This window comes from Burkholderia cepacia, from assembly GCF_001039005.1.
Lineage (GTDB): Bacteria > Pseudomonadota > Gammaproteobacteria > Burkholderiales > Burkholderiaceae > Burkholderia > Burkholderia theae.
On sequence record NZ_LDWR01000067.1, the window covers coordinates 1 to 56,383 of the forward strand.

Annotated in this window: 53 protein-coding genes and 1 tRNA gene (1 of these 54 cut by a window edge); 34 read left to right on the top strand and 20 right to left on the bottom strand. The window is 66.1% G+C overall.

Annotated elements, in window-relative coordinates:
* Positions 1-330 precede the first annotated feature (330 nt).
* The 17 genes from mraZ (at position 331) to lpxC (ending at position 19,562) form a co-directional block, all read left to right on the top strand.
* A complete protein-coding gene (mraZ, locus tag VL15_RS33585; RefSeq protein ID WP_006487094.1) occupies positions 331-759 on the top strand; it encodes a division/cell wall cluster transcriptional repressor MraZ in 429 nt (142 codons plus the stop codon).
* A 23-nt stretch (positions 760-782) separates the two neighbouring features.
* The gene (rsmH, locus tag VL15_RS33590) at positions 783-1,724 is read left to right on the top strand and encodes a 16S rRNA (cytosine(1402)-N(4))-methyltransferase RsmH (protein ID WP_048251117.1); all 942 of its coding nucleotides are present in this window, start codon (positions 783-785) and stop codon (positions 1,722-1,724) included.
* Positions 1,721-2,062 carry a cell division protein FtsL gene (gene ftsL / locus VL15_RS33595; RefSeq protein ID WP_048251118.1) on the top strand — a complete coding sequence of 114 codons (342 nt, stop codon included), beginning with the start codon at positions 1,721-1,723 and terminating at the stop codon, positions 2,060-2,062. The genes rsmH and ftsL overlap by 4 nt, the downstream gene beginning before the upstream one ends.
* Positions 2,059-3,906 carry a peptidoglycan D,D-transpeptidase FtsI family protein gene (locus VL15_RS33600; RefSeq protein ID WP_048251119.1) on the top strand — a complete coding sequence of 616 codons (1,848 nt, stop codon included), beginning with the start codon at positions 2,059-2,061 and terminating at the stop codon, positions 3,904-3,906. Before ftsL ends, VL15_RS33600 begins: the two co-directional genes overlap by 4 nt.
* A complete protein-coding gene (locus tag VL15_RS33605) occupies positions 3,903-5,441 on the top strand; it encodes a UDP-N-acetylmuramoyl-L-alanyl-D-glutamate--2,6-diaminopimelate ligase (protein ID WP_048251120.1) in 1,539 nt (512 codons plus the stop codon). Before VL15_RS33600 ends, VL15_RS33605 begins: the two co-directional genes overlap by 4 nt.
* A complete protein-coding gene (locus VL15_RS33610; RefSeq protein WP_048251121.1) occupies positions 5,438-6,844 on the top strand; it encodes a UDP-N-acetylmuramoyl-tripeptide--D-alanyl-D-alanine ligase in 1,407 nt (468 codons plus the stop codon). Before VL15_RS33605 ends, VL15_RS33610 begins: the two co-directional genes overlap by 4 nt.
* 16 nt (positions 6,845-6,860) lie before the next feature.
* Complete coding sequence (mraY, locus tag VL15_RS33615; protein WP_006477019.1) at positions 6,861-8,030, top strand: phospho-N-acetylmuramoyl-pentapeptide-transferase; 1,170 nt, start codon at positions 6,861-6,863, stop codon at positions 8,028-8,030.
* A 28-nt stretch (positions 8,031-8,058) separates the two neighbouring features.
* Complete coding sequence (gene murD, locus VL15_RS33620) at positions 8,059-9,570, top strand: UDP-N-acetylmuramoyl-L-alanine--D-glutamate ligase (RefSeq protein WP_048251122.1); 1,512 nt, start codon at positions 8,059-8,061, stop codon at positions 9,568-9,570.
* Positions 9,567-10,850 carry a putative lipid II flippase FtsW gene (ftsW, locus tag VL15_RS33625; protein ID WP_048251123.1) on the top strand — a complete coding sequence of 428 codons (1,284 nt, stop codon included), beginning with the start codon at positions 9,567-9,569 and terminating at the stop codon, positions 10,848-10,850. Before murD ends, ftsW begins: the two co-directional genes overlap by 4 nt.
* Positions 10,847-11,950: an undecaprenyldiphospho-muramoylpentapeptide beta-N-acetylglucosaminyltransferase gene (gene murG, locus VL15_RS33630; protein ID WP_048251124.1), complete on the top strand. Its 1,104-nt coding sequence runs from the start codon at positions 10,847-10,849 to the stop codon at positions 11,948-11,950. The genes ftsW and murG overlap by 4 nt, the downstream gene beginning before the upstream one ends.
* A gap of 79 nt (positions 11,951-12,029) precedes the next feature.
* The gene (gene murC, locus VL15_RS33635) at positions 12,030-13,427 is read left to right on the top strand and encodes a UDP-N-acetylmuramate--L-alanine ligase (protein ID WP_048251125.1); all 1,398 of its coding nucleotides are present in this window, start codon (positions 12,030-12,032) and stop codon (positions 13,425-13,427) included.
* A 1-nt stretch (position 13,428) separates the two neighbouring features.
* Positions 13,429-14,370, top strand: coding sequence for a D-alanine--D-alanine ligase (locus VL15_RS33640; RefSeq protein WP_048251126.1), 942 nt, complete (start codon positions 13,429-13,431; stop codon positions 14,368-14,370).
* 19 nt (positions 14,371-14,389) lie between these two features.
* Positions 14,390-15,142 carry a cell division protein FtsQ/DivIB gene (locus tag VL15_RS33645; protein WP_048251127.1) on the top strand — a complete coding sequence of 251 codons (753 nt, stop codon included), beginning with the start codon at positions 14,390-14,392 and terminating at the stop codon, positions 15,140-15,142.
* Positions 15,143-15,168: 26 nt separating this feature from the next.
* A complete protein-coding gene (gene ftsA, locus VL15_RS33650; protein ID WP_034182640.1) occupies positions 15,169-16,401 on the top strand; it encodes a cell division protein FtsA in 1,233 nt (410 codons plus the stop codon).
* 111 nt (positions 16,402-16,512) lie between these two features.
* A complete protein-coding gene (ftsZ, locus tag VL15_RS33655) occupies positions 16,513-17,709 on the top strand; it encodes a cell division protein FtsZ (RefSeq protein WP_021159911.1) in 1,197 nt (398 codons plus the stop codon).
* Between the two features lie 188 nt (positions 17,710-17,897).
* Entirely contained in the window at positions 17,898-18,404 is a 507-nt protein-coding gene (locus tag VL15_RS33660; protein ID WP_048251128.1) for a peroxiredoxin, read from the top strand.
* A 240-nt stretch (positions 18,405-18,644) separates the two neighbouring features.
* A complete protein-coding gene (lpxC, locus tag VL15_RS33665) occupies positions 18,645-19,562 on the top strand; it encodes a UDP-3-O-acyl-N-acetylglucosamine deacetylase (protein ID WP_048251129.1) in 918 nt (305 codons plus the stop codon).
* Positions 19,563-19,640: 78 nt separating this feature from the next.
* Here lpxC and VL15_RS33670 read toward each other — a convergent pair whose 3' ends face one another.
* Positions 19,641-20,120: a DUF721 domain-containing protein gene (locus tag VL15_RS33670; RefSeq protein ID WP_048251130.1), complete on the bottom strand. Its 480-nt coding sequence runs from the start codon at positions 20,118-20,120 to the stop codon at positions 19,641-19,643.
* Positions 20,121-20,376: 256 nt separating this feature from the next.
* Between VL15_RS33670 and secA the strand changes: the two genes are divergently transcribed.
* The 4 genes from secA (at position 20,377) to VL15_RS33690 (ending at position 25,890) form a co-directional block, all read left to right on the top strand.
* On the top strand, positions 20,377-23,175 hold the full coding sequence (gene secA, locus VL15_RS33675; RefSeq protein ID WP_048251131.1) for a preprotein translocase subunit SecA: 2,799 nt from the start codon (positions 20,377-20,379) through the stop codon (positions 23,173-23,175).
* 144 nt (positions 23,176-23,319) lie between these two features.
* Positions 23,320-24,561 (top strand): bifunctional glutamate N-acetyltransferase/amino-acid acetyltransferase ArgJ, encoded by a 1,242-nt coding sequence (gene argJ, locus VL15_RS33680; protein ID WP_048251132.1) that lies wholly within the window; start codon positions 23,320-23,322, stop codon positions 24,559-24,561.
* A 19-nt stretch (positions 24,562-24,580) separates the two neighbouring features.
* On the top strand, positions 24,581-25,450 hold the full coding sequence (locus VL15_RS33685; protein WP_048251133.1) for an ATP-binding protein: 870 nt from the start codon (positions 24,581-24,583) through the stop codon (positions 25,448-25,450).
* Positions 25,447-25,890: an NUDIX domain-containing protein gene (locus tag VL15_RS33690; RefSeq protein ID WP_048251134.1), complete on the top strand. Its 444-nt coding sequence runs from the start codon at positions 25,447-25,449 to the stop codon at positions 25,888-25,890. Before VL15_RS33685 ends, VL15_RS33690 begins: the two co-directional genes overlap by 4 nt.
* Before the next feature lie 60 nt (positions 25,891-25,950).
* Here VL15_RS33690 and VL15_RS33695 read toward each other — a convergent pair whose 3' ends face one another.
* The 9 genes from VL15_RS33695 to VL15_RS33735 all read right to left on the bottom strand — a co-directional run bounded on the left by VL15_RS33695 (position 25,951) and on the right by VL15_RS33735 (position 33,865).
* Positions 25,951-26,151 (bottom strand): DNA gyrase inhibitor YacG, encoded by a 201-nt coding sequence (locus VL15_RS33695; RefSeq protein ID WP_048251135.1) that lies wholly within the window; start codon positions 26,149-26,151, stop codon positions 25,951-25,953.
* 28 nt (positions 26,152-26,179) lie between these two features.
* Complete coding sequence (gene zapD / locus VL15_RS33700) at positions 26,180-26,935, bottom strand: cell division protein ZapD (RefSeq protein WP_048251136.1); 756 nt, start codon at positions 26,933-26,935, stop codon at positions 26,180-26,182.
* A gap of 109 nt (positions 26,936-27,044) precedes the next feature.
* Positions 27,045-27,653, bottom strand: coding sequence for a dephospho-CoA kinase (gene coaE / locus VL15_RS33705; protein ID WP_048251137.1), 609 nt, complete (start codon positions 27,651-27,653; stop codon positions 27,045-27,047).
* Position 27,654: 1 nt separating this feature from the next.
* On the bottom strand, positions 27,655-28,566 hold the full coding sequence (locus tag VL15_RS33710; protein ID WP_048251138.1) for a prepilin peptidase: 912 nt from the start codon (positions 28,564-28,566) through the stop codon (positions 27,655-27,657).
* A gap of 45 nt (positions 28,567-28,611) precedes the next feature.
* Positions 28,612-29,817, bottom strand: a complete 1,206-nt coding sequence (locus VL15_RS33715; RefSeq protein ID WP_048251139.1) for a type II secretion system F family protein — start codon at positions 29,815-29,817, stop codon at positions 28,612-28,614.
* Positions 29,818-29,819: 2 nt separating this feature from the next.
* On the bottom strand, positions 29,820-31,094 hold the full coding sequence (locus VL15_RS33720) for a GspE/PulE family protein (protein WP_048251140.1): 1,275 nt from the start codon (positions 31,092-31,094) through the stop codon (positions 29,820-29,822).
* A gap of 83 nt (positions 31,095-31,177) precedes the next feature.
* On the bottom strand, positions 31,178-32,470 hold the full coding sequence (locus VL15_RS33725) for an HlyC/CorC family transporter (protein WP_048251141.1): 1,293 nt from the start codon (positions 32,468-32,470) through the stop codon (positions 31,178-31,180).
* A gap of 142 nt (positions 32,471-32,612) precedes the next feature.
* Positions 32,613-32,689, bottom strand: a tRNA-Pro gene (locus VL15_RS33730).
* A gap of 180 nt (positions 32,690-32,869) precedes the next feature.
* The gene (locus tag VL15_RS33735; RefSeq protein WP_048251142.1) at positions 32,870-33,865 is read right to left on the bottom strand and encodes a polyprenyl synthetase family protein; all 996 of its coding nucleotides are present in this window, start codon (positions 33,863-33,865) and stop codon (positions 32,870-32,872) included.
* Between the two features lie 210 nt (positions 33,866-34,075).
* Between VL15_RS33735 and rplU the strand changes: the two genes are divergently transcribed.
* The 4 genes from rplU (at position 34,076) to proB (ending at position 37,192) form a co-directional block, all read left to right on the top strand.
* Positions 34,076-34,387 carry a 50S ribosomal protein L21 gene (gene rplU / locus VL15_RS33740; protein WP_006025184.1) on the top strand — a complete coding sequence of 104 codons (312 nt, stop codon included), beginning with the start codon at positions 34,076-34,078 and terminating at the stop codon, positions 34,385-34,387.
* Positions 34,388-34,411: 24 nt separating this feature from the next.
* Positions 34,412-34,675, top strand: a complete 264-nt coding sequence (gene rpmA / locus VL15_RS33745) for a 50S ribosomal protein L27 (RefSeq protein WP_006476999.1) — start codon at positions 34,412-34,414, stop codon at positions 34,673-34,675.
* 191 nt (positions 34,676-34,866) lie between these two features.
* Positions 34,867-35,982, top strand: coding sequence for a GTPase ObgE (obgE, locus tag VL15_RS33750; RefSeq protein ID WP_048251143.1), 1,116 nt, complete (start codon positions 34,867-34,869; stop codon positions 35,980-35,982).
* Positions 35,983-36,073: 91 nt separating this feature from the next.
* On the top strand, positions 36,074-37,192 hold the full coding sequence (gene proB, locus VL15_RS33755; RefSeq protein ID WP_048251144.1) for a glutamate 5-kinase: 1,119 nt from the start codon (positions 36,074-36,076) through the stop codon (positions 37,190-37,192).
* Positions 37,193-37,288: 96 nt separating this feature from the next.
* Here the strand turns inward: proB and VL15_RS33760 are convergent, their stop codons facing one another.
* Positions 37,289-37,897, bottom strand: a complete 609-nt coding sequence (locus tag VL15_RS33760; RefSeq protein ID WP_048251145.1) for a CNP1-like family protein — start codon at positions 37,895-37,897, stop codon at positions 37,289-37,291.
* 13 nt (positions 37,898-37,910) lie between these two features.
* A complete protein-coding gene (locus VL15_RS33765; RefSeq protein WP_048251146.1) occupies positions 37,911-38,558 on the bottom strand; it encodes an RNA pyrophosphohydrolase in 648 nt (215 codons plus the stop codon).
* Between the two features lie 218 nt (positions 38,559-38,776).
* On the opposite strand from VL15_RS33765, the gene VL15_RS33770 reads away from it, so the two are divergent.
* Both VL15_RS33770 and VL15_RS33775 read left to right on the top strand, forming a co-directional pair.
* Entirely contained in the window at positions 38,777-40,513 is a 1,737-nt protein-coding gene (locus VL15_RS33770) for a proline--tRNA ligase (protein WP_048251147.1), read from the top strand.
* 22 nt (positions 40,514-40,535) lie between these two features.
* Positions 40,536-41,138: a MarC family protein gene (locus VL15_RS33775; RefSeq protein ID WP_048251148.1), complete on the top strand. Its 603-nt coding sequence runs from the start codon at positions 40,536-40,538 to the stop codon at positions 41,136-41,138.
* Positions 41,139-41,218: 80 nt separating this feature from the next.
* Here the strand turns inward: VL15_RS33775 and VL15_RS33780 are convergent, their stop codons facing one another.
* Both VL15_RS33780 and ffh read right to left on the bottom strand, forming a co-directional pair.
* Complete coding sequence (locus VL15_RS33780) at positions 41,219-41,770, bottom strand: hypoxanthine-guanine phosphoribosyltransferase (RefSeq protein ID WP_048251149.1); 552 nt, start codon at positions 41,768-41,770, stop codon at positions 41,219-41,221.
* A 94-nt stretch (positions 41,771-41,864) separates the two neighbouring features.
* Positions 41,865-43,232 carry a signal recognition particle protein gene (gene ffh / locus VL15_RS33785; RefSeq protein WP_048251150.1) on the bottom strand — a complete coding sequence of 456 codons (1,368 nt, stop codon included), beginning with the start codon at positions 43,230-43,232 and terminating at the stop codon, positions 41,865-41,867.
* 89 nt (positions 43,233-43,321) lie between these two features.
* Between ffh and VL15_RS33790 the strand changes: the two genes are divergently transcribed.
* The 7 genes from VL15_RS33790 to VL15_RS41030 all read left to right on the top strand — a co-directional run bounded on the left by VL15_RS33790 (position 43,322) and on the right by VL15_RS41030 (position 51,243).
* Positions 43,322-44,215, top strand: a complete 894-nt coding sequence (locus tag VL15_RS33790) for a cytochrome C assembly family protein (protein WP_048251151.1) — start codon at positions 43,322-43,324, stop codon at positions 44,213-44,215.
* Positions 44,216-44,228: 13 nt separating this feature from the next.
* The gene (locus VL15_RS33795) at positions 44,229-44,546 is read left to right on the top strand and encodes a PP0621 family protein (protein ID WP_048251152.1); all 318 of its coding nucleotides are present in this window, start codon (positions 44,229-44,231) and stop codon (positions 44,544-44,546) included.
* Positions 44,543-45,133, top strand: coding sequence for a 1,6-anhydro-N-acetylmuramyl-L-alanine amidase AmpD (ampD, locus tag VL15_RS33800; protein ID WP_048251153.1), 591 nt, complete (start codon positions 44,543-44,545; stop codon positions 45,131-45,133). Before VL15_RS33795 ends, ampD begins: the two co-directional genes overlap by 4 nt.
* A 450-nt stretch (positions 45,134-45,583) precedes the next feature.
* On the top strand, positions 45,584-48,568 hold the full coding sequence (locus tag VL15_RS33805; protein WP_048251154.1) for a ribonucleoside-diphosphate reductase subunit alpha: 2,985 nt from the start codon (positions 45,584-45,586) through the stop codon (positions 48,566-48,568).
* Positions 48,569-48,931: 363 nt separating this feature from the next.
* Positions 48,932-50,143 carry a ribonucleotide-diphosphate reductase subunit beta gene (locus VL15_RS33815; RefSeq protein ID WP_048251156.1) on the top strand — a complete coding sequence of 404 codons (1,212 nt, stop codon included), beginning with the start codon at positions 48,932-48,934 and terminating at the stop codon, positions 50,141-50,143.
* Between the two features lie 82 nt (positions 50,144-50,225).
* Entirely contained in the window at positions 50,226-50,552 is a 327-nt protein-coding gene (locus tag VL15_RS41025; RefSeq protein ID WP_080971037.1) for a hypothetical protein, read from the top strand.
* Between the two features lie 28 nt (positions 50,553-50,580).
* Positions 50,581-51,243: a histone H1-like DNA-binding protein gene (locus VL15_RS41030; RefSeq protein ID WP_080971038.1), complete on the top strand. Its 663-nt coding sequence runs from the start codon at positions 50,581-50,583 to the stop codon at positions 51,241-51,243.
* A 218-nt stretch (positions 51,244-51,461) separates the two neighbouring features.
* On the opposite strand, the gene VL15_RS33825 is transcribed toward VL15_RS41030, so the two are convergent.
* The 6 genes from VL15_RS33825 to accC form a co-directional block, all read right to left on the bottom strand.
* Positions 51,462-51,935, bottom strand: a complete 474-nt coding sequence (locus VL15_RS33825; RefSeq protein ID WP_047899750.1) for a glycine zipper 2TM domain-containing protein — start codon at positions 51,933-51,935, stop codon at positions 51,462-51,464.
* Positions 51,936-51,954: 19 nt separating this feature from the next.
* The gene (locus tag VL15_RS33830) at positions 51,955-52,893 is read right to left on the bottom strand and encodes a carbohydrate kinase family protein (RefSeq protein ID WP_048251158.1); all 939 of its coding nucleotides are present in this window, start codon (positions 52,891-52,893) and stop codon (positions 51,955-51,957) included.
* A gap of 95 nt (positions 52,894-52,988) precedes the next feature.
* On the bottom strand, positions 52,989-53,492 hold the full coding sequence (gene tpx, locus VL15_RS33835) for a thiol peroxidase (protein WP_048251159.1): 504 nt from the start codon (positions 53,490-53,492) through the stop codon (positions 52,989-52,991).
* A gap of 73 nt (positions 53,493-53,565) precedes the next feature.
* Positions 53,566-54,912, bottom strand: a complete 1,347-nt coding sequence (locus VL15_RS33840) for a zinc-ribbon and DUF3426 domain-containing protein (protein WP_048251160.1) — start codon at positions 54,910-54,912, stop codon at positions 53,566-53,568.
* A 45-nt stretch (positions 54,913-54,957) separates the two neighbouring features.
* Positions 54,958-55,860 carry a 50S ribosomal protein L11 methyltransferase gene (gene prmA / locus VL15_RS33845; RefSeq protein WP_048251161.1) on the bottom strand — a complete coding sequence of 301 codons (903 nt, stop codon included), beginning with the start codon at positions 55,858-55,860 and terminating at the stop codon, positions 54,958-54,960.
* Positions 55,861-55,862: 2 nt separating this feature from the next.
* A protein-coding gene (gene accC, locus VL15_RS33850) for an acetyl-CoA carboxylase biotin carboxylase subunit (RefSeq protein ID WP_048251162.1) crosses the window boundary here: on the bottom strand, positions 55,863-56,383 show its end. 847 nt of this gene lie beyond the right edge of the window; the window shows 521 of its 1,368 coding nt (coding positions 848-1,368); the start codon falls outside the window, past its right edge — the gene reads right to left on this strand; its stop codon occupies positions 55,863-55,865.

Genomic DNA, 56,383 nt, shown 5'->3' on the forward strand with positions numbered 1-56,383 from the left:
CGCTTACTCCTCGTTTTCCCGCCCCCGAAAGCCCCGTCCTCACGCGTGTCTGGCCCATCTTTCTCACGTATCACCTTCACAAGTTGCACTAGCTCATTCATTTATAACGGTTTTTGGTATGAGGGGTCGCATGAGCATGTGCGCGTAAGTCCTTGTTCTAACTAACAAAATTCGTCAAAAAAGCGGGCCGCTCCCTTGACCGTGCCACACCCTTCCTCTAAAGTGGGAGACAGTGTGAGAAAGTGTATTTTTGTGTGATTTAGCAGGCTGTTCCGGCTAAATTCTCAGCATTGAGCGGGTGCTTCGGTGCCCTGAACGGGAGAGCGGAAAGTGTTCCAAGGGGCGTCGGCGCTGACGCTCGATGCGAAAGGGCGGATGTCGGTGCCGGCTCGCTATCGCGAAGCGCTGCAAGGACAGGCAGAAGGACGGGTGACTGTGACCAAGCACCCGGACGGCTGCCTGTTGCTGTTTCCGCGCCCCGAATGGGAAGTGTTCCGCGCCAAGATCGCCGCGTTGCCGATGGACGCGCACTGGTGGCGGCGGATTTTTCTCGGCAATGCGATGGACGTCGATCTCGACAGCGCGGGCCGGATTCTTGTATCGCCCGAGCTGCGTATGGCGGCCGGACTGGAAAAGGAAGTCATGTTGTTGGGAATGGGTAGTCACTTCGAGCTGTGGGATTCGCAGACCTACAACGCGAAGGAGCAGGCAGCGATGGCGCAGGGCATGCCCGACGCGCTGAAGAATTTCACGTTCTGATTGCGGTGACGGAGACGCCCGCGATGGGAAACGAATTGCAGCATCGGACAGTGCTGTTGGACGAGGCGGTCGAGTCGCTCGTGACGCGCCCGGACGGCATTTATGTCGACGGCACGTTCGGGCGCGGCGGCCATAGCCGTGCGGTGCTTGCGCGGCTGGCGGCGGACGGGCGGCTGATCGCGTTCGACAAGGATCCGAGAGCGATCGAGACGGCGCAGGGCATCGAGGATGCGCGCTTCTCGATCGTGCATGACAGCTTTGCATCGATGCGCGACGCGCTTGCGGCGCGCGGCGTCGAGAAGGTGTCGGGTGTGTTGCTTGACCTGGGCGTGTCCTCGCCGCAGGTGGACGATCCGGCGCGCGGCTTCAGCTTCCGCGCCGATGGTCCGCTGGACATGCGAATGGATCCGACGCGCGGCGAGTCGGCGGCCGAATGGCTCGCGCGGGTTTCGGTGCAGGAATTGACGGAGGTGATACGAGATTATGGGGAAGAACGGTTTGCTTTTCAGATTGCAAAGGCGCTTGTTGCTCGCCGGGCAGAGTCCGACCGTCTTGGGCCTCTCGACACCACGGGCGAGCTTGCCCAAATCGTGGGTCACGTCGTCAAAACCCGTGAGAAGGGCAAGGATCCGGCAACCCGCACCTTTCAGGCTATACGGATTCACGTCAATCAAGAGCTTGCGGACCTGCAAGTCGTACTAGACGCGGCACTGTCGTTGCTGGAGCAAGGGGGGCGGCTGGTGGTCATCAGCTTTCATTCACTCGAGGACCGGATCGTCAAGCGATTCATGCAGGCGCACGCGAGTGCGCCTGCGGTCGATCGTCGCCTGCCGATCCGTGCCGTCGACCTCCCGAGTCCGCCGCTCAAGATCATCAGCCGCCAGTTTCCGAGTGAAGCGGAAGTCGCCGCGAATCCGCGCGCCCGGTCCGCCGTGATGCGCATTGCGGAGCGCGTCACGCCATGAGCCGCTTCAACATCTTCCTGCTGATCATCGTGATGGGTTGCGCGCTGTCGGTCGTCAACTCGACGAACCAGCAGCGCCAGATCTTCATCCAGTTGCAGCGCGCGCAGTCGCAGGAGCATCAGCTCCAGCAGGACTACGCGCAGCTTCAATATCAGCAGAGCGCGCTGTCCAAGACGTCGCGCATCGAGCAGCTCGCGAACGATTCGCTGAAGATGCAGGCGATCACGACCGGCCGCACGCAATACCTGACGCTGGCGCCGGGCGCCGCGAAGGCGATCGACGCGCCGATCCCGGCTTCGGCCGATACGACCGGCAAGGGCAAGGGAGGCGCGCAATGAAGCCGTCCCCGAAGCGCCAGAACGTGAAATTCTCGTCGAGCCCCGTGCTGGGCGTGCATTTGCCGATGTGGCGCTCGAAGTTCGTCGTGTTCATGCTGTTCATGGCGTTCGTCGCGCTGGCCGCGCGGGCGTTCTGGATCCAGGGGCCCGGCAACGCGTTCTACCAGAAGCAGGGCGAGAGCCGCTACCAGCGCACGATCGAGCTGCCCGCGACGCGCGGCAAGATCCTCGACCGTAACGGGCTCGTGCTCGCGACGAGCCTGCCCGTGCGTGCGATCTGGGCGATTCCCGACGCCGTGCCGGACGATCTCGACGCCGACAAGGTCAACCAGCTCGGCAAGCTCCTCGGCATGACGCCGAAGGAACTGCGCGTGAAGCTGTCGGAAGACAAGGGTTTCGTCTACGTGAAGCGCCAGGTGCCGATCGACGTCGCGGACAAGGTCGCCGCACTCGACATTCCGGGCGTCTACCAGCGCAACGAATACAAGCGCTTCTATCCGGAAGGCGAGATCACCGCTCACCTGATCGGCTTCACGAACGTCGAGGACGAAGGGCAGGAGGGCGTCGAGCTGGGCGACCAGAAGATGCTGTCCGGCACGTCGGGCGTGCGTCGCGTGATCAAGGACCGGATGGGGCACATCGTCGAGGACGTCGCCGAACAGATCCCGCCCCACAACGGAACCGACGTCGACCTGTCGATCGACAGCAAGATCCAGTACATCGCGTACGCGAACCTGAAGGCCGCCGTCGACAAGTTCAAGGCGAAGGCCGGTGCGGCGATGGTCGTCGACGTGCGTACCGGCGAAGTGCTCGCGCTCGTCAACTACCCGACGTACAACCCGAACGACCGCTCGCGCATGACGGGCGAGCAGTTGCGCAACCGGATCATGACCGACGTGTTCGAACCGGGTTCGATCATGAAGCCGTTCACGGTGTCGCTCGCGCTCGATCTGCATCGCGTGACGCCGAACACGCTCGTCGAGACGGGCAACGGGCATTTCGTGCTCGACGGCGCGCCGATCACCGACGACGCGGGCTTCGGCACGCTGACGGTCGGAGGCGTGATCCAGAAATCGAGCAACATCGGCGCGACGAAGATCGCGATGACGATGCGGCCCGAGGAAATGTGGAATATGTATACGAGCATCGGCCTCGGCCAGGCGCCGAAGGTCGGCTTCCCGGGCGCGGTGGCCGGCCGCCTGCGGCCGTGGAAGAGCTGGCGCCGCATCGAGCAGGCGACGATGTCGTACGGCTATGGCCTGTCGGTGTCGCTGTTCCAGCTCGCCCGTGCGTACACGGCGATCGCGCATGACGGCGAGTTGATGCCCGTGACCATTTTCAAGACCGACCCCAATCAGCAGGTGACGGGCACGCAGGTGTTCAACCCGACCACCGCGCGCGAAGTGCGCGCGATGCTCGAGACGGTGGTCTCGCCGGGCGGTACGTCGCCGGACGCGGCCGTGCCGGGCTATCGCGTCGGCGGCAAGAGCGGTACCGCGTACAAGCATGAAGGCCATGGCTACACGCGCAAGTACCGCGCATCGTTCGTCGGAATGGCGCCGATGCCGAATCCGCGCGTCGTCATCGCCGTGTCGGTCGACGAGCCGACCGCCGGCAGCCACTTCGGTGGCGCGGTGTCGGGCCCCGTATTCTCGGCGATCGCCGGCGATACGATGCGTGCGCTGAACGTGCCGCCGAACATGCCGATCAAGCAGCTTGTCGTGTCTGACGATGCGCCGGCAGCACCCGCCGCATCGGGGCCGCAAAAGCTGGCCGCAGGTGGCGGTGCGAAGCATATGATCGTGTCCAGCACGACGCGTAATTCACCAGGAGTTGTTCGATGAGCGCCGCCCGCAGTTCCCATCCGGCGCATCAGCAGATCGCAGCCGCGCTTGCGTGGCTGCGTCAGCATGTGACCCCCGCAGCGCAACTGCATGCCGACACGCGCAGCCTCAAGGCCGGCGACGTGTTTCTTGCGTATGCGGTCGACGGGGCGGATAACCGCGCGTTCATCGCCGACGCCGTCGCACGCGGTGCGGTTGCCGTGCTGTATCAACCGGAAGGGCTGGCCGCCGCGCCGGCCGTGCCCGTCGCGCTCGCGGTGCCGGCGCTCGACCAGCTCGCCGGCGAGATCGCCAGCGGCTGGTACGGCGATCCGAGCGACAGCCTGCTCGCGGTGGGCGTAACCGGCACGAACGGCAAGACTTCGTGCACGCAATGGATCGCCACCGCGCTGACGGCGCTGCACCAGCCGTGCGCGGTGATCGGCACGCTCGGCAGCGGGATGCCCGGCCAACTCGTGCCGACGGGCTTCACGACCCCCGACGCGCCGCAACTGCAGCGCAGTCTCGCGCAGTTGCGCGACGCGGGCGCGAAGGCCGTGGCGATGGAGGTGTCGTCGCACGCGCTGCATCAGGGGCGCGTGAACGGGACGGCATTCGACATCGCGGTGTTTACGAACCTCACGCAGGATCACCTCGACTATCACGGCACGTTCGACGCATACGAGGCTGCGAAGGCGAAGCTGTTCGCATGGCGCGGCCTGCGCACTGCGGTCGTCAACCGCGACGACGCGGCTGGCCGGCGCCTGCTCGAGAAGCTGGCCGGTCGCGTGCGCACCATCGCGTACGGGATCGGCGACGCGCAGGCGCCCGACGCCGATCGCGAACTGGTCGCGCTCGACGTGCGCGCCACCGCGACCGGCACGGCATTCCGCCTGCGTTCGTCGTGGGGCGACGCCGACGTCGAAGTCGGCACGCTCGGCACGTTCAACGTCAGCAACCTGCTCGCGGTGCTCGGCTCGCTGCTCGCGGCCGATGTGCCGTTCGACGCGGCGATCGCCGAGATCGCGCGGCTCGAGTCGGTCAACGGCCGGATGCAGCGGCTCGGCGGCCGGCTGCAGAACGACGAACCGCTCGTCGTGATCGATTACGCGCACACGCCCGACGCGCTCGAAAAGACGCTCGACGCGCTGCGTCCGATCACCGCGGCGCGCGGCGGCCGGCTCGTCTGCATGTTCGGCTGCGGCGGCGATCGCGATGCGACGAAGCGGCCGCTGATGGGCGCGATCGCGGAACGGCTTGCCGACGAAACCGTCGTCACGAGCGACAACCCGCGCAGCGAAGATCCGCAGCGCATCATCGACCAGATCGTCGCGGGCATGACCGCGCCCGATCACGCACGCCGGATCGAGGATCGCGCGAGCGCGATCCTGCAGGCCGTGCGCGGCGCCGCACGCGAGGATGTCGTCGTGCTGGCCGGCAAGGGCCACGAGGCAACGCAGGAAATCATGGGCAAGAAGCGCACGTTCTCCGACCAGGATCACGCACGGCTCGCGCTTGCGGCGCGTGCGACGCATGGCAAGGGAGGCGGCGAATGACGATGCTCAGTCTCGGCGAAGCCGCTCGCCTGATTCCCGGCGCAACCGTCCACGGCGATACGGGCGTCACGTTCGACCGCGTGTCGACGGACAGCCGCACGGTCGGCCCGGGCGACCTGTTCGTCGCACTGAAAGGCGAGCGCTTCGATGCGCACGACTTCCTCGGCGATGTCGCCGCGCGCGGCGCTGCCGCGGCGCTCGTCGCGCACCTGCCGGAGGGCGTCGCGATGTCGGCGATCGAGGGCGGCGAAACGCGTGCCGCGCTCGGCGCGCTCGCGCACGGCTGGCGCAAACGATTCCCGCTGCCGCTCGTCGCGGTGACGGGCAGTAACGGCAAGACGACCGTCAAGGAAATGATCGCGTCGATCTTCGCGGCGGCGGTCGGCGCCGACGCGCGGCTCGCGACGGCCGGCAACCTGAACAACGACGTCGGCCTGCCGCTGACGCTGCTGCGCCTGTCGGCTGCGCATCGTCTCGCGGTGATCGAACTCGGCATGAATCACCCGGGCGAGACTGAAACACTCGCGCGTCTCACGGCGCCGACGGTCGCGCTCGTCAACAACGCGCAGCGCGAGCACCAGGAATTCATGGCGACGGTCGAAGCGGTCGCACTCGAACACGCGGCCGTGATCCACGCGCTGCCGCCCGATGGCGTCGCGGTGTTCCCGGCCGATGATGCGTACGCGGGCATCTGGCGCGTCGCGGCGACCGGCAACCGGATCCTCGATTTCGCGCTGCACGATGCCGAACGGCAGAACGACGCGCAAGTCACGGGCCGCCTTCACGGCGGTGAGCTCGCGATCGACACGCCGGCCGGTACCGTCACGGTGCGGCTGCGTGCGCTCGGCGAGCATAACGCGCGCAACGCGCTGGCCGCGACGGCCGCGGCGCTGGGCGCCGGCGTTGCGCTGTCGGCGATCAGGCAGGGCCTCGAATCGTTCGAGCCGGTCAAGGGCCGGCTGCAGGTGAAGCAGGCGAGCGCCGGCAGTCTTGCGGGCGCGACGGTCGTCGACGACACGTACAACGCGAATCCCGATTCGATGCGTGCCGCGATCGACGTGCTCGCCGCGCAACCGGCGCCGCGCGTGCTGGTGATCGGCGACATGGGCGAGGTCGGCGACGAAGGGCCGGCGTTCCATCGCGAGATCGGCGCGTATGCGCGCGAGCGCGGGATCGACGCGCTGTTCGCGCTCGGCGACGCATCGCGCGATGCGTGCACGGCATACGGCGACGCGGCCCGCCATTTCGGCGAAGTCGATTCGCTCGTGGCGGCGCTGCTCGCGGCGGGTTACGGCGCGCAGGCGACGGTGCTCGTGAAGGGTTCGCGGTACATGAAGATGGAGCGCGTGGTCGACGCGCTGACGAACCAACCCGCGGCGGGCACGGCGCCCGCTGCACACTGAGTAGAAGGAAGGAAGCATGCTGCTGGCGCTGGCGCAATGGCTGCAAGGTGACGCAAGCTTTTTGCGCTTGTTCACGTACCTCACGTTCCGGGCGGTGATGGCCACCATCACCGCGCTCGGGATCGGGCTCGTGTGCGGACCGTGGGTGATCCGCAAGCTGACGCAAATGAAGGTCGGGCAGGCTGTTCGCAAGGACGGTCCGCAGACGCACCTCGTCAAGTCGGGCACGCCGACGATGGGCGGCGTGCTGATCCTGATCGGCATCGCGGTCGCGACGCTGCTGTGGGGCGACCTGACGAACCGTTTCATCTGGATCGTGATGCTCGTCACGTTCGGTTTCGGCGTGATCGGCTGGGTCGACGACTACCGCAAGGTCGTCCACAAGGACCCGCGCGGGATGTCGTCGCGCGAGAAGTATTTCTGGCAGTCGGTGATCGGGCTGTTCGCGGCCGTCTACCTCGCCTTCAGCGTGTCCGAGGCGAACAACGTGCGCGTGTTCGACCTGTTCATGGCGTGGGTGCGCAGCGGCCTGTCGATGGGGCTGCCGGCACGCGCCGACCTGATGCTGCCGTTCCTGAAGTCGATCAGCTACCCGCTCGGCGTATGGGGCTTCATCGTGCTGACCTACTTCGTGATCGTCGGCGCGAGCAACGCGGTGAACCTGACCGATGGCCTCGACGGCCTCGTGATCATGCCGGTGGTGCTGGTCGGCGCGTCGCTGGGTGTGTTCGCGTACGTGATGGGCAGTGCGGTGTATTCAAAATACCTGCTGTTCCCGCACATCCCGGGCGCGGGCGAACTGCTGATCTTCTGTTCGGCGATGGGCGGGGCAGGGCTCGCGTTCCTCTGGTACAACACGCACCCCGCGCAGGTGTTCATGGGCGACGTCGGCGCGCTGGCGCTCGGCGGCGCGCTCGGCACGGTCGCGGTGATCGTGCGCCAGGAAATCGTGCTGTTCATCATGGGCGGCATCTTCGTCGCGGAGACGCTGTCGGTGATGCTGCAGGTTTCGTGGTTCAAGTACACGAAAAAGCGTTACGGCGAAGGGCGACGTCTGCTGAAGATGGCGCCGCTGCATCACCATTTCGAATTGTCCGGCTGGAAGGAAACGCAGGTGGTGGTGCGTTTCTGGATCATCACGCTGATGCTGTGCCTGTTCGGTCTGACCACCCTCAAGCTGCGGTAAAGGAAAGGTAACAAGGATGTCTGGCGAGATGTTTGGAGATCGGCAACGGCCGATGGTGCTCGTACTGGGGCTCGGGGAATCGGGTCTCGCGATCGCGCGATGGTGCGCGAGGCACGGGTGCCGGCTGCGGATTGCCGATACCCGCGAGGCGCCGCCCAACCTTGCCGCGCTGCAGGCCGAAGGCATCGATGCGGAATTCGTCGGCGGGGCGTTCGCGCCCGCGCTGCTCGACGGCGGTGTCGAGATCGTCGGGCTGAGCCCCGGGTTGTCGCCGCTCGAGCCGGCGCTCGCGGCGCTGGTCGCGGCCGCGAACGAGCGCGGGATCGCGGTGTGGGGCGAACTGGAATTCTTCGCGCAGGCGTTGCGCGCGCTCGGCACGAGCGGCTACCAGCCGAAGGTGCTCGCGATCACGGGCACCAACGGCAAGACCACGACGACGAGCCTCACGGGCCTGCTGTGCCAGCGCGCGGGCAAGAAGGTCGCGGTCGCGGGCAACATCAGCCCCGCGATGCTGGACCGGCTCGCGGGCGCGATCGACGAAACGGCGCTGCCCGACGTGTGGGTGCTCGAACTGTCGAGCTTCCAGCTCGAGACCGCACGCACGTTCGCGCCCGATGCGGCCGCGATCCTCAACATCACGCAGGACCACCTCGACTGGCACGGCAGCTTCGACGCATACGCGAAGGCAAAGGGCCGGATCTTCGGCGCGACGACGGCGCGCGTGCTGAACCGCGACGATGCCGCCGTAATGAAGTTCGCGCCGGCCGCGGGTGCGGCCGACGCGCCGCGCACGGTCACGTTCGGCCTGAACGAACCGGTGCAGGACGGCGACTACGGGCTGTCCCGCGACAACGGCATCGCATGGCTGGTGGAAGCCGTCGATCGCGACGCGCCGGATGAAGCGGCGACGACCCGCCGGCGCAAGCGCGACGCCGCGCATACGCCCGACATCGGGCAGAAGCGCCTGATGCCGGCCGACGCGCTGCGGATTCGCGGGCTGCACAACGCGGCAAATGCGCTGGCCGCATTCGCGCTCGCGCGTGCGATCGACCTGCCGGCCGCGCCGCTGCTGCACGCGCTGCGCGAATACCGCGGCGAAGCGCATCGCGTCGAAGTGATCGCGACGATCGACGACGTGGACTACGTCGACGACAGCAAGGGAACGAACGTCGGCGCGACGGTTGCCGCGCTCGACGGGCTCGCGCAGAAGATCGTGCTGATCGCGGGCGGTGACGGCAAGGGGCAGGATTTCGCGCCGCTGGTCGCGCCGGTCGCACGCTGGTGCCGCGCGGTGATGCTGATCGGCCGCGATGCGCCGGCGATCCGCGACACGCTCGCCGAAACGGGCGTGCCGCTCGCCGACCACGCGACGCTTGAAGGCGCGGTGCACGCGGCGGCCGATCTGGCGGAGCCGGGCGACGCGGTGCTGCTGTCGCCCGCGTGCGCGAGCCTCGACATGTTCAGGAACTACGCCCATCGCGCGGATGTATTCCGCGCGGCGGTCGACGAAATCGCCATCGACAAAGGAGCGACGCCATGAGCTGGTCCGATCGCATCGTCTCCCGTTTCAACGACCGGCGCGATGCCGGTGGCAATGCAGCGGGCGGCCGCGTCTCGTCGGCCACGCGCGCCGCGACGGGCGGCCTCGCGAGCGTCGTCAACGGCGTGCGCCCGAGCCGTTCGCGGATGCTCGACTTCGACTATTCGCTGCTGTGGGTGGCGATCGCGCTGCTCGGGCTCGGCGTCGTGATGGTGTATTCGGCGTCGATCGCGATGCCCGATTCGCCGAAATACGCGTCGTATCACGATTACGCGTTCCTGATGCGTCACTGCGTGTCGCTCGTCGTCGCGTTCATCGCGGCGGTGGTCGCGTTCCGCGTGCCGGTGTCGACGTGGGACAAGTACGCGCCGCATCTCTTCCTGATCGCGCTCGTCAGCCTCGTGATCGTGCTGATCCCGCACGTCGGCAAGGGCGTGAACGGCGCGCGCCGCTGGATTCCGCTCGGCATCACCAACATGCAGCCGTCGGAAATCATGAAGCTCGCCGTGACGATCTACGCGGCGAACTACACGGTGCGCAAGCAGGAATACATGCAGAGCTTCGCGAAAGGCTTCCTGCCGATGGCGTTCGCGGTCGGCCTGGTCGGCGCGCTGCTGCTGCTCGAGCCGGACATGGGCGCATTCATGGTGGTGGCCGCGATCGCGATGGGCGTGCTGTTCCTGGGCGGCGTGAACGGCAAGCTGTTCGGCGGCCTCGTCGCGACGGCGGTCGGCACGTTCACGATGCTGGTATGGCTGTCGCCGTGGCGTCGCGAGCGGATCTTCGCGTATCTCGATCCGTGGGATGAGCGCTACGCGCAGGGCAAGGCCTACCAGCTCACGCACTCGCTGATCGCGTTCGGCCGCGGCGAATGGTTCGGCGTGGGCCTCGGCGGCAGCGTCGAGAAGCTGAACTACCTGCCGGAAGCGCATACCGACTTCATCCTCGCCGTGATCGGCGAGGAACTCGGCTTCGTCGGCGTGCTGGTCGTGATCCTGCTGTTCTACTGGATCGTGCGCCGCGCGTTCGAGATCGGCCGCCAGGCGCTCGCGCTCGATCGCACGTTCGCGGGCCTGATGGCGAAGGGCATCGGCATCTGGTTCGGCGCGCAAACGTTCATCAACATGGGCGTGAACCTCGGGCTGCTGCCGACAAAGGGCCTGACGCTGCCGCTGGTGAGCTACGGCGGCTCCGGCATCCTGCTGAACTGCGTCGCGCTCGCGGTGCTGCTGCGGGTTGATTACGAGAACCGGGTGTTGATGCGCGGAGGGAAGGTATGACCGCGTCGCGACGCACGCTGATGGTGATGGCAGGCGGCACCGGGGGCCACGTGTTCCCGGGGCTCGCGGTCGCGCACCGGATGGAAGCGGCGGGCTGGCGCGTCGTGTGGCTCGGCAATCCGGCCGGGATGGAAGCGACGCTCGTGCCGAAGCACGGCATTCCGATGGAGTACGTGCGATTCGGCGGGCTGCGCGGCAAGGGCCTGAAGACCAAGCTGACGCTGCCGCTCAACCTGCTGCGCGCGTGCTGGCAGAGCCTCGGCGCGTTGCGCCGCGTGCGGCCGGACGTCGTGCTCGGGATGGGCGGCTACATCACGTTCCCGGCGGGCGTGATGACCGCGCTGTCGGGGCGCCCGCTCGTGCTGCATGAACAGAATTCGATCGCGGGCCTGACGAACAAGGTGCTCGCGAAACTCGCGAAACGCGTGCTCGTTGCGTTCCCCGGCGCGCTGCCGCACGCGGAATGGACCGGCAATCCGATTCGTGTGGAACTTGCGCGCACGGAACCGCCCAAAGCACGCTATGCATCGCGCAGCGGCCCGCTGAACGTGCTGGTCGTCGGCGGCAGCCTCGGTGCGGCCGCATTGAACGAAGTCGTGCCGCGCGCGCTGGCGATGCTGGCGCCGGGCGAACGCCCGCGCATCGTGCACCAGGCCGGCGCGAAGCACATCGACGCTTTGAAGGCGAATTATGAAGCGGCCGGTTTCGCGGCCGGCGAAGACGCACGGCTCGTGCCGTTCATCGACGACATGGCGGCCGCGTATGCGGCGGCGGATCTCGTGATCTGCCGGTCGGGCGCGATGACGGTGTCGGAGATCGCGGCGGTGGGCGTGGCGGCGCTGTTCGTGCCGTTCCCGTACGCGGTCGACGATCACCAGACGACCAATGCCGCGTTCCTCGCCGATGCGGGCGCGGCCGTGCTGGTGCAACAACGCGACCTGTCGGCGGAACTGCTTGCCGACTGGCTGCGCGGCCAGTCGCGGGCATCGCTCGCGGAAATGGCGGAACGTTCGCGCGCGTTGGCGAAGCCCGAGGCCACCGAAGAAGTGGCGCGCGTGTGCGCGAAGGCGGCCGGCGCGAACCTGGAAGAACTTAAATGAAACAACCCCCACGCTCACTTCGTTCGCTGCCCCCCGAGGGGGCGGTCAGCCTCCTTGGGGCGGCCCGGCGGAGGCTGACATGAAACACATCGTCAAACACATTCATTTCGTCGGGATCGGCGGCGCGGGCATGAGCGGCATCGCCGAAGTGCTCGTCAATCTCGGCTACGAGGTCAGCGGCTCGGACCTGTCGCGCAACGCGGTGACCGATCGTCTCCAGGCGCTCGGCGCACGGATCGCGATCGGCCACGACGCGGCGAACATCGAGGGCGCGAACGCGGTCGTCGTGTCGACGGCCGTGCGCTCGGACAACCCGGAAGTGCTGGCCGCGCGCCACAAGCGCGTACCGATCGTGCAGCGCGCGGTGATGCTCGCGGAACTGATGCGCCTGAAACAAGGGATCGCGATTGCCGGTACGCACGGCAAGACCACGACGACGAGCCTCGTCGCGAGCGTACTCGCCGCGGGTGGCCTCGATCCGACCTTCGTGATCGGCGGGCGGCTGATCAGCGCCGGCGCGAATGCGCGGCTCGGCACGGGCGATTTCATCGTCGCCGAGGCCGACGAGTCGGACGCGTCGTTCCTGAACCTGTATCCGGTGATCGAAGTCATCACGAACATCGACGCCGACCACATGGACACCTACGGCCACGATTTCGCGCGGCTCAAGCAGGCGTTCATCGAATTCACGCAGCGCCTGCCGTTCTACGGCAGCGCGGTCGTGTGCGTCGACGATCCGAACGTGCGCCAGATCATTCCGTTCATCTCGAAGACGGTGGTGCGCTACGGCCTGTCGCCCGACGCGCAGGTGCGCGCGGAAGACATCGACGCGCGCGACGGCCGGATGTATTTCACGGTGATCCGCGAAGGGCGTGCCCCGCTCGCGGTCGTGCTGAACATGCCGGGCCTGCACAACGTGCAGAACGCGCTCGCGGCGATCGCGATCGCGACCGACCTCGACGTGGCGGACGAAGCAATCCAGCAGGCGCTGGCGGAATTCAACGGCGTCGGCCGGCGCTTCCAGCGTTACGGCGATGTGCCGACCGCGGACGGCGGCCAGTACACGCTGATCGACGATTACGGGCATCACCCGGTCGAGATGGCCGCGACGATCGCGGCCGCGCGCGGCGCGTTCCCGGGCCGCCGCCTCGTGCTGGCGTTCCAGCCGCACCGCTACACGCGCACGCGCGACTGCTTCGACGATTTCGTCAACGTGCTGTCGACGGTCGATGCGCTGGTGCTGACGGAGGTCTACGCGGCCGGCGAGGCCGCGATCTCGACGGCCAACGGCGACGCGCTGTCGCGCGCGCTGCGCGCGGTGGGGAAGGTTGACCCGGTGTTCGTCGCGACGGTCGACGACGTGCCGGACGCATTGGCGAAGGTCGCGCAGAACGGCGACGTGGTGATCACGATGGGCGCGGGTTCGATCGGCGGCGTGCCGGCGAAGGTCGTCCAACACACGCAACAGAAGGGATGACATGAGCGGGATCGATCCGAAACGTTTCGGCAAGGTGGCGGTGTTGTTCGGCGGCGAATCCGCCGAGCGCGAGGTGTCGCTCACCTCGGGCCGCCTCGTGCTGCAGGGCCTGCGTGACGCGGGCGTCGATGCGCATCCGTTCGACCCGGCCGAGCGGCCGCTGTCGGCGCTGAAGGACGAGGGCTTCGTGCGCGCATTCAACGCGCTGCACGGCGGCTACGGCGAGAACGGCCAGATCCAGGGCGCACTCGATTTCTACGGGATCCGCTACACGGGCAGCGGCGTGCTCGGGTCGGCGCTCGGTCTCGACAAGTTCCGCACGAAGCTCGTATGGCAGCAGACGGGCGTGCCGACGCCGCCGTTCGAGACGGTGATGCGCGGCGACGACCTCGCGGCGCGCGCGCCGGAAATCGTCGCGAAGCTCGGCCTGCCGCTGTTCGTGAAGCCGGCGAGCGAAGGCTCGAGTGTCGCGGTGCTGAAGGTGAAGACGGCCGACGCGCTGCCGGCCGCGCTCGAGGAAGCCGCGACGCACGACAAGATCGTGATCGTCGAGAAGAGCATCGAGGGCGGCGGCGAATACACCGCGTGCATCGCCGGCGATCTCGACCTGCCGTTGATCAAGATCGTGCCGGCGGGCGAGTTCTACGACTACCACGCGAAGTACGTCGCCGACGATACGCAGTACCTGATCCCGTGCGGCCTGCCGGCCGAACAGGAAGCGGAACTGAAGCGCATCGCGCGCCGCGCGTTCGACGTGCTCGGCTGCACCGACTGGGGCCGCGCGGATTTCATGCTCGACGCGGCCGGCAATGCGTATTTCCTGGAAGTGAACACGGCCCCCGGGATGACCGACCACTCGCTGCCGCCGAAGGCCGCGCGTGCGGTCGGCATCAGCTATTCGGAGCTGGTCGTGAAGGTGCTGTCGCTCACGCTCAACGACTGACGCAGGAACGGAACGACGTATGTGGAACAACGTTCGCCAACTCAACCTTGCCGCCAGCGCGCTGTACGCGCTGCTGCTGCTCGTGTTGGCGGCGGCCGGCTGCTACTGGCTGATCCAGCGCCCGACGTTCGCGCTGCGCGAAATCCGGATCGACGGCGACACCGAGCACATCAACACGCCGACGGTGCGCGCGGGCGTGGTCGGCCGGCTGAAGGGCAATTTCTTTACCGTCGATCTCGACACGGCGCGCGCCGCGTTCGAGCAGATGCCCTGGGTGCGCCATGCGAGCGTGCGCCGGGTGTGGCCGAATGCGCTGGCTGTCACGCTCGAGGAGTACAAACCGCTCGGGACCTGGGGCAGCGACCAGCTCGTGAGCGTCGACGGCGAGCTGTTCACCGCGAACCAGGGCGAGCTGGATCAGGAACTGCCGGCGTTCGACGGCCCGGAGGGCAGTGCGAAGGAAGTCGTTACGCGGTATCGCGACTTCGGGAAATGGTTTGCGCCGCTGAAGGCGGCGCCGGAAGAAGTGACGCTGTCGGCGCGGTACGCGTGGACGGTGAAGCTGTCGAACGGCATGCAGGTGGAGCTGGGCAAGGAACGCAACAGCGACACGCTGCATGACCGGAGCCAGCGCCTTGTCGCCGCATGGCCGGCCGTCACGGAGCGTTGGGGCAACGACATCGAGTACGCGGACCTGCGTTATCCGAACGGATTCGCAATTCGTGCGGCAGGCATGCGGTTCCTGACCGATACCGACAAGCGCAAGAAGTAACGAGAGATCACACGCAAGAGCACTTTATGAGCAAAGACTACAAGGATCTGCTGGTTTCCCTCGACATCGGCACGTCGAAGGTGGTGGCCATCGTCGCCGAGCTGAAGGGCGAAGGCCACTACGAGGTGATCGGTCTCGGCCAGAGCGAGTCGAAGGGTCTGAAGAAAGGCGTGGTGGTCAATATCGAGGCCACCGTGCAGTCGATCCAGCGCGCGCTCGAGGAAGCCGAGCTGATGGCCGACTGCAAGATCACCAACGTGTTCACGGGGATCGCGGGCAGCCACATCCGCAGCTTCAACTCGAGCGGGATGGTCGCGATCAAGGACAAGGAAGTCACGCAGACCGATGTGGCGCGCGTGATCGAGACCGCGAAGGCGATCAACATCCCGACCGACCAGCAGGTGCTGCACATCCTCACGCAGGAATTCATCATCGACGGCCAGGAAGACGTGCGCGAGCCGATCGGGATGAGCGGCATCCGCCTCGAGGTGAAGGTGCACATCGTGACGGGCGCGGTGAGCGCCGCGCAGAACATCGTCAAGTGCGTGCGCCGCTGCGGGCTCGAAGTGAACGACCTGATCCTGCAGCCGCTCGCGTCGTCGCTGGCCGTGCTGACGGAAGACGAGAAGGATCTCGGCGTGGTGCTCGTCGACGTCGGCGGCGGCACGACGGACATCGCGATCTTCGCCGAAGGCGCGATCCGCCACACCGCGGTGATTCCGATCGCCGGCGACCAGATCACGAGCGACATCGCAATGGCGCTGCGTACGCCGACGCCGGATGCGGAAGACATCAAGGTCGGCTACGGGATCGCGAAGCAGGCGCTCGCCGATCCGGACGAGATGGTCGAAGTGCCGGGCCTCGGCGAACGCGGCCCGCGCACGCTGTCGCGCCAGGCGCTCGCGGCCGTGATCGAGCCGCGCGTCGAGGAACTGTTCTCGCTCGTGCAGCAGGTCGTGCGCGAATCGGGTTACGAAGAACTGCTGAGCTCCGGCGTGGTCATTACCGGCGGTGCCGCGATGATGCCGGGCATGGTCGAGCTCGGCGAAGACATTTTCCTGAAACCGGTGCGCATCGGCGCGCCGGAGTATGCAGGCGGCCTTTCCGACGTCGTGCGCAATCCGCGCTACTCGACGGCGATGGGGTTGCTCGTCGAAGGCAGCGCTCAGCGCATGCGCGGCCGCAAGGTCGCCGTGCAGTCCGGCAACGCGGGGCAGGTGTTCTCGCGGATGAAGGAATGGTTCCTGAGCAACTTCTGACGAACCGAATCGAAATTCGCGCCGGTGCCGGCGGCTGGCGCGCGACAGGGGGTTGCCCGATCTCCTGCCGAATAACGGCCGAGTAGCAGTAATTCTCTTGACGGAGGCAACATGGAATTCGAAATGCTGGAAACCGAAACCAACGGCACCATCATCAAGGTGGTGGGCGTTGGCGGCGCTGGCGGCAATGCCGTACAGCACATGATCAACCGCGGCGTGCAGGGCGTCGACTTCATCGTGATGAACACGGACGCCCAGGCGCTGTCGCGTTCGCGCGCATCGTCGGTGATCCAGCTTGGCAACACGGGCCTCGGCGCCGGTGCGAAGCCGGAAATGGGCCGTGCGGCAGCGGAAGAAGCGCGTGAGCGCATCGCCGACGCACTGCGCGGTGCGCACATGGTGTTCATTACGGCCGGCATGGGCGGCGGTACGGGCACGGGCGCGGCACCGGTGGTCGCGCAGATCGCGAAGGAGATGGGCATTCTGACGGTTGGTGTCGTCAGCAAGCCGTTCGAGTTCGAAGGTGGCAAGCGCATGCGCGTCGCCGAAGCAGGTTCGCAGCAACTGGAGGATCACGTCGACTCGCTGATCGTCGTGCTGAACGACAAGCTGTTCGACGTGATGGGCGACGACGCCGAGATGGACAAGTGCTTCCAGTGTGCGGACGACGTGTTGAACAACGCGGTCGCAGGCATCGCTGAAATCATCAATGTCGATGGCCTCGTGAACGTCGACTTCGAAGACGTGAAGACGGTGATGGGCGAGCAGGGCAAGGCGATGATGGGCACGGCGACGGTCGCCGGCGTCGATCGCGCGCGCCTCGCGGCGGAACAGGCCGTGGCGAGCCCGCTGCTCGAAGGCGTCGATCTGTCGGGTGCGCGCGGCGTGCTGGTCAACATCACGTCGAGCCGTTCGCTGCGCCTGTCGGAAACGCGCGAAGTGATGAACACGATCAAGAGCTACGCGGCGGAAGATGCCACGGTGATCTTCGGTGCGGTGTACGACGACGCGATGGGCGATGCGCTGCGCGTGACGGTCGTGGCGACGGGTCTGGGCCGTGCGGCGAAGAAGCAGCAGTCGGCACCGATGACGTTGCTGCGCACGGGTACGGACAACCAGCCGGTCAGCGCGGTCTCGCACGGTTATGCACCGGCGCATCACGTCAGCACGGCCGACTACGGCGCGCTCGATACGCCGGCGGTGTGGCGCAATTCGCGCGAAACCGCGGCATCGCACGTGCAGGCGCTGCAGGAGAAGGGTGTCGACACCTACGACATTCCGGCTTTCCTGCGCAAGCAGGCTGACTGACGCAAACACAGGCGAAGCCGCGGCGAAATCGCCGCGGTATCGCCGGCGTGACGGATGCTACGGACCACGACAGGCCGCGTCGGATACGACGCCGGGCCGGGAAACGTGCCCTCTTCGCTTCGGCGGGGCGGGATGGGCCGTGCTGTCCGCAACACGCTGAAAAACCGTATCGCTATGAGGGACCAGCCATGATTCAAGTGGGCGACGCGCTGCCCGACGCGCAATTGTTCGAGTTCATCGACGACGCGCGCGAAGGGTGCACGCTGGGGCCGAACGCCTACAGCGTGCGCGACCAGGTCGCGGGAAAGCGGGTGGTGATCTTCGGATTGCCGGGCGCTTTCACACCGACCTGCTCGGCGCAGCATGTGCCGGGCTATGTCGAGCACGCCGAGCAACTGCGCTCGGCGGGTATCGACGAGATCTGGTGCGTGTCCGTCAACGACGCATTCGTGATGGGCGCATGGGGACGTGATCTGCACACCGCGGGCAAGGTGCGCATGATGGCGGACGGCAGCGCGGCTTTCACTCATGCGCTGGGGCTGACGCAGGATTTGTCCGCGCGTGGCATGGGAATTCGTTCCCTGCGCTACGCGATGGTGATTGACGGCGGTGTGGTCAAGACGCTGGCCGTCGAGGCGCCGGGCAAATTCGAAGTGAGCGATGCGGCGAGTGTTCTCGCGACGTTGACGTCCTGATCGTGCGGTGCGCCGTTGCCTGCCGGCAACGCTGCTCACCGGCCTCAGGGCAGTTGTAACACGGGCTGATGACCGGAAACGCCTCCGTTCCGGGCATCGGCCCGTCCCGTATCGGCGCGGGTAAACTGCCGAAACAGATTGATACGCAGTTTCAAACAGCGTTGAATAGGGAATTACGCTATAATCCCGCCTATCGAATATAACTCCTGATTGACATCTTCAATCAAGACGAAGAACACCATGCTGAAGCAGCGCACCATCAAATCCATCGTCAAGACCGTGGGGATCGGTGTCCACTCGGGCCGCAAGATCGAGCTGACGCTCCGTCCCGCCGCGCCCGGCACGGGCATCGTTTTCTCGCGCGTTGACCTGCCCACGCCCGTCGACATTCCCGCCTCGGCGATGTCGATCGGCGACACGCGGCTCGCGTCGGTGCTGCAGAAGGATGGCGTGCGCGTGTCGACGGTCGAGCACCTGATGTCCGCGTGCGCGGGCCTCGGCATCGACAACCTGTATGTCGACGTGACGGCTGAAGAAATCCCGATCATGGACGGCAGCGCGGCGACCTTCGTGTTCCTGATCCAGTCCGCCGGCATCGAGGAGCAGAACGCGCCGAAGCGCTTCATCAAGGTGAAGAAAACGGTCGAAATCCGCGATGGCGACAAGTTCGCGCGTCTCGATCCGTATTTCGGCTTCAAGCTGAAGTTCTCGATCGATTTCCGGCACCCGGCTGTCGACAAGACGGGCCAGGAGCTTGAGGTCGATTTCGCGAATACGTCGTACGTGCGCGAGATCGCGCGTGCGCGCACGTTCGGCTTCGCGCACGAGGCAGAGATGCTGCGGGAGATCGGCCTGGCGCGCGGCGGCAGCATGGACAATGCGATCGTGCTCGACGAGTACCGCATCCTGAACAACGACGGGCTGCGCTACGACGACGAGTTCGTGAAGCACAAGATGCTCGACGCGATCGGCGACCTGTACGTGATCGGCCATCCGCTGCTGGCGTCGTACACCGCGTACAAGTCGGGCCACGGGCTGAACAACGCGCTGCTGCGCGAGCTGCTCGCGCATGAAGACGCGTACGAGGTCGTCACGTTTGACGATCCGCAGGCTGCCCCGCGCGGCTTCGCGTTCGACGCGCAGACGGCGTTCGCCTGACCGGCATTCGGTACCAGTAATGAAAAAAGCGGCCTGCGGGCCGCTTTTTTATTGGTCTGCCGCCGCGGGCGGGCGCGCTCAGCGCGGCGATTTCGCGCCGTGCCGTGCCGCCATTCGTGCGAGCGCGGCCTGCAGCGGTGACGGTGCGAGGTGATCGGCGAGGTCGCGCAATGCGGCGGCGCCGACCGAGGTCATCCGCGCCTGCTTCACGTGCGGCGGTTCCGGCGCGTCCTTCGGACGCACGCGCACGCGCAGCGCCGCGACGGGCCAGCCGCGCTTCTGCAGATCGGCGAGCAGCCGTGGCTCGACCTGCCGCAGCCGGGCGGCGAGTGCATTGTGTGCGGCAAAGAGGGTCAGGGTGCCGTCCTTGATGAAGCCCGGTTCGACATGATTCGCAAGATAGTCGGGCAGCAGCGCGCACAGATCGCGCTGCAGCGACGCGACCTGTTCGACGCCGACGCGCAGCGCCGTAAACGCGTCGGTGCGGTTGAGCACTTCGGACACGGGTTGGGGGCGATGTGCGGCGAGCGGGCCGAAACGCTTGGAAAATCGGTTCATCGAGGCATTCTTCGGGCGCGCACGCGCGCGGACGTTGACGCCGATTGTACCCGCGCGGGCCCGTGCACGGGCGGCTTTCGCCCCGTCGGCCCGGCCGTCGGCGCGTTATGCCCGTCCGGCCGAGACACGGGCGCACGCGTCCCCGCGTGCTAAAATTCACCGTTTGAGTCCACTAATTCGCTAAGCCGCCGAGGCTCGGGCGTCGGGGCGCGCAACACGCGCCGGGCGCCGGTGCTGCGACGCAGGATCCGATCCGATGACAACCGGTTTTCTCCAGAAAATTTTTGGCAGCCGCAACCAGCGGCTCGTCAAGCAATACCAAAAGACCGTCACGACGATCAATGCGCTCGAAACGCAGATCGAGAAGCTGACGGACGACCAGTTGCGCGGCAAGACGGACGAATTCCGCCAGCGGGTCGCGGCCGGCGAGTCGCTCGACAAGCTGCTGCCCGAGGCGTTCGCGGTCTGTCGCGAGGCGAGCCGCCGCGTGCTGAAGATGCGGCACTTCGACGTGCAGATGATCGGCGGCATGGTGCTCCACTACGGCAAGATCGCGGAAATGCGCACCGGCGAGGGCAAGACGCTCGTCGCGACGCTGCCCGTGTACCTGAACGCGCTGGCGGGCCGCGGCGTGCACGTCGTGACCGTCAACGATTACCTTGCGCAGCGCGACGCCGAATGGATGGCGCGCCTCTACAACTTCCTCGGTCTGTCGGTCGGCATCAACCTGTCCGGCATGGAGCACGACCAGAAGCAGCAGGCCTACGCGGCGGACATCACGTACGGCACGAACAACGAGTTCGGCTTCGACTACCTGCGCGACAACATGGTCTACGAGACCGACGCGCGCGTGCAGCGGGCACTGAATTTCGCGGTCGTCGACGAAGTGGACTCGATCCTGATCGACGAAGCGCGTACGCCGCTGATCATTTCGGGCCAGGCCGAGGATCACACCGAACTGTACGTGCGGATGAACGCGCTGCCGCCGCTGCTCGAGCGCCAGATCGGCGAGGAGAAGGCCGACGGCACGGGCGTCGAGAAGCCGGGCGACTACACGCTCGACGAGAAGGCACGCCAGGTGTTCCTGACGGAATCGGGCCACGAGAAGGCCGAGCGGCTGCTCGCCGAATGGGGCCTGATCGGCGAGGGCGAAAGCCTGTACGCGCCGCAGAACATCACGCTGATGCACCACGTGTACGCGGCGCTGCGCGGACACACGCTGTTCCACAAGGATCAGCACTACGTCGTGCAGAACGGCGAAGTGGTCATCGTCGACGAATTCACGGGCCGCCTGATGGCCGGCCGCCGCTGGTCCGACGGCCTGCACCAGGCAGTCGAGGCGAAGGAACACGTGAAGATCCAGAGCGAGAACCAGACGCTCGCATCGATCACGTTCCAGAACTACTTCCGGATGTACGCGAAGCTGTCGGGCATGACGGGTACCGCGGACACCGAAGCGTACGAATTCAACGAGATCTACGGCCTCGAGACGGTCGTGATCCCGACCAATCGCCCGCCGAAGCGGATCGACAAGCAGGACCAGATCTACAAGACGGCCAAGGAGCGCTACGACGCGGTGATCCGCGACATCCGCGACTGCTACGAGCGCGGCCAGCCGGTGCTGGTCGGCACGACGTCGATCGAGAACTCCGAGCTGCTGTCGCACCTGCTGAAGCAGGCCGGGCTGCCGCACGAGGTGCTGAACGCGAAGCAGCACGAGCGTGAAGCCGCGATCGTCGCGGAAGCCGGCCGTCCGAAGCGCGTCACGATCGCGACCAACATGGCCGGCCGCGGCACCGACATCGTGCTCGGCGGCAACGCCGAGAAGCAGGCCGCGTTCATCGAGGCCGACGACGCGATTCCCGCCGACGAGAAAGCGCGCCGCATCAAGCAGCTGCACGACGAGTGGGAAACGCTGCACGAGCAGGTGAAGGCCGCGGGCGGCCTGCACATCATCGGCACCGAGCGCCACGAATCGCGCCGGATCGACAACCAGCTGCGTGGCCGTGCGGGCCGCCAGGGCGATCCGGGCTCGTCGCGCTTCTACCTGTCGCTCGACGATCCGCTGCTGCGCATCTTCGCGGGCGACCGCGTGCGCTCGATCATGGATCGCCTGAAGATGCCGGAAGGCGAGGCGATCGAGGCCGGCATCGTCACGCGTTCGATCGAATCCGCGCAGCGCAAGGTCGAAGCGCGTAACTTCGACATCCGCAAGCAGCTGCTCGAATACGACGACGTGTCGAACGACCAGCGCAAGGTCATCTACCAGCAGCGCAACGAACTGCTCGAAGCACACGACATCACCGAGACGATCTCCGCGATGCGTCACGGCGTGGTTACGGAAGTCGTCCGCCAGTTCGTGCCGGAAGGCAGCATCGAGGAGCAGTGGGACGTGCCCGAGCTCGAGGAAGCGCTGCGCAACGACTGGCAGCTCGACCTCGCGATCCAGGAAATGGTGAACGAGTCGACGTCGATCACGGCCGAGGAGATTCTCGACGCCGTGATGACGGCCGCCGACGAGCAGTACGAGGCAAAGGTCGCGATGGTCGGCCGCGAATCGTTCAGCGCGTTCGAGCGCTCGGTGATGCTGCAGACGGTCGACCGCCTGTGGCGCGAGCACCTCGCGGCGCTCGATCACCTGCGCCAGGGCATCCACCTGCGCGGTTATGCGCAGAAGAACCCGAAGCAGGAATACAAGCGCGAAGCGTTCGAGCTGTTCGCCGCGATGCTCGAGGCGATCAAGCAGGAAGTCACGCGGGTCGTGATGAACGTGCAGATCCAGTCGCCGGAGCAGCTCGAGGAAGCGGCCGAGCAGATCGAGGAGCGCGGCGGCCATCTCGAGAACGTCGAGTACCAGCACGCCGAGTTCGCCGAAGCCGCTGCGCCGGTGGCCGGCGGGGCAGCCGTTGCGGCTGCTGCCGCGACGGCCGACATGGTCGGCAGCGCGATGGCCCACAGCGGCCCCGGCGGCGAGATGCCGAAGGTCGGTCGCAACGATCCGTGCCCGTGCGGCAGCGGCAAGAAGTACAAGCACTGTCACGGGAAGCTGTCATGATCGACGGCGGCGCGCGTGACGCGTGCCGCTTCGTTCGCAGCTTCGAATCAGTGATGTGAGTTGCGGCGGCCCGCGCGTGCGGCCGCCGGTTCTTCCAATCGATGCCGGCACGTGCCGGCATTTTCCATCCGGCAGGTGTGCCCCATGGCTGTCAATTTTCCGTCGATCGATCCCGCCCAACTCCATCCCGTCGCCGGCGTCACGCTCGGCTGGGCGGAAGCGAACATCCGCAAGCCGAATCGCAAGGACGTGCTGGTCATCTCCGTCGACGAAGGGGCGACGGTCGCGGGCGTGTTCACCGAGAACCGCTTTTGCGCGGCGCCGGTAACGGTTTGCCGCGAGCACCTGGCGAAGGTGCGCGCGGGCGGCGCGGGGATTCGCGCGCTCGTCGTGAACACGGGCAATGCGAACGCGGGCACCGGCGAACCGGGTCTCGTGAACACCCGCGAAACCTGCACCGAACTCGCGCGCCTCGCGGGCATCGAGCCGGCGCAGGTGCTGCCGTTCTCGACCGGCGTGATCCTCGAGCCGCTGCCGATCGACCGCCTGAAGGCCGGGCTGCCGGCGGCGCTCGCGAACCGCAAGGCCGCGAACTGGTATGACGCCGCGCAGGCGATCATGACGACCGACACGCTGCCGAAGGCCGCGTCGCGCCAGGTTGCGATCGACGGTCACACGGTCACGCTGACGGGCATCAGCAAGGGCGCGGGCATGATCAAGCCGAACATGGCGACGATGCTCGGCTTCCTCGCGTTCGACGCGAACGTCGCGCAGCCGGTGCTCGACACCCTCGTCAAGGAAGTCGCCGACCGCTCGTTCAACTGCATCACGATCGACGGCGATACGTCGACGAACGACTCGTTCATCCTGATCGCGTCGGGCAAGAGCACGCTGCCGGCGATCACGTCGACCGATTCGCCGGCCTATGCGGCGCTGCGCGATGCGGTGACGGAAGTCGCGCAGCTGCTGTCGCAACTGATCGTGCGCGACGGCGAAGGCGCGACGAAATTCATGACGGTGCAGGTCGAAGGCGGCATGAGCGTCGCCGAATGCCGCCAGATCGCGTACGCGATCGGCCATTCGCCGCTCGTGAAGACGGCCTTCTACGCATCCGACCCCAACCTCGGCCGGATTCTCGCGGCGATCGGTTATGCGGGCGTCGCGGATCTCGACGTCGGCAAGATCGACCTCTATCTCGACGACGTGCTCGTCGCGAAGGCGGGCGGCCGCAACCCGGCCTACCAGGAAGAGGATGGCCAGCGCGTGATGAAGCAGAGCGAAATCACGATCCGCGTGCTGCTCGGCCGCGGCGACGCGCAGGCAACCGTCTGGACGTGCGACCTGTCGCATGATTATGTGAGCATCAACGCGGATTACCGCTCCTGATCGGGAGCGCTCGAACGACATGGACAAGCTTGAACAGTTTCTGACACGCGCGGAAGCGCTGCTCGGCCGTCTCGAAGGGATGCTGCCGCCCGCGCCGGCCGCCGTCGACTGGAACGCTGCTCACGCGTTCCGCTGGCGCAAGCGCCAGGGGCGCGGATACCTGCAGCCGGTGCCGGCCGCATCGTCGATCACGCTCGGCGATCTGCACAACATCGATCGCCAGAAAGGGCTGATCGAGCAGAACACGCGGCAGTTCGTGCAGCAGAAGCCGGCCAACAACGTGCTGCTGACCGGCGCGCGCGGCACCGGCAAGTCGTCGCTGATCAAGGCGTGCCTGAACGCGTATGCGAAGGACGGGCTGCGTCTGATCGAAGTCGACAAGGACGATCTGCACGATCTCGGCGACATCGTCGATCTGATCGCGCAGCGCCCCGAGCGGTTCATCGTGTTCTGCGACGACCTGTCGTTCGAGGAGGGCGAATCGGGCTACAAGGCGCTGAAGGTCGCGCTCGACGGCTCGATCGCCGCGCAGTCGGACAACGTGCTGATCTACGCGACGTCGAACCGCCGCCATCTGCTGCCCGAGTATATGAGCGACAACGAGTCGTACAAGCATCTCCCGGATGGCGAGATTCACCCCGGCGAAGTCGTCGAGGAGAAGATCTCGCTGTCGGAGCGCTTCGGCCTGTGGGTCAGCTTCTATCCGTTCAAGCAGGACGACTACCTCGGCATCGTCGCGCACTGGCTGCGTCATTTCGGCTGCGAGGATGCGGAGATCGAGTCCGCGCGTGGCGACGCGCTCGTGTGGGCGCTCGAGCGCGGCTCGCGTTCGGGGCGCGTGGCGTGGCAGTTCGCGCGTGACTGGTCGGGCCGCAAGGAGCAGGCATGAGCGCGGATCTCGCACAAGGCGCCGTGCGTGCACCGGATGGCCGCAAGGTGACGGAAGTCGCGGTTGGCGTGATGGTGCAGCCGGATGGCAGGTACCTGCTCGCGCAGCGGCTGCAGGGCAAACCGTATGAAGGCTACTGGGAGTTTCCGGGCGGCAAGCTGGAGGCCGGCGAAAGCGTCGAGGACGCGCTGGCGCGCGAGCTGCACGAGGAATTGGGTATCGTCGTCACGGCCAGCCATCGCTGGCACACGCTCGAGCACGATTATCCGCACGCGTACGTGCGGCTTTATTTCTGCAAGGTGACGGGCTGGACGGGCGAGCCGCACAGCAAGGAAGGGCAGGCGTTCGTGTGGCAGCAACTGCCGGTCGACGTCGCGCCGCTGCTGCCGGCGGCACTGCCGGTACTCGAACTGCTCGAGAAGGAAGCGGCGTCGCACTGACGCCGCCACGCCCTGCCGAAAAGGCGGGCCATATCGGCGGCGGGCGGTGCCGCGTGCCGCTCAGCTGTCGCGGCGGCCGTCCGTGCCGTCTTCCTCCGACGAGGGGCCCTCGTCGGAGGTGCCGCCGATCCGGTACTTTTCCGCGGCCCATGCGCCGAGGTCGAGCTGCTTGCAGCGGGCCGAACAGAACGGACGGAACTGATTTTCAGGCGTCCAGCGCACTTCGACGCTGCACGACGGGCATTTCACAACGGTAGTCATACGAAAGCATTGATCCGGCGCGCGGCCGTTACAGATTGCACAGTGTCAGATGGAACGGCACGTCGATGTCCACCGCACGCGGCCGCACATCGCCGTCCTGCATGGTGAACCGTACCCACAGCATGTATTTGTTGGCGCTCGCTTCGGGAATGACGCGCAACTCCGGCGGCACGCGCACCTGCATCAACTGGTAGGTGCGGCCGGACAGCATCTGCTGGTAGCTGCCCTGCATTGCCATGACCTTCGATGCCTGACCCGATTCGCGCGCGAGGCGCAGCACGATTGCCGCGGCGTCGCGCAGCGGCAGCATCGGCATGATCCACTTCGCGATGTCCTGGCGCCGCTGCTCGGCGGGCCATTGCTGCCACGCGTAATACGACGGCAGGTCGAACTTGCACGTGCCGCCGGGAATGACTGCACGGCTGCGGATGCTGGCGAGCCACTCGTTGTCGACGAGGTGCTGGCCGGTCTTGCCCTGCATCTGGGCGAGATTCGCGAGCGTCTGCTCGATTTCGCCGAGCACGGCTTCGAGCGCGTTCTGCTCGATGCCCGGATTGCCGCGAAAGGGGGCGAGCGTCTGGCGTTGACGTTCGAGCTCCTTCATCAGATCCGATTTCAGGTCCGCGCGGCCCGTTACCTCGGCGATTTCGAACAGCGTCGTCAGCGCGACGTGGTGTTCACGCGGGTCCTCCTGAGCCAAAAAGAACGTGAAGCGCTCGAAGAGATCTTCGAGGCGCAACAGCGTGCGAATTCGCTCGTTGAACGGATACTCGTAAAGAATCAAGCGCGCTCGCCTCTTGGGTAGGGATTGAAACAATGCAGGACATTCTAATGCCCACTCTCTACCCTAGCAACGCGCCAATTTCGTACGCCATCAGGATCGCATGCAATGCTCAGTGCGCGGCGGCCGCGAATCCGAGATAGCGTTGGTGCAGTGCATCGACCTGCACGGCGAGCGCAGCGGGCGTCGTCGCGTCGTTGACGATTACGTCGTCGGCCGCCGCGAGTCGGGCTTCGCGCGTTGCCTGCCTCGCGATGATCGCCTCGACCTGCTCGCGCGTGAAGCCGTTGCGCTGCATCACGCGTGCGATTTGCGTTTCTACCGGGCAGTCGACGACGAGCACGCGATCGCTGCGCGCCTTCCAGTTGCCGGACTCGACGAGCAGCGGCACGACGAACATCACGTACGGGCCCTGCGCTTCGCGGGCTTCGCGATCGGTCTCCGCGCGGATCAGCGGATGCGTGATCGCTTCGAGGCGCCGGCGCGCGTCGTCGTCGCTGAAGATCAGGGTGCGCATCTTCGCGCGATCGAGCGAGCCGTCGGTGGCCACGAAGCCGCGGCCGAATGCCTGTTCGATCGCCGGCATCGCGAGGCCGCCCGGCGCGGTGATGCGGTGGGCAATCAGATCGGTGTCGACGAGCGATGCGCCTCGCGCGGCGAACAGGTCGGCGACGGTCGTCTTGCCGCTGCCGATGCCGCCGGTGAGTCCTACTGCGAACATGTCAGCCTCCGAGCGCCGCATAGAAAGGGGTACCGAAAAACAGCGTTGCGACGCCGCCTGCCGCGAGGAACGGGCCGAACGGAATCGGCTCCTCGAAGCGCATGCGGCCGCGCCAGGTCGCGACCAGCCCGACGATCGCTCCCGTCACCGCGGCGAACAGCACGACCTGCGGCAGTGCGGCCCAACCCATCCATGCGCCGAGCGCGGCAAGCAGCTTCAGGTCGCCGAAGCCGATGCCCTCGATGCCGCGCAACCATTTGAACAGCCAGTAGATCGACCACAGGAACAGGTAGCCGGCGATCGCGCCGATCACGGCCGAGCGCAGCGACGTGAACGTACCGCCGAGGTTCAGCACGAGCCCCGCCCAGAGGAGCGGCAGCGTCATCGAGTCGGGCAGGTAGCCGGTGCTGATATCGATTGCGCTCATTGCAAGCAGCGCGGCGCACAGCGCGAAGGCGGCAAGCGCGGCGACGGTCGGGCCGAACGCCGCGAGCGAGCCGGCGGCGAGCAGCGCGCACGCGAGCTCGACGAGCGGATAACGGATGCCGATCGGGTGGCTGCAGCGCCGACAGCGCCCGCGCAGCATCAGGTAGCTGACGACCGGGATGTTTTCCCATGCGCGCAGCACGTGACCGCAATGCGGGCATGCGCTACGCGGGCCCCACAGATCGTAGCGCGGCGGATAACCGTCGTCGGGGGCGGCGCCGGTGTTGCCGGTCGCTTCGGCGATCTCGGCCTGCCACGCGCGCTGCATCATCACGGGCAGCCGGTGCACGACCACGTTCAGGAAGCTGCCGACACAGAGACCGATGACGACCGCGAACGCATACTGCAGCGCGGGCGGCAGCATCGCCAGCGCGAGCAGCGTACTCTCGGGCGAATCGGGAACGGCGGACAGGGGCGCTGGCGTCATGAGGCTCAAGGTTCGGACTAAAAGGCGACAGAATCGGTTGCGATGCTACACCACGTTGCCGAGCTGAAGGATGGGCAGATACATCGCGATCACGAGGCCGCCGACGAGTGCGCCCAGCACGATCACGATCAGCGGTTCGCCGAGCGCGGCGAGCGTTTCGAGACGCGCATCGAGCTGGCGTTCGCACAGCACGGCGATGTCGGCGAGCATCGTGTCGAGCGCACCGGTCTCCTCGGCGACGGCGATCGGCTGCACGACGTCGTCGGGAAAGCAGCCGGCCGACTGCATCGCGTCGGCGAGACGCGCGCCGCGCAGCACACGTGCGGCGATTTGCGCGGTGGCATGCTCGAACACCGGATGGCCGGCCGTGCGCTCGAGCGTGGCGAAGGCGTCGGCAAGCGGCACACCGGCGCCGAGCAGCGTGGCAAGCGAGCGGCACCAGCGGGCGACCGCGAACCGCCCGAGCGCGCTGCCCGCGAGCGGCGCGTGCAGCAGGTGCCGTGCGACCGCGTGGCGCAGCGGTGCCGACCGCCGAAGCGCTTGATGCGCGGCAAGCCCTGCTGCCGCGGCACCGGCAACAAGCACGCCACCCCACGCCGACAGCGCGGAGGACACCGCGAGCAGCGCCCGGGTCGGCGCCGGCAGTGCGGCGCCGAAACCGTCGAAGATCTGCCGGAACGTGGGTACGACCCAGACCATCAACGCAGCCGAGATCGCGAGCGCGAACAGGATGACGGCCGCCGGATACGCGAGCGCGGCACGCAGCTTGCGCCACTGCGCGTCGGCGCGCTCGCGGTGTTCCGCGACTCGTGTCAGCACGATGCCGAGCGAGCCCGACGCTTCGCCGACCTCGATCAGCTGGCGATACAGCGTGCCGAATTGGGAGGGATAGCGTGCGAGCGCGTCGGCGAAGCGGCGCCCGCCGACGATCTCGCGAGCGAGGCCCGCCGCGATGCGCGGCAGCCCGTCGCGCGTACGTGTACGCGCGAGCATCTCGAGCGACGGCGCGAGCGGCAGCCCGGCTTGCAGCAGGCTCGCGAGCTGGCGCGTGAAGCGTGTGACGTCCCGTGCGCCGGCCGTCGGCGGTCGGGCCAGCCCGCGGACGTCGAGCGACAGTACCGCGATGCCGTCGCGCGCGAGCGCGGCGCGCGCAGCGGCGGCGTCGAAGGCAATGACATTCCCGCGGCACGGCGTGCCGTCTCGGCGGCGGCCGCGCCACGCGAAGCGGGTTTCGCGCGGCGGCGTGCGCATGCTCACACTGCGGGTGTCGCGGCGACGGCTTCCGCGATGCTCGTTGTGCCGTCCCGGACACGTGCGAAGGCCGCGTCGCGCAGGCTGCGCACGCCTGCGGCCGCCGCGCATTGCGCGAGTTCACCGACGCTCGCCCGCGCGACGATGCGCTCCGCCAGCTCGGGAGAAACCGGCATCGTCTGATGCAGGCCGATACGGCCGCGATAGCCGATACCGTGACAGGCATAACAGCCCCGCGGGACGAACGGCCGCCATCCGCCTGCCAGGGCCGCAGGGTCGCAGCCGGCTTCCCGCAGCACGCGCGCCGGTGCGTCCGAGTGCGCGCGACAAGCGGTGCAGAGCCGCCGGACGAGACGCTGCGCCGTGACGAGGTGCAGCGCGGCCGCCAGGTTGTACGGCGCGACGCCGATGTCGAGCAGCCGCGCGACGGCTGCCGGCGCGTCGTTCGTGTGCAGCGTCGACAGCACGAGATGGCCGGTTTGCGCAGCCTTGATCGCGACGTCGGCCGTTTCCGCGTCGCGAATCTCGCCGACCATGATGATGTCCGGATCCTGCCGCAACAGCGCGCGTAGCGCGGTCGCGAAGGTGAGCCCCGCCTTTTCGGCGACACCGACCTGGTTGATCCCGTCGAGCTGGATCTCGGCGGGATCCTCGACCGTGCAGACATTGTGCGCATCGCGATCGAGCATCTGCAGCGCGCAGTAGAGCGACAGCGTCTTGCCGCTGCCGGTCGGGCCCGTGACGAGCACGAGGCCATGCGGTACGCGTATCGCGGCCTCCATCGCGGCCGCCTGCTGCGCGTCGAAGCCGAGGCGGGCGAGCGTGAGATCGGGCGGCAGCGTGTCGAGGCGCCGCAGCACGATCTTTTCGCCGAACAGCGTGGGCAGCGAACTGACCCGGTAGTCGCCGCGCGTGCCGCCGTCGATCGAGATGCGCAGCCTGCCGTCCTGCGGGAGCCGTCGCTCGGCGATGTCCATGCGCGCGAGTACCTTGATCCGCGTGACGAGCGCGTCGCGCAGATGAAAGGGCGGCCGCGCATGTTCATGCAGCACGCCATCGACGCGCAGGCGGATGCGCCAGCCGGCTTCGAACGGTTCGACGTGGATGTCGGACGCGTCGCGCACGCGTGCCGCGTGCAGCGTGTCGGTCAATAACCGCACGGCCGGTGCATCGTCGAGCTGGGCCGCGTCGAGCGCGCGTGGCGCGGCGGCGGGCGACGCGTCGGCGTGGAGGGGCGGCTGCGGGCGCAGTGGCGCCCCGGGAGGAGGGAAGTGCATGTGAGCCGGCATGTTGGCCGCCTGTTGACCGTGACCTGCAGATGGTCGCGCGTCGCGGGCGGCGCCGGCAGTCGGCCGTTCGGCTAGCGCGTGGCGGCGCGTGCGGTGCGCGCGCCGCGCGGCTTGAAGATCTTGACGGTGCGCACGGCCTGATCGTCGCTGCGCATCACCTCGAGCATCACGTCGCCGATTTTCACGCACACGTCGTCTTCCGGAATTTCCTCGAGGATTTCGAGAATCAGCCCGTTCAGCGTCTTCGGCCCGGTGGTCGGCAGCTTCAGGTGCAGCCAGCGGTTCAGCTCGCGCAGCGGCATGCTGGCCGAGACGATGCATTCGCCGTTCTCGTCCCAGCCGCCAGCACGTTCGCTGCGCGGCATCGACGTCGTGAATTCGCCGATCAGTTCCTCGATGATGTCTTCGGGCGTGACGAGCCCTTCGAGCTCGCCGTACTCGTTGACGACGAGCGCGGTACGCTGCCGCGATTCCTGGAAATACTGGAGCTGCTGGACCACCGGCGTGCCCGACGGCACGTAGTACGGCTCGGCCAGCAGCGAGCGCAGCGTCTCGCGGTCGAAATCCTGGTTGTGCAGCGCGGTGAGCGTCTTGCGCACGTGCAGCACGCCGAGCACCTTGTCGATGTCGCCTTCGTAGACGATCAGGCGGTTGTGATAGCAGGTTTCGAGCTGATGCAGGACGTCGTCGAGCGGCGCGTAGAAGTTCAGCGCCTCGATCTGGCGGCGCGGCACCATCACGTCGTCGACGGTGATGTTCTCGAGGTCGAACAGGTTGAGCAGGATGCTGCGGTGCTTGGTCGGCATGAAACTGCTCGACTCGAGCACGATGGCCCGCAGCTCGTCGGCCGACATCCGCTGGTCGCGGCCCTTCTTCGTATTGATGCGCAGCACCCACAGCACGCCGTTCGCGAGCGCGTTGATGAACCAGACGAGCGGCTTGAACACGCGCATCAGCGGCGCGATAACGAGGCTCGCGGGCAGTGCGATGCGTTCGGGGAAGGTTGCGCCGACGATCTTCGGCGCGATTTCCGCGAACACGATGATCAGGAACGCGACGATGCCGGTCGCGATCGACAGCGCGAGGTTGTTGCGGCCGAACGTATGGAGCGCGAGCGACGTCGTCAGGACCGGGATGATCGTGTTGAACAGGTTGTTGCCGATCAGGATCACGCTGAGCAGCAGGTCAGTCCGCGTCAGCAGGCCCTGCGTGGTTTTCGCGCCAAGCACGCCTTGGCCGGCGAGATGCTTCAGCCGATGGCGGTTGAGCGCCATCATCGCGGTCTCGGAAATCGAAAAGAAGCTGGAACAGAGAAGAAGCAGGAAGACGGCGCCGATTTGCGCCCATAAGGGAATTTGGTCCACGCGTCGGAAAGGGCAGTGAAGGACAGGCATGGAGGGAATATAGCAGAGGCCGGCGACCGCGATGTGTCGTGCGCGACACGATGGGTCCGCTGCGGCCGGACAAAAAAAAACCGTGCACGCAGTGCACGGTTTTTTACAAATCTGGTCGGGGTGAGAGGATTCGAACCTCCGGCCTCTACGTCCCGAACGTAGCGCTCTACCAGGCTAAGCTACACCCCGATTTGTACTCTTCCGATTTCGCCGTCTTTTTCAAGACCGCTGCGTCGTCGAGCAAGAACGTAACTATAACGACGTTTTTTCGAAAATGGAATACCTTGGCGAAGAAAATTTTCGAGACGGGCGATTGCCCCGTGTCGGACATGCGTCGTCACGGCGGTGGCGACGACGCATGCGATGCGCTCAAGACTGCCGCGACGTCGAGTACGAGCACAGCGCGAGCAGGCTTTCCTTATAGATCGAATCGGGGAATGCCGCGATCGCTGCCGCTGCCGCCTGCGCTTCCTGGCGCGCGCATTCGAGCGTGTGATCGAGCGCGCCCGAGCGCGTGATCGCTTCGAAAATCGTGTCGAAGCGATCGGTGCCGCCCTGTTCGATCGCCTCGCGAGCAAGCGCCGACTGTTCGGGCGTGCCGCGTTCAATCAGATGGATGAGCGGCAGCGTCGGCTTGCCTTCGCGCAGGTCGTCGCCGGCATTCTTGCCCATTGCCTCGACGGTGCCCGCGTAGTCGAGCCAGTCGTCCATGATCTGGAACGCGGTGCCGATCCGGCGGCCGTATTCGGCGGCGGCAGCCTCGGTCGGCGCATCGGCGCCCGAGAGCACCGCACCCAGGCGCGCCGACGCCTCGAACAGCTTGGCCGTCTTGTAGCGGATCACCTGCATGTAGCGCGTTTCGTCGACGTCCGCGTCGTGCATGTTGAGGAGCTGCAGCACCTCGCCTTCGGAAATGATCGTCGTCGCTTCGGACAGGATCTCCATCACGCGCATCTTGCCGACGCCGACCATCATCTCGAACGAGCGCGAATAGAGGTAATCGCCTACCAGCACGCTCGCCGCGTTGCCGAACAGCGCATTGGCGGTCTGGCGGCCGCGGCGCAGTTCGGATTCGTCGACGACGTCGTCATGCAGCAGCGTGGCCGTGTGGATGAACTCGACGACGGCAGCCAGCACGTGCCGCTGATGCGACGTTTCGCCGAGCGCGCCGGCGACGAGCAGCAGCAACGCCGGACGCAGCCGCTTGCCGCCCGCGCCGATGATGTACTCGGCGATCTGGTTGATCAGCAGCACGTCGGACGCGAGGCTTTGCCGGATAACGCGATTCACCTGCTCCATGTCGCTGGTGATCGGAGCGAGCAGGTGGGCGGCGCTGAGGGTGGGGGAGGCGGTGGACGACGACATGATGATGGAATTGGGTGATGCCGCGGATTATAAGTCGAATCCGCGATATCCCGGTCTGTCGGACGCGCCGCAGCCGTGATTTTGGCCGTCCGGCCGAGGCCCGCGCGCGGTAATCGTCGATCGGTTTTGACTTCGGTGCTAACCCCATGTATAATCACGTGTTTTCCGCGCGTGGTGTGCGGAAAATTTGGATCCAGAGTGAGGTTCTCAATGTACGCGGTCATAAAAACCGGCGGCAAGCAGTATAAGGTTGCCGTTGGCGAAAAACTCAAAGTAGAACAGATACCGGCTGACATTGACGCTGAAATCACGCTCGACCAGGTTCTCGCAGTGGGCGAAGGCGAATCGATTAAGTTCGGTACGCCGCTGGTCAGTGGGGCTTCCGTCAAGGCCACCGTTGTGTCGCACGGTCGTCATGCCAAGGTCACCATCTTCAAGATGCGTCGCCGGAAGCACTACCAAAAGCACGGCGGCCACCGCCAGAACTACACTGAGCTGCGCATCGACGCGATCAACGCGTAAGCGCCTCGGTAAAGGAGCAATCAGATGGCACACAAAAAGGCAGGCGGCTCTTCCCGGAACGGCCGCGACTCCGAGTCGAAACGTCTCGGCGTGAAAGTGTACGGCGGCCAGGCAATCAATGCCGGCGGCATCATCGTGCGTCAGCGCGGTACGCGTATGCACGCAGGCGAGAACGTCGGCATGGGCAAGGATCACACCCTGTTCGCGCTGGTCGACGGTCACGTGAAGTTCGCGACGAAGGGCGCGGACAAGAAGCATCTGGTCATCGTTGTCCCGGCGGCTGCCTAAGTTTATTTAGGCACCAAGGGCTTCGTAGCCGAAAGGCCCCGCAGTCTTCGCGGGGCCTTTTTTTATTGGGTCGCCGGGCGCATGTGCGTGCCGGCGACCGTCGCGCAACCGGCGTACGATCGGCCGAACGGCAGATTGTTCAAGCGCGCCGGCGCGCGGCACAATAGCGGAAATACTGGGCGGAGTGACGAATGAAGTTCATTGACGAAGCACGAATCGAAGTCATCGCCGGCGACGGAGGCGATGGCAGCGCTTCGATGCGCCGCGAGAAATTCGTCCCGTTCGGCGGGCCGGACGGCGGCGACGGCGGCCGGGGCGGTAGCGTTTACGCGATCGCCGACCGCAACATCAACACCCTGATCGACTACCGTTACGCGAAGAAGCACCTGGCGCGCAACGGCGAAAACGGTCGCGGCTCGGATTGCTATGGCAAGGGCGGTGACGACGTCACGCTGCGCATGCCGGTCGGCACGATCATCAGCGACATGGATACCGGCGAGCTGATCGCCGACCTGACCGAGCACGACCAGCAGGTGATGCTCGCGCAGGGCGGCTCCGGCGGGCTCGGCAACCTGCATTTCAAGTCGAGCACGAACCGCGCGCCGCGCCAGAAGACGGACGGCAAGCCGGGCGAACGGCGCATGCTGAAGCTCGAGCTGAAGGTGCTCGCCGATGTCGGTCTGCTCGGCATGCCGAACGCGGGCAAGTCGACGTTCATCTCGTCCGTGTCGAACGCACGGCCGAAGATCGCCGACTACCCGTTCACGACGCTCGCGCCGAATCTCGGCGTGGTGCGCGTCGGCCCGAGCAAGAGCTTCGTGATCGCCGACATCCCGGGGCTGATCGAGGGCGCCGCCGAAGGCGCGGGCCTCGGGCACCAGTTCTTGCGTCACCTGCAGCGCACCGGCGTGCTGCTGCATCTGGTCGACCTAGCCCCGTTCGACGAAAGCGTCGATCCAGTCGCTGAAGCGACCGCGATCGTCGGCGAGCTGCGCAAGTACGACGAGGCGCTCTTCGAGAAGACGCGCTGGCTGGTACTCAACAAGCTCGACATGGTGCCGGAAGACGAGCGCAAGGCGCGCGTCGCCGATTTCCTCGACCGCTTCGGCTGGGACGGCCCCGTGTTCGAGATCTCGGCGCTGACGGGCCAGGGCTGCGAAGCGCTGTGCTACGCGATCTACGATTACCTGTCCGAACATTCGGACGCGCATCGCGCGGCGGAGGCGGAAGATCTCGCGGCGGACGTGCGTTTCCGCGATGCGCCGTCGCCTGCGGACGGCGGTGCAGTGCCGGGCGACGACGCCTGAGCGGTTCCGGAACGCGCCGGGCGTGCCCGCCCGGCGTCGGCGTTCAATCGCGCCCGGCCGAGCAGGCATCAGATACAGGAGACAGTGCAGGATGCGTTCGATCATCGCGGATTCGAAGCGATTGGTGGTGAAGGTGGGTTCCAGCCTCGTGACCAACGACGGCAAGGGGCTCGATCATGCTGCAATCGGCCGCTGGGCGGCCCAGATCGCTGCGCTGCGCGCTCAGGGCAAGGAAGTCGTGCTCGTCAGTTCGGGGGCGATTGCCGAAGGGATGCAACGGCTCGGCTGGAGCAAGCGGCCGCGGGAAATCGACGAGTTGCAGGCCGCCGCCGCGGTCGGCCAGATGGGGCTCGCACAGGTCTATGAGAGCCGCTTTACCGAGCACAACATCCGCACAGCGCAGATCCTGCTCACGCACGCCGACCTGGCGGACCGCGAGCGTTACCTGAATGCGCGTTCGACGCTGCTTACGCTGCTGCGGCTCGGCGTCGTGCCGATCATCAACGAGAACGACACGGTCGTCACCGACGAAATCAAGTTCGGCGACAACGACACGCTCGGCGCGCTCGTTGCGAACCTGATCGAAGGCGATGCGCTGATCATCCTGACCGATCAGACGGGGCTGTTCACGGCCGATCCGCGCAAGGATCCGAACGCGACGCTCGTCGCCGAGGCCAATGCGGGCGCGCCGGAACTCGAGGCGATGGCGGGCGGTGCGGGCTCGAGCCTCGGCCGCGGCGGGATGCTGACGAAGATCCTCGCGGCGAAGCGTGCGGCGCATAGCGGTGCGAACACGGTGATCGCGAGCGGCCGGGAGTCCGACGTGCTCGTGCGTCTGGCGGCCGGCGAGGCGATCGGCACGCAATTGATCGCACGTACCGCGCGAATGGCAGCGCGCAAGCAGTGGATGGCAGACCATCTGCAGGTGCGCGGCCATGTCGTGATCGATGCAGGCGCGGTCGAGAAGCTGACGGCCGGCGGCAAGAGCCTGCTGCCGATCGGCGTGATTGACGTGCAGGGCGCGTTCGCGCGCGGCGAGGTGATCGCGTGCGTCGGTCCCGACGGGCGCGAAGTGGCGCGCGGGCTCACCAACTACAGCAGCGCGGAGACGAAACTGATCCATCGCAAGCCGAGCGGCGAGATCGAGGCCGTGCTCGGCTACATGCTGGAGCCGGAACTGATCCATCGCGACAACCTCGTGCTGGTGTGACCGCCGGCTGCGGTTTCGGCAGTCAAATAAAAAAGCCCGCATCACGCGGGCTTTTTTCATGCGGCGGGACGGGCGTGCGGCCCGCACCGCGCGCCGTCAGCGCAACTGCGTCATCGCGGTGCGGTGAAACCGGATGTTCTCCAGGATTTGCTGGGTCGAGCCCTGCGGCATCTTGTTCGAGCAGAAGTAGTCCTGGTAGAGCGACGAGTGGTAGGCATTCAGTTCGCCGTTCTCGATGCGCTGCCAGTCGTTTTCGACCGTGCGGTCCCAGCCGTCGTGATCCGAATTCAGGCCGGCGTACTGTCGCCATTCATAGGTGTCGCAGCGGATGCCTTCGTAGTTCACATTGCGCGCGCCGGCCGGGCTCGTGATGACGACGGCGTAGCGCACGACGCCGTCGGTGCCGACCGCGAGCGACTTCGCATCGACGAAGAACTTGAGCGGCGTGTTCTGCGATACGTTGAACGGCAGCAGGTCGCCCGCCTGCGGCAGCGGCGGCAGCGTGTCGACCGCGTTTTCCTTCCAGTTGCCCTGACGGTCCAGCAGATACACGAACTCGCTGTCATCCTTGTTGGTCGGCGTCTTCGAATTCGCGCAACCGGCCAGGGTGGCCGCCGCGGCAATCGATGCGAGCGCGAGAGCAATCGCTTTCAAAATGCATTCCTCGTAAAAAAAGGGCGCGACACCAAGGTCGCGCCCGGTCATGCAGTCCGACTCGTTATTTGCCGACGATCACGCGGGGCGGCATCTCGTCCAACGTGCCCGCTTCCACTTCGATCTCCGAACAGACTACCGATGTGTCGACAATCGTCAGCGTCTGCTGGGCCTGTACGCCGATGACGCGCGGATAGCGCGACAGGCGCGGGCCACGCGGCTTCTCGGCTCGCTGCGCCGGGTGGCGCAGGAAGCGCGACAGTTCCGTCAGCGCCAACTGATAGACATCCCGCTTGAACTCGATCACCGCATCGAGCGGCACCCAGTACTCGTTCCAGCGCCACGCATCGAACTCCGGGTGATCGGTCGCGCGCAAGCAAATGTCGCAATCGCGTCCAACCATCCGCAGCAGGAACCAGATCTGCTTCTGGCCGCGGTAATGACCGCGTACTTCGCGTTTGATGAACTTGTCAGGCACCTCGTAACGCAACCAGTCGCGCGTGCGACCGATTATCTTGACGTGTTCCGGATGCAGGCCCGTTTCCTCGTGCAATTCCCGGTACATCGCCTGCATGGGGGTCTCGCCGTACTTGATCCCACCTTGAGGAAACTGCCAGGAATGCTCGCGGAGCCGCTTGCCCCAAAACACCTCGTTGCGCGCGTTCAAGAGGATGATGCCGACGTTCGGGCGAAAGCCTTCACGATCCAGCATACAACCACCTTCGAATCCTTTAAAATTGCTTTGATTATAAACAGATAACGGGCGCTGCGCACCGTGACGGAGCGAATCCGCGCGGGGTGTGCCGGTTGAATTGTCCCTGATTGGTCTGCTAAGTCATCTGCGCCATCGTCGTTCGTCGCGCGCAGCTTTTTCACCTTGAAACTTTTTCGGGCGCCCCGCCTGGGGGCGCCGTTTTTGGAACCGTCCGCATGAAAGCTTCCCGTTTCTTTATCGGCACCCTGAAAGAAGCACCCGCCGACGCAGAGATCGTCAGCCACAAGCTGATGGTACGCGCCGGCATGATCCGTCGCGTCGCCGGCGGCATCTATAACTACCTGCCGGTCGGCCTGCGCTCGATTCGCAAGGTCGAGGCGATTGTGCGCGAGGAAATGAACCGGGCGGGCGCGATCGAGCTGCTGATGCCGGCGGTGCAGCCGGCCGAACTGTGGCAGGAGTCGGGCCGCTGGGAGCAGTATGGCCCCGAGCTGCTGCGCTTCAAGGACCGCAAGGACAACGATTTCGTGATCGGGCCGACGCACGAGGAAGTCATCACCGACATCGCGCGCAACCAGATCAAGAGCTACCGGCAGATGCCGGTGAACTTCTACCAGATCCAGACGAAGTTCCGCGACGAGATCCGTCCGCGCTTCGGCGTGATGCGCGGACGCGAATTCATCATGAAGGACGCGTACTCGTTCGATAAGGACGCGGCCGGCCTGAACGAGTCGTATCGCAAGATGTACGACGCGTACGTGCGCATCTTCACGCGCCTCGGCCTCGAATTCCGCGCGGTCGCGGCCGATAGCGGCTCGATCGGCGGCAACTTCTCGCACGAATTCCACGTGATCGCCGATACCGGCGAGGACGCGATCGCCTACTGCCCGACGTCCGAGTTCGCGGCGAACATCGAGGCGGCCGAAGCGCTGCCGCTGATTGCCGAGCGCGCGGCGCCGGCCGAAGCGATGGAGAAGGTCGCGACGCCCGGCAAGGCGAAGTGCGAAGCCGTCGCCGAACTGCTGGCCATCCCGCTCGAGCGCACGATCAAGTCGATCGTGCTCGCGACCGACAACGAAGGCGCCGAGCCGATCATCTGGCTCGTGATGCTGCGCGGCGATCACGACCTGAACGAGATCAAGGTGTCCAAGCTGCCGGGCCTGAAGAACCACCGCTTCGCGACCGAGCAGGAAATCGTCGAGTGGTTCGGCACGCCGCCGGGCTATCTCGGCCCGGTCGGCACGAAGAAGCCCGTGAAGGTGATCGCGGACCGTACGGTCGCGAACATGAGCGACTTCGTCGTCGGCGCGAACGAGGTCGACTATCACATCGCGGGCGTGAACTGGGGCCGCGACCTGCCCGAGCCGGACGTCGCCGACGTGCGCAACGTGAAGAAGGGCGATCAGTCGCCGGACGGCAAGGGCGTGATCGACATCTGCCGCGGTATCGAGGTCGGCCACGTGTTCCAGCTCGGCACCAAGTATTCGGAAGCGATGGGCGCGACGTTCCTCGACGAGTCGGGCAAGCCGCAGCCGATGCTGATGGGCTGCTACGGCGTCGGCGTCACGCGTATTCTCGGTGCGGCGATCGAACAGAACTTCGATGACAAGGGCATCATCTGGCCCGAGTCGATCGCGCCGTTCGAGGTCGTGCTGTGCCCGATGGGCTATGACCGCAGCGACATGGTGCGCGAGTCCGCCGACAAGCTGTACGCGGAGCTCTCCGCGGCCGGCATCGACGTGATCCTCGACGACCGCGGCGAGCGCCCGGGCGTGATGTTCGCCGACTGGGAGCTGATCGGCGTGCCGCATCGCCTCGTGATCGGCGAGCGCGGCCTGAAGGAAGGCAAGATCGAGTACCAGGGCCGCCGCGACGCCGAAGCGACGCTGCTGCCGGCCGATGAGGCTGCGGCGACGGTCGCGGAGAAGATCCGCGCCGCGCTCGCACACTAAGCACGGCGACGGGGGGGACACGATGGAATACACGTTCCTGTCGGCCACCGTGCTCCTGGTGCTGATCACCGATCCGCTCGGCAACATCCCGCTGTTCATTTCGGCGATGCGGGATGTGCCGCGCGAGCGGCGCGTGAAGCTGATCCTGCGTGAAGTGGGGATCGCGTTCGTGATCCTGCTGTTCTTCATGGTGGTCGGCGACCGCTTCCTGCGGATGATGAGCCTCACCGACCTGTCGTTGCGGCTCGGCGGCGGGATCGTGCTGTTCCTGATCGCGTTGCGGATGATCTTCCCGCATCCGGACGGCGCGCTCGGCAGCGATCCGCGCGCGGGCGGCGAACCGTTCATCGTGCCGCTCGCGATTCCGGCGCTGGCCGGGCCGTCCGCGCTGGCGACGGTGATGCTGCTGACGTCGCAGGCGCCGGGCAAGATGCTCGAGTGGGTCGGCGCGCTGACGGTTACGATGATCGTCTGCGCGATCACGCTGGTCCTGGCCGAACGGATCCAGCAGTGGCTCGGCGAGCGGACGGTCGCGGCGTTCGAGCGGCTGATGGGCCTCGTGCTCGTCGCGATTTCGGTCGAGATGCTGCTGGCCGGCATCCGCGCGTTCGTGCACCAGTTATAGCGCGGGCGGCATCCGCACAAAAAAAGCGGCGCTCCGGGAAACCGGAGCGCCGCTTTCTATTTACGGGGCGGGCAGGGCGATCAGACGTTGGTGGTCAGCGCGCGGATCGTCGGCAGGTTGCGCCAGTATCCCTTCGCATCCATCCCGCAGCCGAACACGTAGCGGTCCGGCACCGGGAAGCCGCAGAAGTCGGGGTGCAGCGGTTTCGCCTTCGCGAGCGTCTTCTCGCACAGCACGGCCGACATGAAACGCTGCGCGCCCATGTCGAGGATACGGTCGCGGATCGCGGCCATCGTCTCGCCTTCGTCGAGGATGTCGTCGAGCACGAGCACGATCCGGTCCTTCACCGATTCGCGCGGTGCGACGCGCCAGTGCATCTCCGGGCTGCCCTGCGTCGTGTTGCGGTAGCGGGTCAGGTGGATGTAGTCGAATTCCAGCGGGAAATCGAGATGCGGCAGCAGCATCCCGGTAAACACCGCGGCGCCGCCCATCACCGAGAGAACGAGCGGGAACGCATCGCCGATCTCGGCGCGGATCGCGTCGGCCATCCTGGAGATCGAAGCGTTGACGGCGTCGGCCGAGACGATCTCTTCGGAGTGGTTGAAAATGTGGAGGGCTTCTTCGCGGTTCATGTGTTCTGGCGGGCAGTCGGTATACAAATAAGAATGAAGCAGAACGGACGGCGCGCGCTACAGCAAAAACCCGCGCGCCGGCCGACGGGCGGAATCAGCGCATGCCGGGCATCATGCCCTTCAGGCCGCGCATCATCTTCTGCATGTTGCCGCCCTTCAGCTTCTTCATCATCGTACGCATCTGGTCGTACTGGTTCAGCATCCGGTTGACTTCCTGCACCGGCACGCCCGCGCCGGCCGCAATGCGGCGCTTGCGCGTCGCCTTGATGATCTCGGGTTTCGCGCGTTCGGCGGGCGTCATCGAGCTGATGATGCCTTCCATCCGGCGGATCTGCTTTTCGGCCTGGCCCATGTCGGCGCCGGCCGCCGCCTGCTGGAATTGCGCGGGCAGCTTGTCCATCAGCGACGACAGGCCGCCCATGTTCTTCATCTGCGAGATCTGCGCACGGAAATCGTTCAGGTCGAAGTCGCCGCCCTTCTTGACCTTGTCGGCGAGCTTTTGCGCGGCCTGCACGTCGACGCCGCGCTGCGCCTCCTCGACGAGCGCGAGGATGTCGCCCATGCCGAGGATCCGGTTCGCCATCCGGTCGGGGTGGAACACCTCGAGGCCGTCGAGCTTCTCGGCAACGCCGACGAACTTGATCGGCTTGCCCGTGATGTGACGCACCGACAGCGCGGCGCCGCCGCGCGAATCGCCGTCGAGCTTGGTCAGCACGACGCCCGTGAGCGGCAGCGTGTCGTTGAACGCCTTCGCGGTGTTGACCGCATCCTGGCCGAGCATCGCGTCGACGACGAACAGGGTTTCGGCGGGCTTCAGCGTGTCGTGCAGCGCGGCGATTTCCTGCATCATCGCCTCGTCGATGCCGAGGCGGCCGGCCGTATCGACGATCAGCACGTCATGGTAGTGGCGCTTCGCCCAGTCGACGGCCGCGATTGCAATGTCGACGGGCTTCTGGTCCGGCGTGGACGGGAAGAAATCGGCGCCGACCTGTTCGCTCACCGTTTTCAGCTGCATGATCGCGGCCGGGCGATACACGTCGCACGACACGGTCAGCACCTTCTTCTTGTACTTCTCGCGCAGCAGCTTCGCGAGCTTGCCGACGGTCGTGGTCTTGCCCGCACCCTGCAGGCCGGCCATCAGGATCACGGCGGGCGGCGTGACCGCGAGGTTCAGCTCGGCGGCCTTGCCTTCGTAGTCGCCGCCGATCACGGCGGTCAGTTCCTTCTGGACCACGCCGACGAGCGCCTGACCCGGCGACAGGCTGCTGATCACTTCTTCGCCGAGCGCCTTTTCCTTGACCTTGGCGATGAATTCGCGGACGACCGGCAGCGAGACGTCGGCCTCCAGCAGCGCGAGACGCACCTCGCGGAGCATCTCCTGGGTGTTCGCCTCGGTAAGCCGGGCCTCGCCGCGCAGCGTCTTGACGACGCGCGCCATCCGTTGAGTGAGATTGTCGAGCATGGGGAGCGATGGACAGTGGGGCCCGAAGGCGCGGCGGAACCGAACAAAGGGAGCCGTCGCGGGAAGGGGGCCTAGTGTAAACTTCGAACATGGATATTGTACTGTATGCCCTCACCGCATTCCTGTACGGCGGCCTCGCCGTCGCAGGCTGGCGCACGCACCGCCAGGGCGCGACGCCGCTCGTCGCGAGCGTGCCGGCCGTGCCGGTTCCCGCGTTCGCCGCGTCCGGGATGAGCGGGGCCGGCCGCGGGCTGCTGTTCGCCGCGCTCGTCGCGCACGGCGTGCTGCTCCATACGACGATCTTTCCGCACGACGCGATGGTGTTCGGTTTCGCGTTCGCGCTGTCCGCGATGTTCTGGCTCGGCGCCGGCATCTACTGGATCGAGAGCTTCTTCTTCCCGCTCGACAGCCTGCGCCTGTTGGTGCTGCCGCTCGCATGCGGTGCGTCGCTGCTGCCGCTGATGTTCGGCGGCGTGCGGGTGCTTCCTTATGCCGCAGCACCGCTGTTCAAGCTGCACTTCCTGATCGCGAACATCGCGTACGGCCTGTTCGCGATCGCGGCGCTGCACGCGATCCTGATGCTGATGGTCGAGCGGCGCCTGCAGTCGCTGCGCAGCGGCGGGCGCGACGGCTCGACGGGCTGGATCGCGAGCTGGCTCGAAACGCTGCCGCCGCTGCTCACGCTCGAGAAGCTGCTGTTCCGCCTGATCGGCGCCGGCTTCGTGCTGCTCACGCTGACGCTCGCGTCGGGCATCCTGTTCAGCGAGCAGGTCGATGCGCGCGCGCTGCGGCTCGACCACAAGACCGTGTTCGCGATCCTGTCGTGGCTGATGTTCGGCGGTCTGCTGGTCGCCCGCAAGACGTCGGGCTGGCGCGGGCGCGGCGCGGCGCGCTGGGTCCTCGTGTCGTTCGCCGCGCTGCTGCTCGCGTATGTCGGCAGCCGGTTCGTTTTCGAGGTGCTGCTGCACCGTTCCGTGGTTTGACCGCAGGTTTCCGATGCGACAGATTCTTCTCCTGATTCTTCTCTTCTTCGCGGGTTCGTGGATCGCGCGCAAGCTGCGCCAGGCGCAGGAGCACGCGCAGGCGCGTACCGGCCGCGGCGCGGGTCACGACGGCACGCCCGGCTCCGGCGCGGCCGGCGCGGCGCGCCCGAGCGGCGACGCGCGGTCGCTGCCCGAGCCGATGGTGCGCTGCGCCGAATGCGGCGTGCATGCGCCGAAGGGCGATGCCGTCGCCGCGGGCGGCGAATACTTCTGCAGCGCCGAGCACGCGCAGCGCCACGCGGCGCGCGCGAGCGGTCACGACGCACGATGAACGACGCGCCGCTGCTGTCGGTCGACGCGAACGGCTGGGTGCGCGAAGCGCGCCATGCGCCGTCGCCGAACTTCGAGGCGCGGCCCGCCGGTGCGGTGCCGACGCTCGTGGTCGTCCATAACATCAGCCTGCCGCCCGGCGAATTCGGCGGCGACGCGATCGAGGCGCTGTTCCTGAATCGCCTCGACTGCGACGCGCACCCCTATTACCAGAGCCACCTGCGCGGCGTGCGCGTGTCCGCGCACTTCCTGATCCGCCGCGGCGGCGAGCTCGTGCAGTTCGTGTCGTGCGACGAGCGTGCGTGGCACGCGGGTTCGTCCGAGTTCTTCGGCCGGCTGCGCTGCAACGACTTCTCGATCGGCATCGAGCTCGAAGGCGCGGACGACGTGCCGTTCGACGACGCGCAGTACGCGACGCTCGCCGCGCTTTCCCGCGCACTCGCCGCACGCTATCCGGTCGACGCATTCGCCGGGCACTCGGACGTTGCGCCGGGCCGCAAGACCGACCCGGGCCCGCACTTCGATTGGCAACGCTTCGCGAGCGATGCCGGCTTTTCCGCCGAATACTTTCCTTTCCGTCAGCACTGACCGCGGGGTTTTTTGACCGGAGAAAGTTTTTTCTCCGACCAATGCCTTGTCGTGTCGGCGCGTGAGCGATGTCAAGACCTCCATCGCAAATTATCCGTTTGGACGTCGTCCGAATGTCCACTATACTTGGTGCCAGTTGAGCAGTTCTGCACTAGATATAGTGTGTGTCGCAGGGGAAACCCGAGCGGCACCGGCCGGCGGGCAACGCCGGCGGACAGGGTTCTCAGGGCGGCGCGTCAGGCCGGCGGTCCGGGCGTCGCGATCAGCGCAGCGAACTTCGACGGGGCAGGGGATACATGACGAAGCACACGACCGGATCGGTTGTCGCGCATCGACCGAACCGGCTTCCCCGGCGCATCGCTCGCCTCTTACCGCTCGCGCACCGCGTTGCGCAGCGTTCGTTTTAATCCGCGGTTCTCTCCGCACCATCCAACACCAGGAGCTTTGCACATGCAAACCACCGACAACGCGACGTCCCAGTACGAGAGCGCCTCGAGCCGTCCGCTCGGCGGGACCGAACAGGGCGCAAAGGCGCTCGCGCCGCAGGCCACGTTCGCCGACTACAAGGTGATCCGCCGCAACGGCAGCGTGGTGTCGTTCGAGCCTTCGAAGATCGCGATCGCGGTGACCAAGGCTTTCCTGGCCGTCAACGGCGGGCAGGGCGCGGCATCGGCTCGCGTGCGCGAGCAGGTCGAGCAACTGACGCACAACGTCGTGCGCGCGCTCGTGCGCAGCCGCCCGAACGGCGGTACGTTCCATATCGAAGACATCCAGGACCAGGTCGAACTCGCGCTGATGCGCGGCGGCGAGCACAACGTCGCGCGTGCCTACGTGCTGTATCGCGAGAAGCGTCACCTCGAGCGCCAGCATTCGGGCGAGGAAGCGGCGGTGGGCGGCGAGTCGAACACCGGCATCAACGTCGTCGACAACGGCGTCACGCGTCCGCTCGACATGAACGCGCTGCGCGCGCTGATCGCGTCGTCGTGCGACGGCCTCGGCGCTGCGGTTAACCCTGAGCCGATCGTCGCGGAGACGGTGAAGAACCTGTACGACGGCGTGCCGATGAGCCAGGTCTACGACTCGGCGATCCTCGCTGCGCGCACGATGATCGAGAAGGATCCGGCATACAGCCAGGTCACCGCCCGCATCCTGCTGCACACGATCCGTCGCGAGATCCTCGGCGAGGAAGTGGTGCAGGCCGAGATGTCGGCTCGTTACTCGGAATACTTCCCGCAGTTCCTGAAGCGCGGCGTCGACGCCGGCCTGCTCGACGACAAGCTGCTGCAGTTCGACCTGAAGCGCCTCGGCGACGCGCTCGACGCGAGCCGCGACATGCAGTTCGGCTACCTCGGCCTGCAGACGCTGTACGACCGCTACTTCCTGCACGTCGAAGGCACCCGCATCGAAATGCCGCAGGCATTCTTCATGCGCGTCGCGATGGGCCTGTCGCTGAACGAGATCGACCGCGAAACGCGCGCGATCGAGTTCTACAACGTGCTGTCGAGCTTCGACTTCATGAGCTCGACGCCGACGCTGTTCAACTCGGGCACCCACCGCTCGCAGCTGTCGTCGTGCTACCTGACGACGGTCGCGGACGATCTCGACGGCATCTATGAAGCGCTGAAGGAAAACGCGCTGCTGTCGAAGTTTGCCGGCGGTCTCGGTAACGACTGGACGCGCGTGCGCGCACTCGGCTCGCATATCAAGGGCACGAACGGCAAGTCGCAAGGCGTGGTCCCGTTCCTGAAGGTCGTCAACGACACGGCCGTCGCGGTCAACCAGGGCGGCAAGCGCAAGGGCGCGGTCTGCGCGTACCTCGAATCGTGGCACCTCGATATCGAGGAGTTCCTCGAGCTGCGCAAGAACACGGGTGACGATCGCCGCCGGACGCACGACATGAACACGGCGAACTGGATTCCCGACCTGTTCATGAAGCGCGTGATGGAAGGCGCCGACTGGACGCTGTTCTCGCCGTCGACCTGCCCGGACCTGCACGACAAGTTCGGCGCGGAATTCGAGGCGGCTTACACGGCTTACGAAGACAAGGTCGCGCGCGGCGAGATCAAGCTGTTCAAGAAGATCCCGGCGGCGCAGCTCTGGCGCAAGATGCTCGGCATGCTGTTCGAGACGGGCCACCCGTGGATCACGTTCAAGGATCCGTGCAACATCCGCTCGCCGCAGCAGCACGTCGGCGTCGTCCACTCGTCGAACCTGTGCACGGAAATCACGCTGAACACGAGCGACACCGAAATCGCGGTGTGCAACCTCGGCTCGGTGAACCTCGTCGCCCACCTGGTGAAGCAGGCCGACGGCAGCTACGCGCTCGACCACGACAAGCTGAAGCGCACGATCAGCGTCGCGATGCGCATGCTCGACAACGTGATCGACATCAACTACTACGCGGTGCCGAAGGCGCGTAACTCGAACCTGAAGCACCGTCCGGTCGGCATGGGCATCATGGGCTTCCAGGACTGCCTGCACCTGCTGCGCACGCCGTACGCGTCGGAAGCGGCGGTCGAGTTCGCCGACCGTTCGATGGAAGCGGTCTGCTACTACGCGTACCACGCGTCGACCGAGCTGGCCGAAGAGCGCGGCCGCTACTCGAGCTACCGCGGCTCGCTGTGGGATCGCGGCATCCTCCCGCAGGACACGCTGAAGCTGCTGACGGAAGCGCGCGGCGGCTACGTCGAGGTCGACACGTCCGAGTCGCTCGACTGGACGACGCTGCGTTCGCGGATCGCCGCGCACGGCATGCGCAACTCGAACTGCGTCGCGATCGCGCCGACGGCGACGATCTCGAACATCATCGGCGTGTCGGCGTGCATCGAGCCGACCTTCCAGAACCTGTACGTGAAGTCGAACCTGTCGGGCGAATTCACGGTGGTGAACGAGTTCCTGGTTCGCGACCTGAAGGAACGCGGTCTGTGGGACGAGGTGATGGTCTCCGACCTGAAGTACTTCGACGGCATGCTGTCGCGCATCGACCGCATCCCGGCCGACCTGCGCGCGATCTACGCGACCGCGTTCGAAGTCGACCCGACGTGGCTGGTCGAGGCGGCATCGCGTCGCCAGAAGTGGATCGACCAGGCGCAGTCGCTGAACATCTACATGGGCGGCGCGTCGGGCAAGAAGCTCGACGAGGTCTACAAGCTCGCATGGCTGCGCGGTCTGAAGACGACCTACTACCTCCGCACGATGGCGGCGACGCACGTCGAGAAGTCGACGGTCGCACATGGCGCGCTGAACGCAGTGCCGACGGGCGGTTCGAGCAGCGGCGGCGCGCAAGGTGCGACCGGCGGTTTCGGTGCGGCAGGCGGCGATGCGTCGTCGGGCGCGATCAACGCGGCGGCACTCGCGCCGGTCGAGGCCGACGGTCCGGTGTGCACGATGCGTCCGGGCGATCCGGGCTTCGACGAGTGCGAAGCGTGCCAGTAACGCAGTGCGTATGACCTGAAGATGTGCCGGGCGGCGTGCACGACAACCGATCGAGGTTGAAGTGTGCGCCGCTCTCTACTAAAAAAATGATAAGGAATCTGTAACGCGGCACCTGCGTTGCAGGCAGTGACAAGCGATCGAAACATCCCCGACGACGTCGCGTTTCGATCAGCGTTCGATGCGTCGAATGCACCTCGCGATACACGCGCGACACACGTCGCGCTCTGCATGAACGACGATGCGTTGCTCAAAGTGTTGTATCGAGGTCGCAACGCGAATCGAAAAAAGGATTTTTCGTGAGCGAACCCTTTTATCGCTCAGGAAAAGATGGTACAAACCGTTCTAAATTGATGGTGAGAATTTATGCTCAACTGGGATGAAGAGAAGACTGCCGTAACTCCCGCGAGCGGAGCGCAGCAAAACGCGATGCGCACCTCCGCCGGGATGGCTGTCGGAATGCAGGCTGCAACGCCTGCCGCCCATCAGGTCCGCGACATTTTCGAAGGCGATCTTGCGGTGCCGCCGCAAGCATCGGCTGTTCCCGCCGGCGGTTCGGAAGCGCGGGTCAATGTCGCCGACAAGCGCATCATCAACGGCCAGACTGACGTCAATCAGCTGGTGCCGTTCAAGTACAAGTGGGCGTGGGAAAAGTATCTGGCCGGTTGCGCGAACCACTGGATGCCGCAGGAAATCAACATGTCCCGCGACATCGCACTGTGGAAGGACCCGAACGGTCTGACCGAGGACGAGCGCCGCATCGTGAAGCGCAACCTCGGTTTCTTCGTGACGGCCGACTCGCTCGCGGCGAACAACATCGTGCTCGGCACGTACCGCCACATCACGGCGCCCGAGTGCCGGCAGTTCCTGCTGCGCCAGGCGTTCGAAGAGGCGATCCACACGCACGCGTACCAATACATTGTCGAATCGCTCGGTCTCGACGAAGGCGAGATCTTCAACGCGTACCACGAGGTCTCGTCGATCCGCGCGAAGGACGAATTCCTGATTCCGTTCATCCACACGCTGACGGATCCGGCCTTCAAGACCGGCACGCTCGAAGCGGATCAGAAGCTGCTGAAGTCGCTGATCGTGTTCGCCTGCATCATGGAAGGCCTGTTCTTCTATGTCGGGTTCACGCAGATCCTCGCCCTCGGCCGCCAGAACAAGATGACGGGTGCTGCAGAGCAATATCAGTACATCCTGCGCGACGAGTCGATGCACTGCAACTTCGGCATCGACCTGATCAACCAGATCAAGCTCGAGAATCCGCATCTCTGGACCGCGGAATTCCGCGCCGAGATCCGCGAGCTGTTCAAGCAGGCTGTCGAACTCGAATACCGCTACGCCGAGGACACGATGCCGCGCGGCGTGCTGGGTTTGAACGCGTCGATGTTCAAGAGCTATCTGCGCTTCATCAGCAACCGCCGTTGCCAGCAGATCGGCCTCGATCCGCTGTACCCGAACGAGGAAAACCCGTTCCCGTGGATGAGCGAGATGATCGACCTGAAGAAGGAACGCAACTTCTTCGAGACGCGTGTGATCGAGTATCAGACGGGGGGCGCGCTGTCCTGGGAATAACCCGCAGCAGCGAACCCGTTACATGATGGAGCAGCCGGCGGCCTCTCGGCCCCGGCCCAAGGTTTAGGAGCAAGAACGCCTGATGCAAAGCATGCCCGGTGCCTTAACGGCCCAACGATACGACAGGCACTTTGCGAACCCTTCAGTGGGATGGGCAAACTTCCCTCCGGATAAAGCGGACGGCCGTGTGGCGGTCCGCTTGATCAAGCGATTAGGGGTAGCGGCGCGAGGTGCGCCGGCTACCGACTTGATTTGGCGCGCGAGGCCGGGTGGTCACGCGCGCCATACCGTATTCATTAGCGTAAGCGCGTGGTATCCGCGTACGCCGATGAATAGCCCGCTTCGAAGCGCACGTCCTGAACAGCGTCCGCGGGAAGCGGGTTTTGACGAAGGGTGTAGTTTGAACTGACTCTCATCTGAACCTGAAGGAGAACAACATGGCTACTGCCAAGAAGAAACCGGCTGCTAAGAAAGTTGCTGCCAAGAAGACCGTTGCGAAGAAGGCTGCCGCTCCGGCGAAGAAGGCCGCTGCGGTGAAGAAGGTTGCTGCGAAGAAGGTCGCGGTGAAGAAGGTTGCCGCGAAGAAGGCAGCACCGGCGAAGAAGGCCGCTGCGAAGAAGGTCGCAACGAAGAAGGTTGCAGCGAAGAAAGTCGCAGTGAAGAAGGTTGCTGCGAAGAAGGCAGCACCGGCGAAGAAGGCCGCTGCGAAGAAGGTTGCAGCGAAGAAAGTCGCAGTGAAGAAGGTTGCTGCGAAGAAGGCAGCGCCGGCCAAGAAGGCTGCTGCGAAGAAGGCAGCGCCGGCCAAGAAGGCTGCTGCGAAGAAGGCTGCGCCTGCTAAGAAGGCTGCTGCGAAGAAGGCTGCGCCCGCCAAGAAGGCTGCCCCTGCGAAGAAGGCTGCCGCTCCGGCGAAGAAGGCCGCCGCTCCGGCGAAGAAGGCCGCTGCTCCGGCGAAGAAGGCTGCTGCTCCGAAGAAGGCCGTCGTGAAGAAGGCTGCACCGGCAACCACCGCGTCGACCGCATCGGTTGCGCCGGCATCGGGCGTGAAGACCGCGCTCAACCCGGCAGCGGCATGGCCGTTCCCGACCGGCAGCCGTCCGTAATCGCGGCTGACCAGCACCACCCGGACACTCATGTGGTGTCCGTGGGTTGAGTAGCGCTACTCAATCAGTCCCGCCATCTGGCTCAGGTGGCGGGCTTTTTTTTGTTCGCGTTCTGTTCGTTCATGCGTCGGCCGCGCCGAGTACGGACGAAAAAAAACGCATGTGCAGCTTCGCACATGCGTTCGACCGCGGCTTGCGCCGCGTGCTGAGGTACCTGGTTAGTGCGTGACGCGCGTGACGCCGCCGCTCGACAGCAGTCGCACACGCTCGCCGGCGCGGAAGGCTTCGCCGCTTGCTGCCTGCGTGATCGAGCGCAGATCGCCGTTGTCGAGGCGCACGGTGATTTCGACACCGTTCGCCGTGCTGAGGTTTTCGCCGACTGCGTTGCCCGCGACCGCGCCGACGAGACCGCCGGCGATCGCCGTCAGGATCGATCCCTTGCCGCCGCCGATCGCGCTGCCCGCAACCGCGCCGAGTGCGCCGCCGCCGAGCGTGCCGATCGCGCTGCCGCCGCCGTCGGACTGGATGCGCACCGCACGAACGCTTTCGACCACGCCCATGCGGACCGTCTGCTCGCGCTGCGCCTGGCCGACGCTATAGACATCGGCCGAACCCGGTGCCGTGAAGCAGCCGGCGAGGGTCAGCGTGGCCGTCAGCATGGCCGCGAGCGTGAGGGTTTTTTTCGTCAACATCTTTGCTCTCCCACAATATTCATTTGAGACTGTACCCGAAGGCAGCCTCGAAGCGCGCGTCGATCTCGGCGCGCGTCAGTACGTAAGTCTGGGGCCCCTGGTGGGCGATCTTGAGCGAGCCCATCAGGCTCGCGAGGCGGCCGGTGGTTGCCCAGTCGAGGCCGTTCTCGATGCCGTACAGCAGGCCGCCCCGGAAGGCATCGCCGCAGCCGGTCGGATCGACGACGCGCTCGGCACCCACGACGGGAATCTGTTCTTCGCCGTTTTTGTGAAGAATGGTGGAGCCGTGCTCGCCGCGCGTGATGATCAACGCCTGAACCCGGCTGGCGATTTCCTGTTCGGACCAGCCCGTCTTGTCGCTGACGAGCTTGCCTTCGTAGTCGTTGACCGCGACGAACGTCGCGAGTTCAATGATGCGGCGCAGCGTCGCACCGTCGAACAGCGGCAGGCCCTGGCCCGGATCGAAGATGAACGGGATGCCGGCCTTCGCGAATTGTTCGGCGTGCTGGACCATCCCGTCGAAGCCGTCCGGCGCGACGATGCCGAGCTTCACGCCCGGCACTTCGTCCGCGCGGTTCAGGTGCGACTGCATCATCGCGCCCGGGTGGAATGCGGTGATCTGGTTGTTGTCGAGATCGGTGGTGATCATCGCCTGCGCGGTGTGCGTATCGGGCACCACGCGCACGCTTGCCTTCGACAGGCCGAGGCTGTCGAGGCGCTCGAGATAGCGGTCCGCGTCGTTCGCGCCGACCGTCGCCATGATGCGCGCGTCGCCGCCGAGCATGTGCAGTGCGTAAGCGATGTTCCCCGCGCAGCCGCCGAATTCGCGACGCATCGTCGGCACGAGGAAGCTCACGTTGAGAAGGTGAACCTGGTCGGGCAGGATGTGCTCGCGGAACCGACCTTCGAAGGTCATGATGTTGTCGTAGGCGAGCGAGCCGCAAATCAGCGTAGTCAAGGCGTGCGTTCCTGTAGAGAGCAAAGGGAAGCGCCGCCCGGCCGGCGCGCGGAGGGCCCGTCGGGCCTCGCGCGGCAGGGCCGGGCGGCAGCGGATTACTTCAGTGCGGCGAGCGCGGCGTCGTAGTTCGGCTCGTCCTTGATCTCGCCGACGAGTTCGGCGTGGATCACCTTGTCCTGCGCGTCGAGCACGACGACCGCACGTGCGGTCAGGCCGTTCAGCGGGCCGCTCGTCACGTCGACGCCGTACGCATTCGCGAACGCGCGGCCGCTGCGGAACGTCGAAGCCGTCACGACGTTTTCGAGGCCTTCGGTCGTGCAGAAGCGCGTGGCGGCGAACGGCAGGTCGGCGGACACGACGACCACGACCGTGTTGTCGAGCGACGATGCGGCTTCGTTGAACTTGCGGGTCGACGTCGCGCAGGTCGGCGTGTCGAGGCTCGGCACGATGTTCAGCACCTTGCGCTTGCCGGCGAAGCTGGCGAGCGACAGATCGGCGAGGTCCTTGCCGACCAGCTTGAAATCGGCGGCTTGCGCACCGACGGCCGGGAACGTGCCGGCGAGATCGATCGGGTTGCCACCCAGCGTAACTTTGCTCATGTTCGTGCTCCGAAATAGCGCGCCGCTCGGGCGCGCGGGTTGAGACGGGCGCGCCTGCGCGCGCCGCGGCGCGTCACGGATAGAAGATCTGGACGCGGAAATTCGAGGCGGGCGTGCCGTTCGTTTCGAGGCGGACGACCATCGTCTGCGTCGTACCGGGCGGCAGCCCGGCGTCGATCGGCGTGCCCGGGCGCACGTAGTCGCGCGGCGCGAGCACGCGGCGCACGGTCACGTGATTGGTGTCGTCGAGCAGCGTCAGCTCGAGCGACGGATACGCCAGCGCGACGCGATAGCGGTTCGTCAGCGGTACCTTCAGTTCGAGTTCGCGCGGGCCGTCGAGCTGGCGCAGGTCGGTCGCGTCGAGCCGCAGGCCGTCGATCGCGCGCGGCGGCGCGACCGTGCAGCCGAGCGGCGTGCAGGCCTGCCGGAACCAGCCCTGCGTGACGGGCCAGTAGATCATCAGCGTTTCGCGTTGCCACCACGCGAGTTGCGCGACGAGCAGCACGGCCAGCACGGCGGCGACCAGGCCGCCGAAAAAGCCGCCGAGCATCCCGCGCCGCTGTGGCGCGCGCGTCTCGCGCGTGACGGCGAAGTGCGGGCGATCGTCGTCGGTCAGCGCGGCGGGGAACGGGGCGACCGGCTCGTCGGTGGCCGCGGTCTGTGTCTTGTCGTGCCGGGGGATGCTGGCGTCGGGTTCGGCTTCGGTTACAGCCGGTGCCGGAGCGAACGCGAAACGCGGTTCGCGCGGCGCGCGTTCGTCTTCCGGCACGGCGAAGTGCGTGGTGCCGACGGGTTCGGCGTCATCGGCAGCGGTATTCACGTCCGACGGAACGTGAGCGACGAAGCGGGGTTCGCGCGGGTCGCGCTCGATGGGCGACGACTCGACGGGGGTGGCCGGAACTTCTGTTTCGTGTTGCGGCTGCGTCGAATGCGCTTCGGTCGGTGGCTCGATGGCGGCGGAGACGTCCAGTTCGGCCGGGGAGGATGCGATCGGCGCGGGCGTACCCGACAGGTGAACGACGCCGGCTTCCGTGGCCGGGAGCGCGAGCGGCACCAGCGGCTCGGTGCGCACGGTCTGCACGCTGTGCTGCAGCGACGGATCGACGCCGGCGTCGAGCCACGGCGCCCACATGTCCCAGCCTTCCGGCTTGTAATCGGTGTCGGATGGCGACCCGGTCGGCGCGCCGATGAACAGTCGTGGCGGCGCGGCCTGCTGGTGCGCGTCGCCGTCGTCCGGCGCGGCAGCCGTTTCGGTCAAGGCCGGTTCGGGCTGCTGCGTGTGCTCGGGAACGAGCGATTCGGACGCGTTGAAGACTTCGTGGCAATGCCCGCAGCGCACGAGCCCTTGATGCAGCGAGAGCTGTTCCTGCTGCAGCCGGAAGACGGTTTCGCAATGAGGGCAGCGCGTCGCAAGAAGCATGTCGAGCCGGGCGGCCTGCTGGCCAGAGTGAAGGACAGCGCTATTCTAATGGCTTTCCCGCCGGGTTCCGGCGAGGCATACCCAACCTTCGTGTTCGCGCCAGACCGCGATGTCGACGTAGCGCGCGTAGACGGCCGCGACTTCGTCCGCCTGACGCGCGAGTACGCCCGACAGCGCGATGCGCCCGCCCGGTTTGACCTTCGACGCCAGCATCGACGCCATCAGCTTCAGCGGGTTCGACAGGATGTTCGCGACGACGATGTCGAATTCGCCTTCGGGGCATGCATCGGGCAGCCCGTACGTGACTTCCGCACGGTTGCGTTCGCTGTTCTGCCGCGCCGATTCGACCGCCTGCGGATCGATGTCGATGCCGATGACGGGGTTCGCCCCGCATTTCTTCGCGAGGATCGCGAGGATGCCGGAGCCGCAGCCGTAGTCGAGCACCGACTGGCCGGGCTTCACCGACTGCTCGAGCCATTCCATGCAAAGGCGCGTGGTCGGGTGGCTGCCGGTGCCGAACGCGAGGCCGGGGTCGAGTTCGAGGACGAGCGCGTCGGGATCGGGCGCATCGTGCCACGACGGCACGACCCAGATCCGCTCGCCGATCGGGATCGGCTCGAACTGCGATTGCGTGAGCCGCACCCAGTCCTGTTCCTCGACTTCGCGAACGGTGAACGTCGGCGTCTCGGCGACGCCGATTTCGTTCGCGGCCGCCGCGAGCAGCACGGCCGGCTCGTGGTCGGCCGACAGCAGCGCGACCACGCGCGAGTGTTGCCACGCGGTGCGATCGGGCACGAGGCCCGGCTCGCCGAAGAGCGGCTGTTCGTCGGGCGTGTCGGCGTCGGCGTCCTCGACGGACACCGACAGCGCACCGAGTTCGAGCAGCGCGTCGGACAGCGCCTCCGCATGCTCACGGGCCAGTTCGACGACGAGTTCGCGATAACTCATGCTTACGCTTCTTCCGGTGCGACCTGCTGCTTCTGCGCGAGCCGGTTTTCGAGGTAATGGATGCTGGTGCCGCCTTCGACGAACTTCGAGTCGATCATCAGCTCGCGGTGCAGCGGGATGTTGGTCTGGATGCCTTCGACGACCATTTCCGACAGCGCGATGCGCATCCGGCTGATCGCCTGCTCGCGCGTGGCGCCGTAGGTGATCAGCTTGCCGATCATCGAATCATAGTTCGGCGGCACGAAATAGCCATTGTAGGCGTGCGAGTCGACGCGCACGCCGGGGCCGCCCGGCGTATGCCACGACGTGATCCGGCCCGGCGACGGCGTGAACTTGAACGGATCCTCGGCGTTGATCCGGCATTCGATCGCATGTCCGCGGAACTGGATGTCGCGCTGGCGCAGCGTGAGCTTCTCGCCGGCCGCGATACGGATCTGTTCCTGCACGATGTCGACGCCCGTGATCAGCTCCGATACCGGGTGCTCGACCTGCACGCGCGTGTTCATCTCGATGAAGTAGAACT

Excerpts from the sequence above, each read along its gene's own strand:
- rsmH (WP_048251117.1), top strand. The coding sequence starts at position 783 with ATGGGAAACGAATTGCAGCATCGGACAGTGCTGTTGGACGAGGCGGTC.
- ftsL (WP_048251118.1), top strand. The coding sequence starts at position 1,721 with ATGAGCCGCTTCAACATCTTCCTGCTGATCATCGTGATGGGTTGCGCG.
- VL15_RS33600 (WP_048251119.1), top strand. The coding sequence starts at position 2,059 with ATGAAGCCGTCCCCGAAGCGCCAGAACGTGAAATTCTCGTCGAGCCCC.
- VL15_RS33605 (WP_048251120.1), top strand. The coding sequence starts at position 3,903 with ATGAGCGCCGCCCGCAGTTCCCATCCGGCGCATCAGCAGATCGCAGCC.
- VL15_RS33610 (WP_048251121.1), top strand. The coding sequence starts at position 5,438 with ATGACGATGCTCAGTCTCGGCGAAGCCGCTCGCCTGATTCCCGGCGCA.
- mraY (WP_006477019.1), top strand. The coding sequence starts at position 6,861 with ATGCTGCTGGCGCTGGCGCAATGGCTGCAAGGTGACGCAAGCTTTTTG.
- murD (WP_048251122.1), top strand. The coding sequence starts at position 8,059 with ATGTTTGGAGATCGGCAACGGCCGATGGTGCTCGTACTGGGGCTCGGG.
- ftsW (WP_048251123.1), top strand. The coding sequence starts at position 9,567 with ATGAGCTGGTCCGATCGCATCGTCTCCCGTTTCAACGACCGGCGCGAT.
- murG (WP_048251124.1), top strand. The coding sequence starts at position 10,847 with ATGACCGCGTCGCGACGCACGCTGATGGTGATGGCAGGCGGCACCGGG.
- murC (WP_048251125.1), top strand. The coding sequence starts at position 12,030 with ATGAAACACATCGTCAAACACATTCATTTCGTCGGGATCGGCGGCGCG.
- VL15_RS33640 (WP_048251126.1), top strand. The coding sequence starts at position 13,429 with ATGAGCGGGATCGATCCGAAACGTTTCGGCAAGGTGGCGGTGTTGTTC.
- VL15_RS33645 (WP_048251127.1), top strand. The coding sequence starts at position 14,390 with ATGTGGAACAACGTTCGCCAACTCAACCTTGCCGCCAGCGCGCTGTAC.
- ftsA (WP_034182640.1), top strand. The coding sequence starts at position 15,169 with ATGAGCAAAGACTACAAGGATCTGCTGGTTTCCCTCGACATCGGCACG.
- ftsZ (WP_021159911.1), top strand. The coding sequence starts at position 16,513 with ATGGAATTCGAAATGCTGGAAACCGAAACCAACGGCACCATCATCAAG.
- VL15_RS33660 (WP_048251128.1), top strand. The coding sequence starts at position 17,898 with ATGATTCAAGTGGGCGACGCGCTGCCCGACGCGCAATTGTTCGAGTTC.
- lpxC (WP_048251129.1), top strand. The coding sequence starts at position 18,645 with ATGCTGAAGCAGCGCACCATCAAATCCATCGTCAAGACCGTGGGGATC.
- VL15_RS33670 (WP_048251130.1), bottom strand. The coding sequence starts at position 20,120 with ATGAACCGATTTTCCAAGCGTTTCGGCCCGCTCGCCGCACATCGCCCC.
- secA (WP_048251131.1), top strand. The coding sequence starts at position 20,377 with ATGACAACCGGTTTTCTCCAGAAAATTTTTGGCAGCCGCAACCAGCGG.
- argJ (WP_048251132.1), top strand. The coding sequence starts at position 23,320 with ATGGCTGTCAATTTTCCGTCGATCGATCCCGCCCAACTCCATCCCGTC.
- VL15_RS33685 (WP_048251133.1), top strand. The coding sequence starts at position 24,581 with ATGGACAAGCTTGAACAGTTTCTGACACGCGCGGAAGCGCTGCTCGGC.
- VL15_RS33690 (WP_048251134.1), top strand. The coding sequence starts at position 25,447 with ATGAGCGCGGATCTCGCACAAGGCGCCGTGCGTGCACCGGATGGCCGC.
- VL15_RS33695 (WP_048251135.1), bottom strand. The coding sequence starts at position 26,151 with ATGACTACCGTTGTGAAATGCCCGTCGTGCAGCGTCGAAGTGCGCTGG.
- coaE (WP_048251137.1), bottom strand. The coding sequence starts at position 27,653 with ATGTTCGCAGTAGGACTCACCGGCGGCATCGGCAGCGGCAAGACGACC.
- VL15_RS33710 (WP_048251138.1), bottom strand. The coding sequence starts at position 28,566 with ATGACGCCAGCGCCCCTGTCCGCCGTTCCCGATTCGCCCGAGAGTACG.
- VL15_RS33715 (WP_048251139.1), bottom strand. The coding sequence starts at position 29,817 with ATGCGCACGCCGCCGCGCGAAACCCGCTTCGCGTGGCGCGGCCGCCGC.
- VL15_RS33720 (WP_048251140.1), bottom strand. The coding sequence starts at position 31,094 with ATGCACTTCCCTCCTCCCGGGGCGCCACTGCGCCCGCAGCCGCCCCTC.
- VL15_RS33735 (WP_048251142.1), bottom strand. The coding sequence starts at position 33,865 with ATGTCGTCGTCCACCGCCTCCCCCACCCTCAGCGCCGCCCACCTGCTC.
- rplU (WP_006025184.1), top strand. The coding sequence starts at position 34,076 with ATGTACGCGGTCATAAAAACCGGCGGCAAGCAGTATAAGGTTGCCGTT.
- rpmA (WP_006476999.1), top strand. The coding sequence starts at position 34,412 with ATGGCACACAAAAAGGCAGGCGGCTCTTCCCGGAACGGCCGCGACTCC.
- obgE (WP_048251143.1), top strand. The coding sequence starts at position 34,867 with ATGAAGTTCATTGACGAAGCACGAATCGAAGTCATCGCCGGCGACGGA.
- proB (WP_048251144.1), top strand. The coding sequence starts at position 36,074 with ATGCGTTCGATCATCGCGGATTCGAAGCGATTGGTGGTGAAGGTGGGT.
- VL15_RS33760 (WP_048251145.1), bottom strand. The coding sequence starts at position 37,897 with ATGACCGGGCGCGACCTTGGTGTCGCGCCCTTTTTTTACGAGGAATGC.
- VL15_RS33765 (WP_048251146.1), bottom strand. The coding sequence starts at position 38,558 with ATGCTGGATCGTGAAGGCTTTCGCCCGAACGTCGGCATCATCCTCTTG.
- VL15_RS33770 (WP_048251147.1), top strand. The coding sequence starts at position 38,777 with ATGAAAGCTTCCCGTTTCTTTATCGGCACCCTGAAAGAAGCACCCGCC.
- VL15_RS33775 (WP_048251148.1), top strand. The coding sequence starts at position 40,536 with ATGGAATACACGTTCCTGTCGGCCACCGTGCTCCTGGTGCTGATCACC.
- VL15_RS33780 (WP_048251149.1), bottom strand. The coding sequence starts at position 41,770 with ATGAACCGCGAAGAAGCCCTCCACATTTTCAACCACTCCGAAGAGATC.
- ffh (WP_048251150.1), bottom strand. The coding sequence starts at position 43,232 with ATGCTCGACAATCTCACTCAACGGATGGCGCGCGTCGTCAAGACGCTG.
- VL15_RS33790 (WP_048251151.1), top strand. The coding sequence starts at position 43,322 with ATGGATATTGTACTGTATGCCCTCACCGCATTCCTGTACGGCGGCCTC.
- VL15_RS33795 (WP_048251152.1), top strand. The coding sequence starts at position 44,229 with ATGCGACAGATTCTTCTCCTGATTCTTCTCTTCTTCGCGGGTTCGTGG.
- ampD (WP_048251153.1), top strand. The coding sequence starts at position 44,543 with ATGAACGACGCGCCGCTGCTGTCGGTCGACGCGAACGGCTGGGTGCGC.
- VL15_RS33805 (WP_048251154.1), top strand. The coding sequence starts at position 45,584 with ATGCAAACCACCGACAACGCGACGTCCCAGTACGAGAGCGCCTCGAGC.
- VL15_RS33815 (WP_048251156.1), top strand. The coding sequence starts at position 48,932 with ATGCTCAACTGGGATGAAGAGAAGACTGCCGTAACTCCCGCGAGCGGA.
- VL15_RS41025 (WP_080971037.1), top strand. The coding sequence starts at position 50,226 with ATGCAAAGCATGCCCGGTGCCTTAACGGCCCAACGATACGACAGGCAC.
- VL15_RS41030 (WP_080971038.1), top strand. The coding sequence starts at position 50,581 with ATGGCTACTGCCAAGAAGAAACCGGCTGCTAAGAAAGTTGCTGCCAAG.
- VL15_RS33825 (WP_047899750.1), bottom strand. The coding sequence starts at position 51,935 with ATGTTGACGAAAAAAACCCTCACGCTCGCGGCCATGCTGACGGCCACG.
- tpx (WP_048251159.1), bottom strand. The coding sequence starts at position 53,492 with ATGAGCAAAGTTACGCTGGGTGGCAACCCGATCGATCTCGCCGGCACG.
- VL15_RS33840 (WP_048251160.1), bottom strand. The coding sequence starts at position 54,912 with ATGCTTCTTGCGACGCGCTGCCCTCATTGCGAAACCGTCTTCCGGCTG.
- prmA (WP_048251161.1), bottom strand. The coding sequence starts at position 55,860 with ATGAGTTATCGCGAACTCGTCGTCGAACTGGCCCGTGAGCATGCGGAG.